60 protein-coding genes (1 of these 60 cut by a window edge) are annotated in these 55236 nt (G+C 53.5%); 20 read left to right on the plus strand and 40 right to left on the minus strand.

Annotation, left to right across the window (positions count from 1 at the left end):
- Window positions 1-1759, plus strand: partial view of a S46 family peptidase gene (locus ACF8D4_RS12525; RefSeq protein WP_392465646.1) — the 3' portion only. The gene continues 443 nt to the left of window position 1, outside the view; 1759 of the gene's 2202 nt are visible here — the last part of the coding sequence; the start codon falls outside the window, past its left edge; the stop codon is at window positions 1757-1759.
- A gap of 284 nt (window positions 1760-2043) precedes the next feature.
- Here ACF8D4_RS12525 and rplI read toward each other — a convergent pair whose 3' ends face one another.
- Genes rplI through rpsF form a run of 4 tightly spaced genes read right to left on the minus strand, consistent with a single transcriptional unit; the run spans window position 2044 to window position 3481 of the window.
- The gene (gene rplI, locus ACF8D4_RS12530) at window positions 2044-2496 is read right to left on the minus strand and encodes a 50S ribosomal protein L9 (protein WP_025009345.1); all 453 of its coding nucleotides are present in this window, start codon (window positions 2494-2496) and stop codon (window positions 2044-2046) included.
- A 30-nt stretch (window positions 2497-2526) separates the two neighbouring features.
- On the minus strand, window positions 2527-2754 hold the full coding sequence (gene rpsR / locus ACF8D4_RS12535) for a 30S ribosomal protein S18 (RefSeq protein ID WP_025009344.1): 228 nt from the start codon (window positions 2752-2754) through the stop codon (window positions 2527-2529).
- Window positions 2755-2765: 11 nt separating this feature from the next.
- Window positions 2766-3071 carry a primosomal replication protein N gene (priB, locus tag ACF8D4_RS12540; protein ID WP_144226003.1) on the minus strand — a complete coding sequence of 102 codons (306 nt, stop codon included), beginning with the start codon at window positions 3069-3071 and terminating at the stop codon, window positions 2766-2768.
- Between the two features lie 8 nt (window positions 3072-3079).
- Window positions 3080-3481 (minus strand): 30S ribosomal protein S6, encoded by a 402-nt coding sequence (gene rpsF / locus ACF8D4_RS12545; RefSeq protein ID WP_025009342.1) that lies wholly within the window; start codon window positions 3479-3481, stop codon window positions 3080-3082.
- 205 nt (window positions 3482-3686) lie between these two features.
- Between rpsF and ACF8D4_RS12550 the strand changes: the two genes are divergently transcribed.
- Entirely contained in the window at window positions 3687-4430 is a 744-nt protein-coding gene (locus ACF8D4_RS12550) for a YdiY family protein (RefSeq protein WP_025886868.1), read from the plus strand.
- Between the two features lie 26 nt (window positions 4431-4456).
- Here ACF8D4_RS12550 and ACF8D4_RS12555 read toward each other — a convergent pair whose 3' ends face one another.
- The 9 genes from ACF8D4_RS12555 to zapE all read right to left on the minus strand — a co-directional run bounded on the left by ACF8D4_RS12555 (window position 4457) and on the right by zapE (window position 12888).
- Window positions 4457-4993: a hypothetical protein gene (locus ACF8D4_RS12555; protein ID WP_221060545.1), complete on the minus strand. Its 537-nt coding sequence runs from the start codon at window positions 4991-4993 to the stop codon at window positions 4457-4459.
- A gap of 69 nt (window positions 4994-5062) precedes the next feature.
- A complete protein-coding gene (rlmB, locus tag ACF8D4_RS12560; RefSeq protein ID WP_025886866.1) occupies window positions 5063-5800 on the minus strand; it encodes a 23S rRNA (guanosine(2251)-2'-O)-methyltransferase RlmB in 738 nt (245 codons plus the stop codon).
- Window positions 5801-8215 carry a ribonuclease R gene (gene rnr, locus ACF8D4_RS12565; protein ID WP_392468760.1) on the minus strand — a complete coding sequence of 805 codons (2415 nt, stop codon included), beginning with the start codon at window positions 8213-8215 and terminating at the stop codon, window positions 5801-5803.
- A gap of 45 nt (window positions 8216-8260) precedes the next feature.
- The gene (locus ACF8D4_RS12570; protein WP_025009338.1) at window positions 8261-8881 is read right to left on the minus strand and encodes a tetratricopeptide repeat protein; all 621 of its coding nucleotides are present in this window, start codon (window positions 8879-8881) and stop codon (window positions 8261-8263) included.
- Between the two features lie 113 nt (window positions 8882-8994).
- Window positions 8995-10290: an adenylosuccinate synthase gene (locus ACF8D4_RS12575; protein ID WP_025886864.1), complete on the minus strand. Its 1296-nt coding sequence runs from the start codon at window positions 10288-10290 to the stop codon at window positions 8995-8997.
- Window positions 10291-10355: 65 nt separating this feature from the next.
- The gene (locus ACF8D4_RS12580; RefSeq protein ID WP_392465652.1) at window positions 10356-10544 is read right to left on the minus strand and encodes a DUF2065 domain-containing protein; all 189 of its coding nucleotides are present in this window, start codon (window positions 10542-10544) and stop codon (window positions 10356-10358) included.
- A gap of 115 nt (window positions 10545-10659) precedes the next feature.
- Entirely contained in the window at window positions 10660-11052 is a 393-nt protein-coding gene (gene rpsI / locus ACF8D4_RS12585) for a 30S ribosomal protein S9 (protein ID WP_025009335.1), read from the minus strand.
- Window positions 11053-11066: 14 nt separating this feature from the next.
- Window positions 11067-11495 (minus strand): 50S ribosomal protein L13, encoded by a 429-nt coding sequence (gene rplM, locus ACF8D4_RS12590; protein WP_025009334.1) that lies wholly within the window; start codon window positions 11493-11495, stop codon window positions 11067-11069.
- Between the two features lie 298 nt (window positions 11496-11793).
- Window positions 11794-12888 (minus strand): cell division protein ZapE, encoded by a 1095-nt coding sequence (gene zapE, locus ACF8D4_RS12595; protein WP_062793557.1) that lies wholly within the window; start codon window positions 12886-12888, stop codon window positions 11794-11796.
- Between the two features lie 169 nt (window positions 12889-13057).
- Between zapE and ACF8D4_RS12600 the strand changes: the two genes are divergently transcribed.
- The 3 genes from ACF8D4_RS12600 to degS all read left to right on the plus strand — a co-directional run bounded on the left by ACF8D4_RS12600 (window position 13058) and on the right by degS (window position 16142).
- Window positions 13058-13405, plus strand: a complete 348-nt coding sequence (locus ACF8D4_RS12600; protein ID WP_025886862.1) for a ZapG family protein — start codon at window positions 13058-13060, stop codon at window positions 13403-13405.
- A 149-nt stretch (window positions 13406-13554) separates the two neighbouring features.
- The gene (degQ, locus tag ACF8D4_RS12605; protein WP_025009332.1) at window positions 13555-14910 is read left to right on the plus strand and encodes a Do family serine endopeptidase DegQ; all 1356 of its coding nucleotides are present in this window, start codon (window positions 13555-13557) and stop codon (window positions 14908-14910) included.
- A gap of 149 nt (window positions 14911-15059) precedes the next feature.
- Entirely contained in the window at window positions 15060-16142 is a 1083-nt protein-coding gene (gene degS, locus ACF8D4_RS12610) for an outer membrane-stress sensor serine endopeptidase DegS (RefSeq protein WP_144131869.1), read from the plus strand.
- A gap of 76 nt (window positions 16143-16218) precedes the next feature.
- On the opposite strand, the gene rraB is transcribed toward degS, so the two are convergent.
- The 6 genes from rraB to ACF8D4_RS12640 all read right to left on the minus strand — a co-directional run bounded on the left by rraB (window position 16219) and on the right by ACF8D4_RS12640 (window position 20755).
- Complete coding sequence (rraB, locus tag ACF8D4_RS12615) at window positions 16219-16608, minus strand: ribonuclease E inhibitor RraB (protein ID WP_025009331.1); 390 nt, start codon at window positions 16606-16608, stop codon at window positions 16219-16221.
- 31 nt (window positions 16609-16639) lie between these two features.
- The gene (locus ACF8D4_RS12620; RefSeq protein ID WP_025009330.1) at window positions 16640-17383 is read right to left on the minus strand and encodes a 1-acylglycerol-3-phosphate O-acyltransferase; all 744 of its coding nucleotides are present in this window, start codon (window positions 17381-17383) and stop codon (window positions 16640-16642) included.
- A 138-nt stretch (window positions 17384-17521) separates the two neighbouring features.
- Window positions 17522-18283, minus strand: a complete 762-nt coding sequence (locus ACF8D4_RS12625) for a metal ABC transporter permease (protein ID WP_093982046.1) — start codon at window positions 18281-18283, stop codon at window positions 17522-17524.
- A gap of 2 nt (window positions 18284-18285) precedes the next feature.
- Window positions 18286-19194, minus strand: a complete 909-nt coding sequence (locus ACF8D4_RS12630; RefSeq protein ID WP_025009328.1) for a metal ABC transporter solute-binding protein, Zn/Mn family — start codon at window positions 19192-19194, stop codon at window positions 18286-18288.
- Window positions 19178-20383 (minus strand): hypothetical protein, encoded by a 1206-nt coding sequence (locus ACF8D4_RS12635; RefSeq protein WP_025009327.1) that lies wholly within the window; start codon window positions 20381-20383, stop codon window positions 19178-19180. Before ACF8D4_RS12635 ends, ACF8D4_RS12630 begins: the two co-directional genes overlap by 17 nt.
- Before the next feature lie 81 nt (window positions 20384-20464).
- Window positions 20465-20755, minus strand: coding sequence for a hypothetical protein (locus ACF8D4_RS12640; RefSeq protein ID WP_028779657.1), 291 nt, complete (start codon window positions 20753-20755; stop codon window positions 20465-20467).
- A gap of 252 nt (window positions 20756-21007) precedes the next feature.
- On the opposite strand from ACF8D4_RS12640, the gene ACF8D4_RS12645 reads away from it, so the two are divergent.
- On the plus strand, window positions 21008-21133 hold the full coding sequence (locus ACF8D4_RS12645) for a hypothetical protein (protein WP_037436329.1): 126 nt from the start codon (window positions 21008-21010) through the stop codon (window positions 21131-21133).
- Window positions 21134-21137: 4 nt separating this feature from the next.
- Here ACF8D4_RS12645 and ACF8D4_RS12650 read toward each other — a convergent pair whose 3' ends face one another.
- A complete protein-coding gene (locus tag ACF8D4_RS12650) occupies window positions 21138-21473 on the minus strand; it encodes a hypothetical protein (RefSeq protein ID WP_025886860.1) in 336 nt (111 codons plus the stop codon).
- Between the two features lie 180 nt (window positions 21474-21653).
- Between ACF8D4_RS12650 and ACF8D4_RS12655 the strand changes: the two genes are divergently transcribed.
- Window positions 21654-23273: a mechanosensitive ion channel family protein gene (locus ACF8D4_RS12655; protein ID WP_028779655.1), complete on the plus strand. Its 1620-nt coding sequence runs from the start codon at window positions 21654-21656 to the stop codon at window positions 23271-23273.
- A 60-nt stretch (window positions 23274-23333) separates the two neighbouring features.
- On the opposite strand, the gene ACF8D4_RS12660 is transcribed toward ACF8D4_RS12655, so the two are convergent.
- On the minus strand, window positions 23334-25040 hold the full coding sequence (locus ACF8D4_RS12660) for a formate--tetrahydrofolate ligase (protein WP_392465661.1): 1707 nt from the start codon (window positions 25038-25040) through the stop codon (window positions 23334-23336).
- Between the two features lie 233 nt (window positions 25041-25273).
- Entirely contained in the window at window positions 25274-26107 is an 834-nt protein-coding gene (locus tag ACF8D4_RS12665; RefSeq protein ID WP_208185198.1) for a MaoC/PaaZ C-terminal domain-containing protein, read from the minus strand.
- 198 nt (window positions 26108-26305) lie between these two features.
- On the opposite strand from ACF8D4_RS12665, the gene ACF8D4_RS12670 reads away from it, so the two are divergent.
- Window positions 26306-27100 carry a methyltransferase domain-containing protein gene (locus tag ACF8D4_RS12670; protein WP_044735634.1) on the plus strand — a complete coding sequence of 265 codons (795 nt, stop codon included), beginning with the start codon at window positions 26306-26308 and terminating at the stop codon, window positions 27098-27100.
- Here the strand turns inward: ACF8D4_RS12670 and ACF8D4_RS12675 are convergent.
- Both ACF8D4_RS12675 and ACF8D4_RS12680 read right to left on the minus strand, forming a co-directional pair.
- On the minus strand, window positions 27061-27696 hold the full coding sequence (locus tag ACF8D4_RS12675; protein ID WP_025886858.1) for a chemotaxis protein CheD: 636 nt from the start codon (window positions 27694-27696) through the stop codon (window positions 27061-27063). The two genes, ACF8D4_RS12670 and ACF8D4_RS12675, sit on opposite strands and share 40 nt — an antisense overlap.
- Window positions 27697-27741: 45 nt before the next feature.
- The gene (locus ACF8D4_RS12680; protein ID WP_115389319.1) at window positions 27742-28629 is read right to left on the minus strand and encodes a TraB/GumN family protein; all 888 of its coding nucleotides are present in this window, start codon (window positions 28627-28629) and stop codon (window positions 27742-27744) included.
- 47 nt (window positions 28630-28676) lie between these two features.
- Here ACF8D4_RS12680 and ACF8D4_RS12685 point away from each other — a divergent pair, with 47 nt between their 5' ends.
- Both ACF8D4_RS12685 and ACF8D4_RS12690 read left to right on the plus strand, forming a co-directional pair.
- Window positions 28677-28988 carry a prephenate dehydrogenase gene (locus ACF8D4_RS12685; RefSeq protein ID WP_208180734.1) on the plus strand — a complete coding sequence of 104 codons (312 nt, stop codon included), beginning with the start codon at window positions 28677-28679 and terminating at the stop codon, window positions 28986-28988.
- Window positions 28989-29106: 118 nt separating this feature from the next.
- Window positions 29107-30840: a GGDEF domain-containing protein gene (locus ACF8D4_RS12690; RefSeq protein ID WP_372584259.1), complete on the plus strand. Its 1734-nt coding sequence runs from the start codon at window positions 29107-29109 to the stop codon at window positions 30838-30840.
- On the opposite strand, the gene ACF8D4_RS12695 is transcribed toward ACF8D4_RS12690, so the two are convergent.
- Window positions 30837-31361, minus strand: coding sequence for a DUF3016 domain-containing protein (locus ACF8D4_RS12695; protein ID WP_025009321.1), 525 nt, complete (start codon window positions 31359-31361; stop codon window positions 30837-30839). The genes ACF8D4_RS12690 and ACF8D4_RS12695 overlap by 4 nt on opposite strands.
- A gap of 280 nt (window positions 31362-31641) precedes the next feature.
- On the opposite strand from ACF8D4_RS12695, the gene ACF8D4_RS12700 reads away from it, so the two are divergent.
- Window positions 31642-31947, plus strand: coding sequence for a hypothetical protein (locus tag ACF8D4_RS12700; protein ID WP_208185160.1), 306 nt, complete (start codon window positions 31642-31644; stop codon window positions 31945-31947).
- Window positions 31948-31953: 6 nt separating this feature from the next.
- Here ACF8D4_RS12700 and ACF8D4_RS12705 read toward each other — a convergent pair whose 3' ends face one another.
- Window positions 31954-32463 carry a DUF4240 domain-containing protein gene (locus tag ACF8D4_RS12705; RefSeq protein ID WP_144379758.1) on the minus strand — a complete coding sequence of 170 codons (510 nt, stop codon included), beginning with the start codon at window positions 32461-32463 and terminating at the stop codon, window positions 31954-31956.
- A gap of 119 nt (window positions 32464-32582) precedes the next feature.
- Here ACF8D4_RS12705 and ACF8D4_RS12710 point away from each other — a divergent pair, with 119 nt between their 5' ends.
- The 3 genes from ACF8D4_RS12710 (at window position 32583) to ACF8D4_RS12720 (ending at window position 34382) form a co-directional block, all read left to right on the plus strand.
- Window positions 32583-32978, plus strand: a complete 396-nt coding sequence (locus ACF8D4_RS12710; RefSeq protein ID WP_037436326.1) for a hypothetical protein — start codon at window positions 32583-32585, stop codon at window positions 32976-32978.
- Window positions 32979-33150: 172 nt separating this feature from the next.
- Complete coding sequence (locus ACF8D4_RS12715) at window positions 33151-33423, plus strand: HU family DNA-binding protein (RefSeq protein WP_025009317.1); 273 nt, start codon at window positions 33151-33153, stop codon at window positions 33421-33423.
- Window positions 33424-33689: 266 nt separating this feature from the next.
- The gene (locus ACF8D4_RS12720) at window positions 33690-34382 is read left to right on the plus strand and encodes a TorF family putative porin (RefSeq protein WP_392465667.1); all 693 of its coding nucleotides are present in this window, start codon (window positions 33690-33692) and stop codon (window positions 34380-34382) included.
- Between the two features lie 23 nt (window positions 34383-34405).
- Here the strand turns inward: ACF8D4_RS12720 and rimK are convergent, their stop codons facing one another.
- The 4 genes from rimK to ACF8D4_RS12740 form a co-directional block, all read right to left on the minus strand.
- Window positions 34406-35311, minus strand: a complete 906-nt coding sequence (gene rimK / locus ACF8D4_RS12725; protein ID WP_025009316.1) for a 30S ribosomal protein S6--L-glutamate ligase — start codon at window positions 35309-35311, stop codon at window positions 34406-34408.
- Window positions 35312-35392: 81 nt separating this feature from the next.
- Window positions 35393-37120, minus strand: a complete 1728-nt coding sequence (locus tag ACF8D4_RS12730; protein WP_109247330.1) for a bifunctional diguanylate cyclase/phosphodiesterase — start codon at window positions 37118-37120, stop codon at window positions 35393-35395.
- Between the two features lie 12 nt (window positions 37121-37132).
- The gene (locus ACF8D4_RS12735) at window positions 37133-37564 is read right to left on the minus strand and encodes a response regulator (RefSeq protein ID WP_025009315.1); all 432 of its coding nucleotides are present in this window, start codon (window positions 37562-37564) and stop codon (window positions 37133-37135) included.
- Window positions 37561-39696 carry a CHASE domain-containing protein gene (locus ACF8D4_RS12740; RefSeq protein ID WP_243882546.1) on the minus strand — a complete coding sequence of 712 codons (2136 nt, stop codon included), beginning with the start codon at window positions 39694-39696 and terminating at the stop codon, window positions 37561-37563. Before ACF8D4_RS12740 ends, ACF8D4_RS12735 begins: the two co-directional genes overlap by 4 nt.
- Before the next feature lie 301 nt (window positions 39697-39997).
- Here ACF8D4_RS12740 and ACF8D4_RS12745 point away from each other — a divergent pair, with 301 nt between their 5' ends.
- Entirely contained in the window at window positions 39998-40180 is a 183-nt protein-coding gene (locus ACF8D4_RS12745) for a PA3496 family putative envelope integrity protein (RefSeq protein WP_025886854.1), read from the plus strand.
- A gap of 71 nt (window positions 40181-40251) precedes the next feature.
- On the opposite strand, the gene ACF8D4_RS12750 is transcribed toward ACF8D4_RS12745, so the two are convergent.
- Window positions 40252-41217, minus strand: coding sequence for a PDC sensor domain-containing protein (locus ACF8D4_RS12750; RefSeq protein WP_025009312.1), 966 nt, complete (start codon window positions 41215-41217; stop codon window positions 40252-40254).
- 221 nt (window positions 41218-41438) lie between these two features.
- Between ACF8D4_RS12750 and ACF8D4_RS12755 the strand changes: the two genes are divergently transcribed.
- On the plus strand, window positions 41439-42791 hold the full coding sequence (locus ACF8D4_RS12755; RefSeq protein WP_044733621.1) for a flavohemoglobin expression-modulating QEGLA motif protein: 1353 nt from the start codon (window positions 41439-41441) through the stop codon (window positions 42789-42791).
- Window positions 42792-42847: 56 nt separating this feature from the next.
- Here ACF8D4_RS12755 and ACF8D4_RS12760 read toward each other — a convergent pair whose 3' ends face one another.
- Entirely contained in the window at window positions 42848-44215 is a 1368-nt protein-coding gene (locus tag ACF8D4_RS12760) for a sodium:alanine symporter family protein (protein WP_028779642.1), read from the minus strand.
- A gap of 200 nt (window positions 44216-44415) precedes the next feature.
- Complete coding sequence (locus tag ACF8D4_RS12765) at window positions 44416-45375, minus strand: LysR family transcriptional regulator (protein WP_392465674.1); 960 nt, start codon at window positions 45373-45375, stop codon at window positions 44416-44418.
- A gap of 92 nt (window positions 45376-45467) precedes the next feature.
- Between ACF8D4_RS12765 and ACF8D4_RS12770 the strand changes: the two genes are divergently transcribed.
- A complete protein-coding gene (locus ACF8D4_RS12770; protein ID WP_028779640.1) occupies window positions 45468-46409 on the plus strand; it encodes a sodium-dependent bicarbonate transport family permease in 942 nt (313 codons plus the stop codon).
- Here the strand turns inward: ACF8D4_RS12770 and ACF8D4_RS12775 are convergent.
- On the minus strand, window positions 46397-46969 hold the full coding sequence (locus tag ACF8D4_RS12775; RefSeq protein ID WP_392465677.1) for an SRPBCC family protein: 573 nt from the start codon (window positions 46967-46969) through the stop codon (window positions 46397-46399). The two genes, ACF8D4_RS12770 and ACF8D4_RS12775, sit on opposite strands and share 13 nt — an antisense overlap.
- A 238-nt stretch (window positions 46970-47207) precedes the next feature.
- Between ACF8D4_RS12775 and ACF8D4_RS12780 the strand changes: the two genes are divergently transcribed.
- Together ACF8D4_RS12780 and ACF8D4_RS12785 are read left to right on the plus strand one after the other, a co-directional pair.
- The gene (locus tag ACF8D4_RS12780) at window positions 47208-47609 is read left to right on the plus strand and encodes a hypothetical protein (RefSeq protein WP_025009308.1); all 402 of its coding nucleotides are present in this window, start codon (window positions 47208-47210) and stop codon (window positions 47607-47609) included.
- 62 nt (window positions 47610-47671) lie between these two features.
- Window positions 47672-47911, plus strand: a complete 240-nt coding sequence (locus ACF8D4_RS12785) for a hypothetical protein (RefSeq protein WP_025009307.1) — start codon at window positions 47672-47674, stop codon at window positions 47909-47911.
- 122 nt (window positions 47912-48033) lie between these two features.
- Here the strand turns inward: ACF8D4_RS12785 and ACF8D4_RS12790 are convergent, their stop codons facing one another.
- Window positions 48034-48924 carry a LysR family transcriptional regulator gene (locus ACF8D4_RS12790; RefSeq protein ID WP_144131857.1) on the minus strand — a complete coding sequence of 297 codons (891 nt, stop codon included), beginning with the start codon at window positions 48922-48924 and terminating at the stop codon, window positions 48034-48036.
- Between the two features lie 113 nt (window positions 48925-49037).
- On the opposite strand from ACF8D4_RS12790, the gene ACF8D4_RS12795 reads away from it, so the two are divergent.
- A complete protein-coding gene (locus ACF8D4_RS12795; RefSeq protein WP_093982030.1) occupies window positions 49038-49541 on the plus strand; it encodes a lactoylglutathione lyase family protein in 504 nt (167 codons plus the stop codon).
- A 129-nt stretch (window positions 49542-49670) separates the two neighbouring features.
- On the opposite strand, the gene ACF8D4_RS12800 is transcribed toward ACF8D4_RS12795, so the two are convergent.
- From ACF8D4_RS12800 to ACF8D4_RS12820, 5 genes are all read right to left on the minus strand, one after another.
- On the minus strand, window positions 49671-51131 hold the full coding sequence (locus ACF8D4_RS12800; RefSeq protein WP_392465681.1) for an MBL fold metallo-hydrolase RNA specificity domain-containing protein: 1461 nt from the start codon (window positions 51129-51131) through the stop codon (window positions 49671-49673).
- Window positions 51132-51254: 123 nt separating this feature from the next.
- Window positions 51255-52499, minus strand: coding sequence for an organoarsenical effux MFS transporter ArsJ (gene arsJ / locus ACF8D4_RS12805; RefSeq protein ID WP_144160369.1), 1245 nt, complete (start codon window positions 52497-52499; stop codon window positions 51255-51257).
- A gap of 11 nt (window positions 52500-52510) precedes the next feature.
- Entirely contained in the window at window positions 52511-53524 is a 1014-nt protein-coding gene (locus tag ACF8D4_RS12810) for an ArsJ-associated glyceraldehyde-3-phosphate dehydrogenase (RefSeq protein WP_025886849.1), read from the minus strand.
- Window position 53525: 1 nt separating this feature from the next.
- Complete coding sequence (gene arsB / locus ACF8D4_RS12815) at window positions 53526-54560, minus strand: ACR3 family arsenite efflux transporter (RefSeq protein WP_028779634.1); 1035 nt, start codon at window positions 54558-54560, stop codon at window positions 53526-53528.
- A gap of 65 nt (window positions 54561-54625) precedes the next feature.
- On the minus strand, window positions 54626-54961 hold the full coding sequence (locus tag ACF8D4_RS12820) for a metalloregulator ArsR/SmtB family transcription factor (RefSeq protein ID WP_208170528.1): 336 nt from the start codon (window positions 54959-54961) through the stop codon (window positions 54626-54628).
- Window positions 54962-55236: the final 275 nt, after the last annotated feature.

The following is a 55236-nucleotide window of genomic DNA, read 5'->3' on the forward strand; positions in this document are numbered from 1 at the left end:
CAACAGCAAGGCGCTGGTCAAAGAGTGTGAAGCCGACGACAACTACCGCTGCTCAGTACGTAGTTTCCACAATGGACTTGAATACTACCTGATCAAACAGCTGATTATTCGCGATGTGCGCCTGGTTTATGCGCCACCCGAAAGTGTTGGCGGTTTCGGTGGCGACATAGATAACTATGAATACCCTCGCCACAGCGGCGACTTTACCTTCCTCAGGGCTTATGTCGGCAAGGATGGCAAGCCTGCGGCCTATGCCGAGGATAACGTGCCTTATCAGCCCAAGAGCTTCCTCAAGGTCAATGCCGATGGCGTCAAGGCCGGTGACGGCGTGTTTGTGGCCGGTTACCCGGGTTCAACCAGCCGCTACCGCCTGACCTCAGAGTTGAGATTCGCCAGCGACTGGCTCTACCCGACTCAAGCCGCCCGCTATCAGGCCAGAATCGATACCATTGAGGGCATGGGCGCTTCCGACAAGGATATCGCCATCAAGTATGCCGGTACTCTGGCCGGCATGGCCAACCGGATGAAAAAACTCAACGGCTTGTTGGATGGCTTCCACGCCACAGATATTGCCGCTATCAAGCAGGTCGAGGAAAATGCCTTCCGCGACTGGCTGGCCAAAGATAAAGACGCACAGCCGCTGACGGCACAACTGAGTGAGCTCGAACAACTGCTGGCCGAGCAACAGCACAAGTATCAGCAGAGCTACTATTTTGACAACGCTCAATCCAGTGCCCTGCTCGGCGCCGCCAAGCAGCTTTATCGCCTGGCCAAAGAAAACCAAAAACCGGATGCCGAGCGCGAAGCGGGTTATCAAGAGCGTGACATGAAGATGTTCGCCGCCCGTCTCAAGCGACTTGACTCCAGCTTCGATATCAGCGTCGACAAGACACTGTGGCAGATGGATATCGACGCCTACCTGGCGCAGGATAACCGGGTCGCCGTGATGGATCAGTTGCTGACACCCGAGCAAGGTATCAGTCTGGGCGACAAACTCGAAGGCATGTATGCCCTGACCGAGTTGACCGACCAAGAGAAACGCCTCGACTGGATGCAGGCCAAGCCGGAAGCTTTCGAGAGCAGCAGCGATCCTTTCATTCGTATGGCAGTGGCCCTGTACGACACCAATATGGTGCAGGAAAAAGCCGACAAGGAACTGGCCGGTAAGCTGTCCATCGCCCGCCCCGCCTACATGAAGGCGATCATTGCCTATAACAAGGCCATGGGTAAGCCTGTCTATCCGGATGCCAACGGCACCTTAAGGATCAGCTATGGTATGGTCGATGGCTATCAGTCCCGTGATGCGCTCTACAAACAACCTTTTACCAAGCTGGAAGGGATAGTTGCCAAGCACACAGGTGTCGAGCCATACAATGCACCGCAGAAGCTGCTGGATGCCATCAAGCAGGGACGACTGGGCGAGCATAAGGTGCAGCACTTGTATCAGGATCCCCGCAGCTGGTTGTGCCGCCTGTTCTCCTGCTTGGATAACCCGGCCGAGTTCAACTCTGTACCGGTTAACTTTCTCTCCAGCGTGGATACCACAGGTGGTAACTCAGGCTCCCCCGTGTTTAACGGCAAGGGCGAGCTGGTTGGCCTCAACTTTGACTCCACCTATGAAGCCATCACCAAAGATTGGTACTTCAACCCCACCATCACCCGCGCCGTGCACGTGGATATCCGCTACATTTTGTGGATGATGGATGAAGTGGATCATGCCGACAACCTGCTCAAAGAGTTGGAACTGGTGCGCAACTGATAGCTACTAATCTGCAATAACCCTGAAAACACCCGCCCCGGCGGGTGTTTTGTCTCCGTAGTAATAGGCAATCAAGTCAGTAACGGTTCTGCCTGAGATAGCCAATACTCAATCAATGCCAGTGTGGTAGTGAAAGTGTGCAAGTAACTGTGGGTAAGTGACAGTGTGCTTAAGTTTGGCATTAGCAGGCGGAGAAGAAAGGGGAAAAACCGTCGGCCCCGGCCAGCAAACAGGCATAAAAAAACACCGCCCGAAGGCGGTGTTTCTTTTAGTAAAAGCCGGGATTAAGCTTCAGCAACAACAGTTACTTTAACTACAGCTTTTACTTCAGTGTGCAGCTGAACTTCAACTTCGAAGTCGCCAGTAGTGCGCAGAGCGCCCAGTGGCAGACGTACTTCGGCTTTGGCCAGTTCAACGCCGGCAGCAGTTACTGCGTCAGCGATGTCACGGGTACCGATAGAACCGAACAGCTTGCCTTCGTCACCGGCTTTAGAAGCGATAACAACCGCTTCCAGAGCAGAGATCTGCTCTGCACGAGCAGTGGCAGCGGCCAGGTCGGCAGCCAGCTTGGCTTCCAGCTCAGCACGACGAGCTTCGAAAACTTTTACGTTCTCAGCGTTGGCAACAACAGCTTTGCCTTTTGGCAGCAGGTAGTTACGAGCGTAACCGGCCTTAACTGATACCTGGTCACCCAGGTTGCCCAGGTTTGCGATTTTATCAAGCAGAATAACGTTCATTATCAATTCCTCTAGCTAGAACAGTGCCGATTACTGATGCAGATCAGTGTATGGCAGCAGTGACAGATAACGAGCACGCTTGATAGCGCGAGCCAGTTGACGCTGATACTTGGCAGAAGTACCAGTGATACGGCTTGGAACAATCTTACCGCTTTCTGTGATGTAGTTTTTCAGAGTAGCGATATCTTTGTAATCGATCTCCGTAACACCTTCAGCAGTGAAACGGCAGAACTTACGACGACGGAAATAACGTGCCATTTGACAGTCTCCTAATTTTTCAATTCGACATTTTCGGCGTGTAACACCAGTCGGTTTTGGCCATTGCGACTCTGTTGTAGAGCCAGAAAACCACTGACTTGGATATCCACACCCGCTTTCAGCTTGTCTGCTACGCTCTTGAAGCGTTCACCACTCAATATCACTTGAAGTTGGCAGTAGACGTTTCTGGGCAAATCGGCCTCGAAACGCTGCGACCTGTGTTCCAGTTGAAGTACCGTGTGAGGTATTCCAGCCGGGCTATCAAAGTGTCTGGACCGAATGACGGTACCGGACAACACCAAGTGATTGGTGGTCACAGAAAAACTTACTCAGCGCTTGCTTCAGCGTTTTCTTGGGTTTCTTCAGCAGCTTTTTCGCTAACGGCGCTGCGACGTGAATCGCGCTCGTCTTTAGCTTTGGCCATTGGAGATGCTTCAGTGATGGCAGCTTTAGTGCGCATCACCAGGCTACGCAGAACGGCGTCGTTGAAACGGAAAGCAGTTTCCAGCTCTTCAACAGACTCTGCAGTGGTCTCAACGTTCATCAGAACATAGTGAGCCTTGTGCAGATCCTGGATTGGGTAAGCCAGTTGGCGACGACCCCAGTCTTCCAAACGATGGATTTGACCGCCAGCTTCGGTGATAACACCTGTGTAGCGCTCAATCATACCTGGTACTTGTTCACTCTGATCAGGGTGAACCATAAATACGATTTCGTAATGACGCATTTAGTGCTCCTTACGGTTATCTAGCCTCGTTGTTGGCTCAGTCAGACCAAATTGAGGCAAGGAACGAAAATTAATGTGACTGAATTAGGCGCGAAATAGTACATAAAGGCCGCGGTAAACTCAAGCAATAACTTTGCCTCGGCCCCATGAGCAGGTATTATGTGACGCTAAATTTATGGCAGTCACAGCAAAAGACATAAGAATAATGACAAGATCCTCTGTATTGGCGTTATTGTTTGCGCTACCGACTTCGGCGTGGGCCTTGGTGCCTCCGGATTATCGCGAGCCTCCAAGCGACTTCACCGCTGAGATTGAGGCCGGCTTTCAGCTCAACACAGGTAACACAGACTCAAGCAGTTTCAACGGTCGTACCAAGTTGGTTTACGACACGGAAAACGCCAAGCAGGAAGGAACCCTCAAGGCCTATTTCGCCTCTGACTCTGAAAAAACCACTGCCGAAAAATACGATCTGCAGCTGCAGTCCAACTACAAACTCAACGGCGGCTATATCTTTGGCCGCGGTGAATTCATCTGGGACAAGTTCGGTTCCTACACAGAGATCTACACGGTTTCCAGCGGTTATGGTTTCGATGCCATCAGCACCCGCCGTACCAAGTTGAGTCTCGAAGTCGGCCCGGGTTACCGATACAACATGCCGATAGAAACTGATGCAGCGCCGGATCCTGTGGCCGAGAAAGATGTGATCCTACGAACCGCGGCCAAGTTTGAACAGAAGATCCACGAGTACACCAGTTTCACTGCCGACCTGACCGCAGAGGTGGGCGAAAATAACAATACTCTGGCACTGGACATGGGCTATAAAAACACCCTGTTTCAGGACTGGGCCTTTAAGATAGGCTTCAACGTCAAATATACAGAAGTGGTGCCGGAAGGCAGTAAACAGACAGATACAATCACCACCTTCAACCTGCTCTATACCTTCCAGTAATTCCCGCGCTTGAAGAGCTCTTTCAACTAAAGAGCTCCAAGAAAACGCTCCAGGATTAACGCGGCGCGCTTTTCACCGCGCTCAAGCGCCTGCAAGTAGAGATAGATGGCGGTTTCATGCCGCTCCAACAGACGAAAGGCTGCGCCGTACTCAGAGTTACTCTGGGCATCATCCGCCCACTTGGCATATTTTTGCTGGTAAGGTTCGACCCAGAGACGCAGCGCCGCAAGCAGTTTATGCCAGGGAAGCTTAAGCCAACTGTCCACCTCTTTCTGCGCCTGCATGTGCACTTGCTCCAACAACGCCTCATCCAGACTCGTCAGCTCAGGCAGCAGTTTCAGCAAAGCCTTGGCAGTATATTGCTCCACCTTGAACAGTAGAGAAAACACGGCTTGGCTTTCTATTAAGTGGCTTTCTATTAAGTGGCTTTCTATTAAGTGGCTTTCAGTTAAGTGGATTTCTGTTAACTGGCTCTCGGTTACCTGAGAATGATAATCCAGGCCGAGGCGCTCGAAGAACGCCATGCCATAGATTTCACCCAGATAGCCTTGTTGCAGTTGCATGAGATACGGGCCGGCACTGCTATACAGTTTATGGTCCGTATTCTCAAGAGAGGCTGCCATATTCGGCAGTTAGAGACGCTGACGCACAGCTTCGAACAGGCAGATACCTGTTGCCACCGACACGTTCAGACTGGAGACACTGCCCGCCATAGGAATAGAGATCAGGGTGTCGCAACTTTCGCGGCTCAGGCGTCTCAGCCCCTTGCCTTCGGCGCCCATGGCAATGGCCAGAGCCCCCTTGAGGTCGGCCTGATACAGGGTGCTGTCGGCCTCGCCTGCAGTGCCGGCAATCCACACGCCCCTTTCTTGCAAACGCTTCATGGTACGCGCCAGGTTGGTCACCTGAAACAGCGGTACTGTCTCGGCCGCGCCGCAAGCCACCTTGCTGACGGTCGGCGTCAGCCCCACTGAGTTGTCTTTGGGCACTATGACGCCGTGCACCCCGGCCGCATCGGCATTTCGCAGACAGGCCCCCAGATTGTGGGGATCTGTGACACCATCCAGGATCAACAAAAATGGCGAGTCCGTCTTGTCTAATAAGGCTTCCAGATCGTTTTCGGTCAAGACTTTGGCCGGACGCACCCGGATGATGATCCCCTGATGCTGAGTACTTTCGGCCTTGTCATCCAGTGTCTTGCGGGATGCCTGCTGGGCGCGAATGCCCCACTGAGCCGCCATCTCCAACAAGGGCTTGACCCTGTCATCCTGACGACCACTGAGCAGCCACATTTCCAGTACCCGCTCCGGAGCGTGTTTCAGCAAAGACTCGACCGCGTGAATGCCAAACACCAGTTCCTGTTTTTTCATTTACTTCTTTCTCTTGACTCGTTTGGCTGCCTTGGGCTTTTTCGCCCCGGCGTTGCCGGCAGCCTTGGTTGATTTGCTCTTGGCGGATGCGCCTGTGGACTTAGACTTGGCGCTCCCTTTACCTGCCGGCTTCTGTGCCTTGGCCGAGCGGCGGGCTCCTTCAATATTGACCCTTTCCCGTGCGGTCAGCGGCTTACTCTTGCTGCGGCCTTTACGGCGCTGGCTGCGTCCCTCTTCGTCCACCATCAGCAAGTCAATCTGTCTGTCGTCCAGATTGACCGAGGCGACTTTAACCGTCACAGCATCGCCAATCTGGTAGATCTGCCCTGAGTGCTCACCTATCAGGCGCTGGCGCATGGGATCATACTGGAAGTAGTCGCTGCCCAGGGTGGAGATATGCACCAAGCCGTCGATAAACAAATCATTGAGGCGCACAAACAGCCCGAAGCTGGTGACGGAAGCCACCACAGCATCGAAGGTGTCACCCACATGGTCCTGCATAAACTCACACTTGAGCCAGTCGGAGACGTCACGGGTGGCTTCATCGGCGCGGCGCTCGGTGTTGGAACACTCTTCGCCAAGCTGATCCAGCTCATCGAGCTGATAGTGATAGCCGCCGTCTGGGGTCCACTTGTCGCTCGCTTCACCGCGCTCCTTGGCGAGCAGGTAACGGATCACCCTGTGCAACACCAAGTCAGGATAACGGCGAATCGGCGAAGTAAAGTGAGCATACTCCTCCAGCGCCAGACCAAAGTGGCCTTCATTGTCCGGTGTGTAAGTCGCCTGGCGCATGGAGCGCAGCAACATCACCTGAATGAGTTCGGCATCGGCGCGCCCCTGCGCTTTTTCCATCAGCGCCTGGTAGTCACTGGGTTCAGGTTCGAGACCACCGCCCATGGAGAGCCCTCGCTCAGCCAGAAACTCCTTGAACTGAGTCAGCTTCTGCTCGGATGGCGCTTCATGCACCCGATAGAGGACTTCACCCTTGTGCTTTTTGACAAACTTGGCCGCTGCCACGTTAGCGAGGATCATACACTCTTCGATGATCTTGTGCGCCTGGTTACGGGCTCTGGGCACTATCTTGTCTATCTTGCGCTGCTCATTGAAGATGAACTGGGTTTCCAGCGTCTCAAAGGCGATGGCGCCACGGTTGGCCCGCTGGCTATCGAGCGCCAGATACAGCTCCTGCAACACCTTGAGATGCGGCAGTAAAGGCTTATGCTCTTCCAGGCCTTCTTCGCCTTCCAGCATGGCCGCCACCTGGGTATAGGTGAAACGGGCGTGGGAATGCATCACCGCCGGATAGAACTTGTAGCCGGATAACTTACCCGCCTCCGACACTGTCATCTCGGCCACCATACAGAGACGGTCAACTCCCGGGTTCAGGGAGCACAGGCCGTTGGAGAGCTTTTCCGGCAACATGGGGATCACCTGTGACGGGAAGTACACAGAGTTGCCTCGGGCACGGGCTTCTTGATCCAGCGCCGATTGAGTACGCACATAATAGCTGACATCGGCAATGGCCACCCACAGGCGCCAACCGCCGCTGCGCTTGCGCTCGGCATAGACAGCATCGTCAAAGTCGCGAGCATCTTCACCGTCTATGGTGACCAAGGGCAGTTGTCGCAGATCGACCCGACCTGCCTTGTCCTCTTCCTGCACTTCATCGGATATCTTGCGCAGTTTCTTTTCGATGGCGGCAGACCAGGTATGGGGCAGATCATAGTTGCGCAGGGCAATTTCTATCTCCATGCCCGGTGCCATCTCTTTGCCCAGCACCTCAACCACCTTACCGGCGGCTTTGACATAGCGCCCGGGCCTGCGGGTGAGTTCCACCACCACGACATCGCCCTGACGGGCGCCGTTGCGATCGGCGTTGTCTATCAATATTTCCTGGGTAATCCGCTTATCATCGGCAATAACAAAGGCCATGCCGCAATCGACATGGAAACGCCCCACCAGAGCGGCGGTTCGCTCGGCGACCAAGCGCACTATGCGAGCTTCGCGGCGCCCCTTGCGATCGACTCCGGCCTTCTGCGCCAACACCTTGTCGCCATGGAAGTATCTGAGCATGTCACCATGGTTGATAAACAGGTCATCACCGCCTTCATCGGGACGGAAGAAGCCATAGCCATCTCTGTGGCCCAGCACAGTACCCTGGATCAAGTCCATCCGCTCCGGCAGGCCATAACACTGGCCGCGGGTAAATACCAGCTGACCATCGCGCTCCATGGCACGCAGCCGACGCCGCAGCGCCTCGAGTTGTTCTTCGTCGGAGATGTTGAGGGCCGTGGCGATCCGCTCACGATTCAGGGGAGAGGTCTGCGAGCGCAGATATTCCAATATAAATTCCCGGCTGGGGATGGGGTTGTCGTACTTATCTTGTTCTCGCTCAAAATGAGGATCTTTTATCATTCAATTTCCAATTTTTTCGTTGTCGCATCCAGTGCGACAAGCTAATTAACGGCTTTGCAGATGTTCCTTTTTGGCCTTCTCCACCTGACTGGCGGGCATTTTAGCCGCTAACAGCTGCAATAATCTTTTGGCGTCTTGCTGGGTCTGTTCATCGCTGAACACCTGGTTGTAGAGCCAGTGATACCCCAAGACATAATCCCTTGGGCTGCCATAACCCTTGGCAAACAGCTCGACCAGCATCATTCTGGCCGGTAGGTCACCGTTGGCGGCAGCGGGTAACAGGTACTGCACCGAACGTTCTTTGTCCTGCAGTACAAACTTGCCATCTTTATAATACTCGGCAATGCGCACCATGGCTTCGGCACTGCCCTGCTCGGCGGCATCCCTGAGCAGCGATATTCCTCTGGGCGGATTGGCCTTGACGCAGATGCCGAAATTAAGCATCTCACCCCAGAGGTACTGGTACAACGGCTGCTTGAGCACTTCGGCGCGCGCCTCAATATCCTGCACCAGCTGACAGTCATCGGCTTTGACCCGGGTCAGGTATTGCTTGCTGCGAATAAGCTCCAGCAGTTCTTCCTGGCTGTAGATATCCACGGCCTTGGTTTCTTCGGCCAACACATTGGCACTGGTTACTAACAAGAGTAATAGGGCTATACGCAACATAAGCTGTCCTGATGACAAATAGACTGTCTTTTCATCGGCAGTATAACCCAATTCTTAAGGGCAAACAGTGTAAGCCCCATAAACGAAAAAGGCCGCTTAGGCGGCCTTTTTACTTAACTGAATGGATTCACCAGAATCATGGTCTCATTCCGGTCAGGCCCGGTTGAGATGATATCGACAGGTGTTTCCAGCAGTTCTTCAATCCGCTTGATATAGTTGATTGCTGCCTGTGGCAGTTGCTCCAGTGAAGTGGCACCAAAGGTGTTTTCACTCCAGCCTGGCATGGTTTCATACACAGGAGTAACGTGCTCGTAGCCTTCGGCCGCCAGCGGAGTCACATTGGACACAGTACCGTCTGGGTGCTGATAGCCTACGCAGAGCTTCACTTCTTTCAAGCCGTCCAAAACGTCGAGCTTGGTCAGGCAGAAACCACTGATGCTGTTGATCTGAACCGCGCGGCGCATAGCCACTATGTCCAACCAACCCGGACGACGCTTACGACCGGTTGTCGCACCAAATTCCTGGCCCTTGGTTCCCAAGTGATCGCCGATTTCACATTCCAGTTCAGTCGGGAATGGGCCGGCACCCACACGGGTGGTATAAGCCTTGATGATGCCGCAAACATAATCCAGATGACGAGGGCCGAATCCTGAACCTGTTGCCACACCGCCTGCAGTAGTGTTGGAAGAGGTTACAAATGGATAAGTACCGTGGTCGATATCCAGCAATGTGCCCTGAGCGCCTTCAAACAGTATGTTATCGCCATTCTTGCGGGCTTGATCCAGCAATTCGGTGACATCCACACACAGACCTTTCAGGTAGTCTGCCAGTGCCAGCGCGTCATCCAGAGTCTTCTGGTAATCAACGGCTTCGCACTTATAGTATTCAGTCAGCATAAAGTTGTGATAGGCCATCACTTCTTTCAGCTTCTCGGCAAACAGTTGTGGATTGAAGAGATCCCCTACGCGCAAGCCGCGACGGGAAATTTTATCTTCATAAGCCGGGCCGATGCCGCGCCCTGTAGTACCGATAGCCTTGTTGCCACGCGCTTTTTCGCGAGCAATATCCAGCGCACAGTGGAAAGGAAGGATCAGAGGACAAGCTTCAGAGATCAGCAGGCGTTCCTCAACCGGAATACCTTTCTCTTTCAGCATGCCGATCTCTTTCATCAGAGCATCGGGCGCCAAAACCACGCCGTTGCCGATAATGCACTTGACGTTATCGCGCAGAATGCCTGAGGGGATCAGATGAAGAACGGTTTTTTCACCATCGATAACCAGAGTATGACCAGCGTTGTGGCCACCTTGGTAACGGACTACGAATTTTGCCTGTTCGGTCAGAAGGTCGACAATCTTACCTTTTCCCTCGTCACCCCATTGAGTGCCGAGAACAACTACATTTTTGCCCATTGTTTGCTGCAAGGTTGCGGTTAAAGCAGGATTCTAACAGATATTGGCATGGAAGGGGCAAGTATTTATGAAAAAATAATCAATATGACAATTCCTGCAACAACCAGGACGCCGCCCAGGCGTTGCATGATAGCTGTCGGTTGGGAAGATACTTCCAACAGGTAACGACGCCAGCGGTTGGGGAATAACAAGGGCCCCACCCCTTCCAGGATCAATACCAAACCCAAGGCCATCAACAGTAGTTGCCAACTCATGTTTCACCCCATTTAAACCTGCCACAACAACCCTGAGTATACAGGGCTGCCAGGGATAAATCTCAGCCATAAAAAACCCAGCGTACGCTGGGTTTTTGGTATCTCGAAAGCGATATTAACGCTTGGAGAACTGTGGCTTACGACGTGCTTTACGCAGACCAACTTTCTTACGCTCAACCTTACGAGCATCGCGGGTTACATAACCAGCAGAACGTAAAGTAGGACGCAGAGCTTCGTCCAGCTCCATCAGAGCACGGGTGATACCGTGACGGATAGCGCCGGCTTGGCCAGTGATACCACCACCCTTAACAGTTACATAGATGTCCAGCTTTTCAGTCATTTCAACCAGCTCAAGAGGTTGACGAACAACCATACGAGCGGTTTCACGACCGAAGTAAACATCCAGAGGACGTTGGTTAACAACGATATTGCCACTACCTGCTTTAGCGAATACGCGAGCAGTTGAAGTTTTGCGACGGCCAGTGCCGTAGTACTGAGTTGCAGCCATTTGCTTAATCCCGTTTAGATATCAAGAACTTGAGGTTGTTGTGCAGCGTGGTTGTGCTCTGCGCCAGCGTAAACTTTCAGCTTACGGAACATGGCACGACCCAGAGGGCCTTTTGGCAACATACCCTTGACTGCTTTCTCGATGATCATTTCTGGCTTGTGAGCTTGCAGCTTCTCGAAGCTGATTTGCTTGATGCCACCTGGGAAGCCTGAGTGCGAGTAGTACGTCTTGCCTGCAGCCTTGTTACCGGTCACAGTTACTTTCTCGGCGTTGATCACGATGATGTAGTCACCGGTATCTACGTGAGGAGTGTACTCAGCCTTGTGCTTGCCACGCAGACGCAGAGCGATTTCAGTGGCGATACGACCCAGGGTCTTACCTTCGGCATCAACAACGTACCAGTCACGAGCTACAGTTTCTGGCTTAGCAGTAAAAGTCTTCATTATTACAAAAACCCAAAGTTAAATTCTGTCACATGCTACCTGCGGATGCAGATAACACAAAAATGCCTTTCTCTGCCCCTTCGAGCAAAGAATCTGGCTTTTAAATCCGCCCAATCGGCGGAGTAACGTGGGCAGGTGGCGGATTATAGACAAAGCTGAACTAAAAATCACCTGCTTTTTGAGATCCCGCCGTAAAAGACGATCTTTTTCAAGTCGTTACCGCTTTAGCACCATCAACGCCTTGGTCACCGTGCTCATTCGGTTGGATTGTCGGCAACAAAACGGGGGCAATCATCCCCTATGGCAGGTGCTCCAGAGCCAGGTAATCCCGGGACTGCATCTCAATCAGACGGGAGCGGCAGCGACGAAATTCAAAACTCAGCTGCCCATCTGTGTAAATCTGCTCGAGCGGTACCTCGGCCGAGATGATAAGTTTCACATGCCGCTCGTAGAACTCATCCACCAGCGCCAGAAACCGGCGGGCAATATCATCCCCTGTCTGCTGGGCGCCCATCTGTTCCAGGCCACTGAGCAACACTGTGTGAAACAGCTGCGCCAATTCCATATAGTCCCGCTGACTGCGCGGCCCATCACACAGCGCGCGGAAGTCGGCCAGCAAAACACCCTGGGCCTGCTTACGGATCACTATGCTGCGCCCATCTATCTCCAGCGGCGTTTCAGAGACTTCAGACTCAGGCGCCAGTTGGGTGAAATAGCGTTGCAGATTGCACTCGGCGGTTTCATCCAGCGGGTGATGGTAGATCTCGGCCTGTTCCAGGGTCCGCAGTCTGTAGTCGATTCCAGAATCGACATTCAGCACCTGGCAGTTGGCCTTGATTTCGGCGATGGCTGGTAAAAATCTGGCCCGCTGCAAGCCGTTCTTGTAGAGGTCGTCCGGCACTATGTTGGAGGTGGCCACCAAGACCACGCCCTCCTTGAACAGGGCCTCGAACAGCGTGCCCAGTAACATGGCATCCGTGATGTCCGAAACAAAGAACTCATCAAAGCAGATCACCCGATATTGCTGCGCCATCTGTTTGGCTATTACCAACAGCGGGTCCCGGGTTCCCTTGAGCTCGTCCAGTTCCCGATGAATTCTGTGCATAAAGCGATGGAAATGCGCTCTCAGTTTCTGCTCACCCGGCAGGGCATCGAAAAAGGTGTCCATAAGATAGGTCTTGCCGCGCCCAACACCGCCCCAGAGGTAAAGCCCCTGAACCTTGCTGTTTTTTTCCCGGCTGAACCAATTGCGCCATCCGGACTTTTGCGGCCTTTGCAGCTCATCATAAACACGCTGCAATGCCTTTACCGCTTGCTCCTGCGCCGGGTCATGACTGAAATCTTCACGGGTGAGATCTTGTTGGTAATGCTGCCAGGGGGTTAACTGCGACACTTGAATTCTTCTCTTTTAACCTTATTTGATGGGTACCTAACCCAACTCACGCAACAGAGTTGGGGCGGCAAATGGTATCATGAGACCCACGCTCGGGGTATATTTTGCCAGGTATCCCTATGGGGTCGAGTAAGAGCATAAGACACAAAGACAAACTTAAGGAGTCGATATGGAATGGCCACTGGTGTTTGCGGCTTTCATTCTGGGGTTGATACTGGGGTATATCGGCAAGACCTTGGTCAGCCGGGGGCTCGGCAAGAGCAATAAAGGGGCTGCCATAGAGCGCAGCAAGATGGAATTGAGCCAACACAAGCAGGAGGTCAGCGATCATCTGGCCGAACAAAGGGCACTGCTGGGACAACTGACAGAACAGGTCAATCGCCTCAATCAGCATTGGAATCAGGGCAGCCAAAGATTGGCCAAAGAGGAGCAACTGGCCCCTTTGCCATCTATGCTGACCAGTGTGCCTGACACGGAAGAAAGGCCAGAGACTGCATCCCCCGTCAGCGTGCAATAAAAATTAATCTTTGTTAATGAATGATGAACTTTTTAAACAGGATTAAAGTCGGATTAATTACCGGACGCTCGTAAGAGCCTTTATGATTCAGCCACCTCGGTGGCAAACAGTACATGGTTATTTGATCCCGTATTAGGAGCAATGCATAGATGAAGACCAAGTTATCTCTTGTTTCCGCCGCCCTCCTAGGGGCCACCCTGACACTGGCCCCTGTAGTCTCCCAGGCCGCGCTGCCACAAGCCGTAGACGGCCAAACCATGCCGAGTCTGGCACCCATGTTGGAGCAAACCACACCGGCGGTTGTCTCTGTGGCTGTTTCCGGCACTCAGGTTTCCCGCCAACGGGTACCGGATATATTCCGCTACTTCTTTGGCCCCAACGCCCCGCAGGAGCAAGTACAGGAGCGACCGTTTCGCGGTTTGGGATCCGGTGTCATCATAGATGCCGACAAGGGCTATATAGTCACCAACAACCATGTAATCGATGGCGCCGATGATATTCAGGTGGGGCTGCACGACGGCCGCGAAATCAAGGCCAAGTTGATAGGCAAAGATAAAGATGCCGATATTGCCCTGCTGCAGATTGAGGCCGACAACCTCACGGCAGTCAAGTCTGCTGACTCGGATGACTTGAGGGTTGGCGACTTTGCCGTGGCCATAGGTAACCCCTTCGGTCTTGGGCAAACCGTGACTTCAGGTATTGTCAGTGCTCTGGGGCGTACAGGCCTTGGCATAGAGATGCTGGAAAACTTCATTCAAACCGATGCCGCCATTAACAGCGGTAACTCAGGCGGCGCCTTGGTTAACCTGCGCGGCGAGCTTATCGGTATCAATACCGCCATTGTGGCTCCCGGTGGCGGTAACGTAGGTATCGGCTTCGCGATACCTGCCAACATGGTTCATAGCCTGGTGGATCAGATTATTGAACACGGCGAAGTCCGCCGCGGCGTTTTGGGGGTCATGGGTCGGGATCTGGACAATGAACTGGCTCAAGGCTTCGGTCTCAAGACCCAACACGGTGGCTTTGTCAGCGAAGTAATGGAAGGCAGCGCCGCCGATAAGGCGGGCATCAAGGCAGGCGATATTATCGTCAGCATTAATGGCCGCAAGATCAAGAGCTTCCAGGAATTGAGAGCCAAGATTGGCACCATGGGTGCCGGCACCAAGGTAGAGCTTGGCCTGATACGTGATGGTGATGACAAGACAGTCAAAGTCACTCTGGGCGAAGCAAGCCAAGTGAAAGAAACTGCGGCCGGCGCCGTTCATCCTATGTTGGCCGGTGCCACTCTGGAGAACAGCAAGAAAGGTATCGAGATCACCGATATCGCCCAGAATTCTCCAGCGGCCATGAGTGGCTTGCAAAAAGGTGACTTGATTGTTGGGGTAAACCGTACCAAGACTGCCACTCTCAAAGCGCTGAAAGAAGAACTCAAAGAGCAACAAGGCGCAGTGGCACTGAAGATAGTCAGGGGCAATAGCAGCCTGTATCTGATCCTCAGAGGTTGACAGCCATCCTGAAAAAGCGGGGTTCTCCCCGCTTTTTTTATTTCCGGCGCCCAATTCAGGGCAAAATTGACTTCCCGGGCCTTGACTATTGTTCGCAAGAGCAAGAAACATGCTAATCTAACGAGCCTTTTTTAATATTCAGCAATATCATCACAATGAAAGAAACCCTGATCTATATCTGCAAAGCAGTGGTCTTTGGCCTGGTAATGGCAGCAGTCTTTCTGCTGGCCAACCGTTTTATGGGCGAAGGCAATCTTGGTGGTAACCTGTTGCAGTTCAGGGGAAACAGTGGTGCAGAGCTGTCCTTTGCCAAAGCGGTACGCCGTGCCGCGCCGGCGGTGGTGAACATCTATAGCCTGAGTATCAACCAGAGCCGGCCTCTGAATGGCGGTTCTCTGCAGGGCTTGGGCTCAGGCGTCATCATGAGCAAGGAAGGCTACATTCTCACCAACTATCATGTGGTCAAGAAGGCCGATGAGATTGTGGTGGCATTGCAGGATGGCAGAAAATTCGGTGCAGAGGTAGTCGGTCAGGATCCTGAAACTGACCTGGCTGTGCTGGAGATCCAGGGGGATAACCTGCCAGTCGTACCGGTTAACCTCGACAGCCCACCTCAAGTGGGCGATGTGGTGCTTGCCATAGGTAACCCCTATAACCTGGGGCAAACCATTACCCAGGGGATCATCAGTGCCACAGGTCGTAACGGCCTGAGCACAGGCTACCTGGACTTTCTGCAAACCGATGCCGCCATCAATGCCGGTAACTCGGGCGGCGCCCTGATAGACACCCATGGTGGCCTGATAGGCATCAACACTGCTGCCTTCCAGATAGGCGGTGAAGGGGGTGGCCATGGCATCAACTTCGCCATTCCCATCAAGCTAGCCTACGCTGTCATGGGCAAACTGATCAAGGACGGCCGGGTTATTCGCGGGGCTCTGGGGATCTCGGGTGAAGACGTCAGCCCGGTTGTGGCGCAAATACTTAACTTGCCGGATCTTCGCGGCGTAGTGGTAACCGGCATAGAACCCAATGGCCCGGCAGCACTGGCCGGTCTGAGGCCCAGAGATGTGATCACTCAGTATCAGGGGGAAGAGGTTACTCGCATCTATATGCTGATGGACAGGATTGCCGAGACCACACCTGGTACCAAGGTCACACTGCAGGTGATCCGCGCCGGTAAACAGATAGAGCTCCCGGTCGTTATTGGCGAGAAGCCGGTCGACTACAACTGAAAATAAATCTGCCGGCAAAACTGGCAGAGACAAAAACACCGGGCCAAGAACCCGGTGTTTTTATTGGTAACAGGACTTAGTCCTGCTCTTCGTCGTCTTCATCTTCCAGCTCGTCACCTATGTAATAGGTGCCCCAGCCGTCATAGTCAACCTTATGCTTGACCGCCAGCTGCAGCAACTGCTCACAGGCCTTATCCAGAAGTTCGGCTTCCAGTTGGTGGTAGGCAATGGCGTCAAAACAGAAAATCAAACTACCATCATCCAGTTCCACCTCTTCGGCATCGTTAACCTCAAAGCCCAATTTAAAGGCATCGACTGCGGCCTTTTCCAGGCGGTCAAAGTTAGTGGACGAAAAATGGTGCTCTATGGTGTATTCAGCATCGGCCTCAGAACCGTCATCCAGCAAGGACTGAATAATGTCACGGTTTTCCTGCTTCTGTGCCTGCAACAGACGTTCAATGGACATGCTTGTCTCCGAAAAAATAGGTCAGAGGGTATTATACGATATCCGCGGGCACAGTTTTACCCATAAGTGCTGCCGCCTCGGCATTGAGTTGTTTCAGTTTGCTGGCCATGGTGGCATGGACCTTATCGGACAACTCTTTAACATTGGCCTTGCTTAGGCCTTTGGTCGCCACCGGCTCCATCATCTCAATGATCACCACGCCATTGTTCCAGCGGTTGAGCTTGATATGACACTGATTGGAAGCCAGTACCGGCACCATAGGTACTCCGGCGGCTATGGCGGTATGAAATGCCCCAGCCTTGAAGGGCAACAGACCGCGACCGCGACTGCGGGTACCTTCAGGAAATATCCATACAGAGAGGCATTTCTCTTTGATCTTACGCGCCGTCTCGGCCATGGTTTCAAAGGCGCGGGTACGGTTTTTACGGTCGATGAGAATATTACCCGAAAGCCAATAAAGCTGACCAAACAGCGGCATCCACAACAGGCTCTTCTTTCCCAGGCTGACAGTGCCTTTGGGAACCGCTGCTGTGTGGGTAAACATATCGAAATTATTTTGATGGTTCGCCAGAAAGATACAGGGCTCACCCGGGTTGGTTTTGCCTGCACGCACTATGACTTTAACACCCAATATAGGCGCTACCGCCGAAAACAGTCGGGCAAACAGGTGTACATTGTCTCTGTGTCTTGGACGCAAGATGCAAAAAATGCCACCAAAAACAAAGGCCAGCAATAAGAGTACCGCCAGCAGCAGAGAACGGACTATCAACAGCATAAATTTACTCCACTTATGCAACGGCGGACAGTATAGCTACAGGCCTGCTGTGGCTCAATCTTTTGTTTACATCTGTGCGCTGATTTTTAACAGCATAAAAAAATGCGGCCACTGGGGCCGCATTCAATCTCGCCAGTCTCAGCGGCGGCCGCTGAAGCCTAGCAGCACACGGAACAGCAGAGCGCTCAGTGCCAGAGTTGCCACTATGGCGGCCCCACTAGGCAGGTCATAACTCGCCGAGGCCCACAGACCGGCGACATAACCCAATACCCCGACCAGATAGGCCCAGCCAAGTGCGAAACGGCCGCTGTATTTATTCAGCGCCAGTGCCGGCAGAATCAAGGTGCTAAACACCAGATAGACACCCACCAGCTCCACCGACAGGGTTATCACCAGGGCAAACAGGGGATAAAACACGGCGCCATTGAGCAAAGATGGGCGCCACAGCAATAGCCCCAACACCAGAGCATAAACCAGTGCCGGCAAGATCAGTTGTGGCCAGTTGACCCAAAGGATCTGCCCCGACATCAGTTGCTTGAGCAGCTCGGCACCATGGGGGTCGTTGGAGAGCAGCAACATGGCAGCCACAGCAGCCAACACGTAGAAGCAGCCGATCATGGCCTCCAGCTCAGAGGCCATCTTACGTGACAACCAGGCTATGACTCCGGCCCCGGCCAGGGCAAACAATGCCGGCATCCATACATGAGAATAAGGAATATCCTCCAGATCATGGTTAAGATGCGCCACTATCGCCCCCAGAGCCGCCACTTGGGCAATCGCCAGATCGATAAAGATGATCCCGCGCTTCAACACCTGACGCCCCAATACCACATGGGTTGAGAGCACCAGCAGGCCGGCCGCAAAGGCCGGCAAGAGTATGCTGAACAGTCCGCTGTCCATAATCAATTCACGCTCTTGAGCAGCGAGATGGCGCTGTCATACAGGCTGAAAAGATCCTGACTCTGGGCGTTACCACCGACCGACATGGGCAATACCAATACCGGCAACTTGGCTCTTTCACCCAACCAGTTGGCGCCACGTTCATCCTGATAGGATGCCACTACCACGGCACTGACATCCCCTTGCCCTGCCCGCTCAAGCAGCGAAGCCAAGTGTGAACTGCTGGGGGGCAACCCGGGCTTGGGCTCGAGATCCGCGACCTGAGAAACTCCCAACCAGTTGAACAGATAGCGGAAACTGGTGTGATAGGCGATAACCTTCTTGCCCTTGAGTGATGCCGCTTCGGCTTCCCACTTGGGAATAGCCTGCTGCCAACGCTCGCTGAATGCCTTGAGCGCAGCCTCGTAATCGGCTTTTCCTTGAGGGTCCAGGGCCACCAGCTTGGCGCTCAGCGCCTTGGCGATATCCAGCATCCGATACGGGTCAAAGTGCAGATGCGGATTCCCCTTGGCGTGCACATCCCCCATGCTGCGGTCGACCGAATCCAGCTTATCCAGGGTCTCAACCTGATCGGCTGCAAAAAACAGCCCCTGATCCGTAGAGCGCACCTTGGCGTTGGAAGATTTCATCTGCAGCATAGGCAACCAACCGATTTCCAGATCCGCACCGGCGCAGACCGCCAGATCAGCCTGGCGCATCTTGGCGATTAAACTGGGCCGAGCCTGCACCTGGTGAGGATCCTGCAAGGCGGTTGTGGCCGAATAGATGTCCGCATCCGGCGCCAAGCTCTTGGCCAACGCGGCATATTCAGGTTCACAGGCAAAAATATTCAGGCTGGCCTGAGCCTGCCAACTGGCCACCAGAGTCAAAGCGGCCGTGGCCAGGCCGACAAATTTAGAATTGATGCGCACCGTGGGCCCCCAGAGTCATAACGTATTGCAGAGTGATAACATTGTCGTCTTCGATACCGTCGAAATTAGTGCCACGCTGATTGGTGTACTGCAGTCTTACGGTAGAGAAGTGGCTGTGATGCCAAGCCAGGCTAACTTCGGTTTCTTTCAGCTTCTGACCGTGGAAATGATCGTCGTGGGCCTGCTGGGTATCCAGCTCGCCGTAGCGGATCCCGGTAGACCAGCTGGGGCTCCATTGGTAGACACCGCTCAGATACCAGCCCTGATGGTAATCTTTCGGCTCTGCATGGGCGTGTTCATCCTCGTGATGCTCATGCTCGGCCTCGGCAACGAAATCTGCCACCCGGAAATATTCACCACTCACAGTCAGATGCTGATACTTGTAGTTGCCGTTAGGTGCCCACTTATAAACAAAGTCGGCAATATAGGTGTTTTCACCCGTATAAGAGGCACCATGGCTGTGACCTTCATGGTCGTGGCCGTGATCATGCTCCTCTTCCTCACCCGCGTGCTCTTCAAAAGGGGTCATGCGGCCATTTTCATTGCGCAGATAGGACAGCCCCAACTGCCAGGAGCTGTCTGTCCCTATATCGCCACCTATCTTGGTGTAAGCGGTATAAACACCCACATCCTTGAACTCGCGCTCGCCGTGTTCATCCTCGGCACGCATCTTGTCGCCCTTGAAAGCTTCCAGACCCATTACCCAGTAAAGGTCTGTCGGCGCCACATAGTTCAAGCGGATACCATCATCGAAGTAATGATTGCCCAGGAAGGCACGGTAAGCCGCCGGTCTGTCGGTAAAGGCGTCTGTGTGAGGATGTTGGTTATTGAGATAGCCCACATCAGACAGGAAACGTCCGGCGCGCACCGCAAACCCTGCCGGCATCGCCAAGGTCTGAATAAAAGCCTCTTCCAGATTCACTTCGGTATCACCATCATGGTTTTCTATGGTGGTGGTGAGTTTGCCGTAAAACATATCGTCAATATTGGCGCTGAGCGCCAGTTCGGTTTCCCCCAGACCAAAACCTTCCTGACGCTCGGCCATGGGACGATCCGCCGTTTGATAATAGCCATCCAAAACCGCACTGATCGCCGGATTGGTCAGCGTAGGGTCCTGGGCCATTGCACAGGTGGAAACCAAGCCACAGGCCAAGGCCAGAGGCGAAATACGAGTTGAAAAAACAGTCATTTTAGCTCCTGAAATACAGCAGTCATCGCACCGCAATTCCATGCGGTCGATAGCAAAATTTAAATAGATGTCTCTTTAAATTCAGGCTGTTACAGGTGGAGCACGACTGTTAAACAGGCGAACGTGGGTCGCCTGCCAGGAAGGAGCCGTAAAACTGACTCTGATATAGGATTGTTTGACAGCATCCAGATGCAGCCCGGTGCCGGGCATGAGCTTGTTCAGCTGATGCTGATGGAAACAGAGGGTACAGTGGGTCTTGTGACCCTCTTCGAGATGGGAAATGCTGTGGGCCGATGCAGCCACAGACAAGAGCACCAGTATGGCGGCAAGCCATATGGCAATAGTGCTTCTTGTACGAACAGCGATATCCAAACCTAACATCCCCCAGATAGATCCGGCGCTAGTGTAAGCCAGTCTACCCCGAGGTTGCAACAAGGTTAACAAGGCGAAGCTGAAACTAAAAGTTACAAGATATGTAACGGTGCCAAGGTTTCGGCGCTAATTACAGCTTACAGGCCTGGCTGAGATTAAGTTCTGCTTAAGCTCTGCCGGTTAAGGTTTACCCTATACTCTTTGTGCTCGCGCGGGCCCGCCCGTGGGAGCAGCCTAACCAAAGGAAAAGCTATGTTGGCATTTCTCAAAAATAACCTGGGGATTATCCTGTTTGCCATTCTGTTTTGCGGCGCCATTTTGGGCGGCATCTATTACGTAGAAACCTCCCTGGCCAATCAGGTACAGGTGGTAGACTGAGCCCTCAGCGATACTTCTGCCGCTGCGCCGAATCATCCTCTTCAACTTTAACCGGCGCTTCAACCGTGTGCAGATGATCCATCAGGTGGCTGATCAGCAAGACGATCAGCCCAAGGATTGCGACAGGTATCCCGAAGTGTCTGGTCTCTGGAACCAACCAGGCACAGATAGCCGCAGCCGCCCCCAGATAAAAACCCACCAGTTTCAATTTCAATAACCAAGGCGTCTTCCCAAGCCAAGCTTCACAATGAGGACACTGGATCTGCGCGGAAAAGCCACTGCCCCGCTGCCGGGCTATCTGAGAAACATTAAAGGTTTTATTGCAATTGGAACATAGCACTCGAGCGTTCTCCGGCGAGCTCAACAAAGGGGCGCTATTCTAGCAAAGCTGGCGTCCGCCTTATATCTCCCATGAGTGAAAAACCACAAATCCGCGAGCTTTTTGGGCGTCATGGGACATTTCGTGTCATATTTATTGACTCCAACACTTCAAAAATACAGATAAAAATCGGACAAAAACATGGTTAGAACTCTCTTGCTCGTGTTGTGTTTATCTCTTTCCTGGCAATCTTTCGCATCTGAACCCGAACCGCTCGCTACCGAGCAGCTCACTTTGATGCAGCAAACCATAAGACAAAATATCCAACAGCTTCGCAGTGCCAAGGGCGAACTCAAGGCGGTGACTGAGTTTAGGATCAAGGCGCTAACTCTGGCACAAAGAAATAAACTCAAAGAGAGCATAGATGCCATTGGCGACAAGAGCGCAGAACAGAATGCCAAGGTGAATGTTTTGCCGCATCTGCAAGCGCAGCGGCAACTCCTGCAGGAGATGGTGCAATATCTCGACAAGGAGATAATGTCGCTGCAGGGCAAGCTCGGCAAAGGGGAAGATCAACAGCTGATGCTTGAGATCTCCCGCCGCAGCCTGGAAAAGGATGAAATTCAAAAAGGCTTGCTGGAACTGCTCAACTGGTCAGAGCAACTGGGACAGGATGTCAGCCAGGCGAAAGAATCACTCAAGCAACGTCTTATCGTCAGAGCCGAGTTGCTCGAAAGTCTGGTGAGCTACAACCAGCAGCAGTTGGGCGTGCAAATGGCCGAAAATGCGCTGGCGGGCAAAGATGTCAGCAGCGAGCAGAGCAAGACCTTGACCCTGCTGAAAGAGCGGTTGGAAAACAACAGCAGCAGCCTGAGTGCAGTGATAGGCATGCTGGATAAGTTGGATGTAGATACCAGCGATCTGAAAAAGACCCTGTTTGCCATTTCCGGAGATATCACCCAGGACGTCCTCAATATCGATATCGTCTCCAGTCTGGCCGGACAGTGGTTTGATATCGCCAAGGCGCAGTTGATTGAAGGTGGGCCGGATATACTGTTCAAGATATTTATCTTCTTGTTTATCTTGCTACTTACCGTCTTGCTGGCCAAATTAACCAAGCGAATCGTCGCCAAGGCGGTCAGTAACTCCAAACTCAAGTTCAGCAAGCTGCTGCAAGACTTCTTCACCTCGCTTTCCGGCAAGATTATTTTCACCCTAGGGCTGCTGATAGCCTTGTCACAGCTTGGATTCGAACTCGGCCCACTACTGGCCGGTTTCGGTATTGCCGGGGTAATTATCGGTTTTGCGCTGCAGGATACCCTGTCCAACTTCGCCTCAGGGATGATGATCCTTATCTATCGTCCCTTCGATGTGGGAGATCTGATCCATGCAGCTGGAGTCACAGGCAGAGTCAGCCATATGAGCCTGGTATCTACCACCATCAAGACACTGGACAACCAGCGGCTGATCATTCCCAACAACAAAATTTGGGGCGATACCATCAACAATATCACCGCCGAGCATCACAGACGGGTAGATATGACCTTCGGCATCAGCTACAGCGATAATATTGAACAGGCCGAAGCCGTGCTGGAGCAACTGGTGCAAGAGCATCCCAAAGTACTTAAGCACCCTGAGCCTACGGTTAAACTGCACTTATTGGGCGAATCCTCGGTGGACTTTGTGGTGCGCCCCTGGGTCAGGCCGGAAGACTATTGGGAAGTTTACTGGGACATTACCCGGGCGGTGAAGATGCGTTTCGACGAGGAAGGGATCAGTATTCCATTCCCGCAGCGGGACGTACACTTCTATCGCGGTTAAATCGGCGCGGCAGGATCCAATACAACCAAGGGCGCATCTGCGCCCTTGGTTGTTATCGAGTTAAAGCCCCATCACTTCACCCTGCTCATTGATATCGATATGCAGGTAGCCTGGGTTCAAACCCAGCCCAGGCATGGTCATCACCTTGCCCACCAAAGCGGTGACAAAACCGGCTCCGGCGTTAAGCCTAAGCTCAGTGATTGGCAGGGTAAAACCGCTGGGTGCCCCCTTGAGTTTGGGATCGTGGCTGATAGACATAGGCGTCTTGGCCATACACACAGGCAGCTTGTCTGCGCCAAGACGCCGGATCTCTGCCAGTTGCTCACGGGCCTTGGCCGACAACTCTACCCCGGCCGCACCATAACCAAGCTCGGCCAAGGTTGCCAGACTGGCCTCGAGTCCAAGCGAAGGGTCATAGAGAGGCTTGAAGCCATCGCCCTTGCCTATGGCCGCCAATACCGACTCGGCCAGGGCCTTGGCGCCATCGGCACCTAGTGCAAAGGCCTCACTGAGTTCACAAGCATCGGCGCCCTCGGCGAGGCAGGCCTGCCTCAGCCACTCAAGCTCCTGCTCGGTATCTTCGGGGAAACGGTTGACGGCCACCACCACAGGTGTGCCGTAGCGGCGCACATTGGCCAGGTGCCAGGCCAGGTTGGCAAAGCCCTGTTCCAGTGCCTGTTGGTTAGGCTGGCTTACTGCCTCCCCCTTGAGCCCGGCATTACTCTTAAGCGCTCTCAAGGTCGCCACCAAGACGGTGCAATCTGGCTGACGCCCGGAAATCGGCGCCTTGATATTGCAGAACTTCTCAAAACCCATATCCGAGCCAAAGCCGCCTTCCGTGACCACATAGTCGCTGAGTTTCAGTGCCATTTCGTCGGCAATGATAGAGGAGTTGCCATGGGCGATATTGGCAAAGGGCCCGGTGTGGATAAGACAAGGGGCGCCGTTGAGGGTCTGCATCAGTGTCGGCTCCAGCGCCTGACGCAAAATGGCGCACATGGCACCGGCAACCCCGAGCCGCTCGGCTGTGATGGCCTGTCCGGAGGTATCGAGTGCCAGCAACACCTGGCCGACACGGCGGCGCATATCGGCAAGATCGCGACTCAGGGCCAAAATGGCCATCAGCTCCGAGGCGGCGGTGATATCAAAGCCAGACTCATGCTCAGGGCCATTGTTATTTCCCAGCCCTACCTGAATTTGCCGCAGGCTGCGATCATTGTGATCCATCACCCTGTGCCAAAAAAGCTTTTCCGGATCGATATTGAGCGCATCCAAGCCACTGCGACGGCTGAACTCTGCCGCCCCGAGGCGTTGTTCGTGATGCAGCCTGGCATCCAGCGCGGCGGCGGCCAGGTTGTGGGCGCTGGTAATGGCGTGAATGTCCCCGGTAAGATGCAAATTCAGTTCTTCCATCGGCACTATCTGGGCATAACCGCCGCCGGCAGCCCCCCCCTTGACGCCAAAGACCGGCCCCATACTGGGCTGGCGCAAACAGGCGCAGACCTTGTGTTCGAGCGCATGCAGGGCCTGGGTCAAACCTATGCTGGTCACCGTCTTGCCTTCACCGTGTGACGTAGGCGTTATCGCAGTCACCAGAATCAGCTTACCGGGCAGATAGTCATAGACCCGTTCGAGCAACGACAGCGGGATTTTTGCCTTGTGGTCGCCGTAACAGCTGAATTCACCGGGACGCAGCCCCAACTCAGTAGCAATATGCTCAATGGGACGCCTCGACGTCATTCTAGAGATCTCTATGTCCTTCAACATTCAGTAAAACTCCCACAAGGGCCAAAGCAAATAGATCAAAGGACCCGCATACTAGGCCATTCCGGCTTCAAGCTAAAGTCGGAGCCCTCTTTATTCAGCAATACCTTAATCTGGGTCAAGAAATCTCTGGCCGGAATTGGCCGAAAAGCAGTTTCCGAACGGAGGGAAAATAGCGAACGCAGGTATCATGGAGCCAAACAGGGGCCAAGGCGGGAAACCTAGGCCCCGACACCTCAGAGCAGGGAGATCTCACCACAAAGATGCGGCCTGCGCCCTTTCTGATCTCTGAGTTCAAACTTATAGCCCTGCTCCATGGCCTCGGCGCAGAAGCAGACACTGGCCGGCATAAACAGCGGCAACTTGAACGCCACATCAATGACACAGGGCCTATTACCCAGCTCAGGCATCAACTGAGCCACGCAGCGGGCCTTGGACCACATGCCATGGGCCAGCACCCGGTCGAAACCAAAACGTTTGGAAAGCAAGGGATGCAGATGGATCAGGTTATAGTCACCCGAGGCTCTGGCATAACGCCGCCCCAAGTCGTCACCCAACTCCCAGACACTGGGGTTTTCCCACTGAATATCCCCGGCCTTGGGTGGTCTTGCCCTGCGCCCCGGCTTATCTATGCGATACAGATAAGTAGACAAGGATTCCCACACCAGCTCTCCGGCCACGGTCACCCTGGAGATAAGGTCAAACTCCAGCCCGGAATCTGTCTCTCGGCTGTCTGTGAGGCGACAGTCGATATCGAAACGCTCATCCACAGTAACACTGCGAAACTGACTGATACGGTTACGCAGGTGGATCATTCCCAGTAGAGGAAAAGTGATGGCGTCATGGGTAAAGATCACCGCATGCAACTTGAAGGCCATCACATACAGATAGGTAGGCGGCAGAGTTTTGCCATCAAACTCGAAGCCACACACCTGGGCGTAGTCGGCCACCTTGCCGGGCTCCAAAGCCACGCCGGGAGTATTAACGCTGATACGAGGTAAAGGCTGGTTGTCCCAGCCAGGCTTTCGCCCGAAAAAAATCTTGCGATACAGCGAAAACAACGAAGGCATTGTTCGCAGTTCGACACTGAATTCCATAACCAAAAAGCCCACCTTGAGTATTCCAAGCCGAGCATTATACCTCATCCCTGCCGTTTTCGGAGCTATCTATGATTTTGCGATCTGTCCGCCATAAGCGCTTGGGCCTGATGCCAAGGGCTGCGGCTTATGAGACACTATATGCCTTCAAGTCATTCAGAACCCTCCAAAGTGCAAGATCAGAACTTTGACAAGCTGGCGCAAAAGTTCGCCAACAATATCTATGGAACCCCCAAAGGGCAGATCAGAGCCGCGGTACTCTGGCGCGATCTGCAGGAACAGTTACCCTATTTTGCCGGCCGTAAACTCAGAGTACTGGATGCCGGTGGCGGTTTCGGTTTTTTCAGTCAAAAACTGGCGGCCATGGGGCATGAAGTCGTACTTTGCGACATCTCCTCGGCCATGCTGGAACAAGCCCGGGAGCAGATTGCCGCCTCGGCCGAGCCCTTGGATATTCAACTGCTGCACTGCGCCATTCAGGAGCTGAACGTAACGGAACTGGGCCAGTTCGACCTTATCCTCTGCCATGCGGTTGCCGAATGGTTGCATGATGCCAAGGGTACACTAGCGGGCTTGCTGTCACTCTTGAAAGATGACGGCCTGTTTTCACTGATGTTTTTCAATAAGGAAGCGATGCGCTTTCACGCCCTGGTGTCTGGCAATCTCGACTATGTGGCTGCCGATCTGCAGACCCGCAAAAAAGTCCGCCTCAGCCCGAAACATCCGCTGCAAATAGCTGATGTACAAGCTTGGTTTAACGAGTGGCAACTGGAGTTGAGGTGTGAATCCGGGGTAAGAGTCATCCATGACTATCTTAAAAAGAGCTTGCCGGATAATTTCGACTTCCAGCAACTGCTGGAGATGGAGCTGAAATACTCACGCCAGCAGCCCTATCTTTCTCTGGGCCGCTACGTGCATTTCATTGCTCACAAGGCATCCGGGCCGAACAACTCGATCGAGGGTTGATCTTTGCCATCCACTATCTGATCCAGATAACGGTTCTCTTCCGGCACCAGCTGCGCCAGGCGTTCGGGATCCATGTGCTTGAGCAAGACCTTGCCGCTGTTGGGGTGAAACATCACCTTACGCGGCCAAGGGCCCCCCAAATCCTCCGCCTGCACAGGGATCTGCTCGAGTTCGAGATAACGTAGTACAAAATCTATGTTGGACTGGCCGACATTCAGCACACTGCTTTGGCCCATTCTGGCACCGCCGAATACTTTGGCCTGTAATCTGTGTCGCTGACCACCGACACAGAGTATGGCATTGATCAGCTGCTCCATGGCCCAGTTGCCGTAGCGGCAGCTGTAGCTGGTCAGTTGGTGCCAATCTTCGTGAAGTTTGCGCTCGGGTAACAGAAAATGATTCAGGCCACCTATGCCGAGTACGGGGTCCCAGATACAAGCCGCCACACAAGACCCCAAGCGGGTAAAAATGTACTCATCGGCACCTGTAATATAAAAATCGCCGGGATCGACCCTGGCAACCACCTTGCCAAAACGTTCATCCCACTGACGAACTGTTCCTTCAAACCCCTTGTACGCATCGCTAATGCCTTGCATCTCAACTCCCTGTGTCCAAGCACAGCAAGTATAGACCTCAGCGCCTCAGTTTGCCTCGCCGGGCGGTATATCACAGCTTTGCCGCCAGCAGTTACGGCTGCTGACTCCGGCTTTATGCAAATACTCGAGTAAGCTCTTTTTACCGGCCAGATGCCCGGCACCGACGGCCACAAATAGTGGCGCCTGATTGGAACCCATCAGACTCAGCAGGCGCTCAGCCATGCCTTGGTTACGTTGCCACAGCAGTTTTTCCAGCAATACGTCTTCACCTTCGGTGGACAGCTGATGCAACATCAACTCGGCCAACGCTTTTTCATTACCGCTACGCCAAGCCGTGATCAGCGCTTGGATCTCCCGATCTTCACCGCGAATGCTCTCCCGCACCATACTCCACTGGTGCTCCAGCGCCAGCGAGTCCAGCAGTGCCAACTGCATTTCTGTACTTTCCAGCTCCAGCACGGGTCTATCACCGACCCCATCCAACAGATACTGCTCAACACCCAGACTGGGTTGATAACCCAGCTCTACGAAGCGCTGCATACTGATCTGTACCGACTGCAACCAGGGGGACATCATCGCCAATTGCCGGCACAAAGGCTTGCCGCCACAGTATCCCTGCAGCAGCGTCTGGGTTTCCTCATCAGGTGTTGCGGCCTTCAAGCCATACTTTTGCAGCAACTGCTGCGCCGCAGGATCGCGGACATCGGCTTCCAGCACCAGAGCACCGGCGTGGCGATAGGCCTGCTCTATCTGGTTTGGCAGTGGGTAGAAGTCGGCCTTGCCGACATGCACTGAGCCCATGAGAAAAGCCGTCTTACCGGCAAACTCCAACTGATGGAAAGGCGGCTTGTCGCCATCTCTTGCTTGGGCCATACCGCTTAAAAGCAAGCCACATCCGAAGAAGATCCACAGCAGTCGACTTGTTGCGCGCATCCCTGTTCCTTATAATTTCAGCCAAAGTTCACCAGTTAGAGGCTGTTATGCCATACACCAAGGTCATTGAGCAACTGAAAGCCAATCTGCAGACCGCTTACCGTCAGGCTGTCGATGCCGATAACCGTCTGGATCAGCTGCAACAGGCTGGCCATGGAAAGTTTTCTGCCGTATTCACCCAAGAGCAAGGCTTTACCACATGCAGTAATCGCTTCCTCCCTTATGTACAGGAGCTGGCACAGGCGGTAGCGGATCTTGAAGCCGAAACGGCGCCCCCCCCGGAACAGTTGGAGGCGCTGCTGCCGAAACTGGCGGTCTTGCTGCAGACGCTGCAAAAATTTAAACAGCAGAGTAAATAGCAAGAGTTCAAACCGCAAAATCACTCCGATAAGCCGGGTCAAGCCCGGCTTTGTCATCTTAGTGTCACTTGCAACACCTAGACTCTATCCGATTTGGGGCCTGGTGAGGTATTGCAGTTTGATGGCCATAGACAGGATTGCTGAGCTTAGAAGTGTGTTGGATAAAGAGGATATCACCGCACTGTTTCAGCCGATTATCAACATAGACAGCAACAGTATTCATGGCTTTGAAGCCCTAAGCCGCGGCCCCATAGGCAGCAGCGTTCATTCTCCATTTCATCTGTTCAGAACCGCCGAACGACTGGGACGCCTCTCCGAGCTGGAGACCTTGTGCCGCCGGGTCTCCATAGCGCAATTCCAGCAAAGACAACTGCCGGGCAAGCTGTTTATCAATATCTCCCCCAAGGCACTGCTGGATCCAAGTCATCCCAAGGGGCAAACACTCAAACTCTTGCAACAGTTCGGCATAGCACCATCCAATGTGGTGATAGAGCTGTCGGAACAATACCCGGCCGATGACATAGATCAGCTCAAAGCCTGTCTGGATCACTACCGCAATCAAGGGTTTCTGACCGCACTCGACGACCTTGGCGCCGGCTACTCAGGCCTGCGCCTCTGGTCAGAACTCTCGCCCGACTATGTCAAAATTGATCGCCACTTTATCCATCAGATAGATAAGTTTCCGGTTAAACAGGAGTTTGTCCGCTCCATCATAGAACTGTGCCAAAGCCTGACCTGTAAAGTCATCGCCGAGGGCATAGAGACAGAAGCCGAGCTGACGATACTGCGTCAGCTCGGGATCACCTATTGTCAGGGCTTTTTGCTTGGCAGACCCGAGGCGCAACCTGATAGACAACTGCAGACCCGCTATCTTGCCATTCGTCAGCAGGAACAACCGAGATACAACGAGGCAGCAGAGAGCCTGTGCCATCAGGCGCAAACCTGCTGCTCTGATACCGAACTCAAGCAGTTGAGCGAACGCTTTCTCTCCCAGCCGGAGCTTCAGTGCATAGTGGTGCTGGAGCAGAAACAACCCTTGGGGCTGGTCTATCGCCATCGACTGATGGAGCTGTTTTCCCGGCCCTATGGCCGCGCCCTTCATGAGCACCAGGCGGTCACAGAGCTCATGGACAAAGATGTGCTTATGGTCGATGCGGCCACGCCGCTGTCGCGGGTGAGTCAAAAACTCACCGCCAAGCCTGGTACCGAAATAGCGCAGGAATTCATTATTCTGCGTCAGGGCGACTTCATCGGTCTGGGCCATACCCGCGAGCTGCTGCAGCGCATCACTGAACACAGAATACAGACGGCGCGCCACGCCAACCCATTGACTGAATTGCCCGGGAATGTGCCCATTCAGGAAGAGCTGCAACGGCTGCGCAAACTGCGACAGCATTTCTATCTGGCCTATTTTGATCTATGCCATTTCAAACCCTATAACGACATCTACGGCTTCAGTCGCGGTGATGAAGTGATAAGGGCTGTCGCCGGCCTGCTTAGACAATACGGCAAGGCGCAATTTATCGGCCACGTGGGTGGGGATGATTTCGTAATGATAGGCACAGAGCCGCAACTGCTCGGGGTTTGTCAGCAAATATTGGCAGAGTTTGAACAGGGCAAGAGGCAGTTTTTCAGTGACGAGCACTGGCAACGACAGCACTTGTTTGCACAGGACAGACAAGGGCAGGAATGCCTTCAACCGCTACTGCGCCTCAGCGTCGGAATACTGCCACCGCCATTGAGTCTGGACGCCAGCGAGCATGAGTTGTCCCGCTTGTGTGCACTGGCAAAAAAACAGGCCAAGCACAGCACCCAAGGGCTGTGCTTGCTGGAGATGCCGAGGACGGCTTAGAGTTTAGGCTTGAGTGTTTTCTGGAACCAGTCTTTCAGCATTCTTTCTTCATAACGGAAGCTGTCGCTGTTAATTCTGTCTACATGGTCGAGAAACTGCATATCAGTCAGCTTTTCATCGCCGGCAACGACCACCTGATCGCCTTCCAACAAGCGATAACTGAAACTTATCTTGGGCGGATAAACGTTCTTGACTACACGTATATCGTTGGCGGTAGCGCCAAAGGTAGGCCGCACATCGCCGGCCAAATCCACATCTGTGACTGTCAGTTCCAGCTTTTGGTTGTCTTTTAGAGATGAGGAAACGTCTTTATCCAAGGCTTTGGTCAAGGTCTCGAACAGACGTTTTTCGTAACGGGATTGCAGCTCGCTGGCAGACTTGATGTCCCGAAAATCCTTGGGTGACTGCCACTCAATTTTTACCTTACCCGACTCGGTAACCGGGTTTTCATCGACCTTGTCGGCCGCCAGCGCCGAGCCAGAGGTCAGGGCAGCTGCAAGTAACAGATATCTGATTTTCATATCAGCCTCCTTTGGGAGCGAATGTCAGTATGCATTTGGTTCAAACTCAGAGTATAAAATTTAACCTGAATCCGGGCTTAACGCAAAACTAATATGCGAACATCATCCTGTTATAAGTGATTATTTTATTTTGTTATTTTTCATAGACACCCAAAAAAATGCGTTAACCTGAGTATCAATTTGTAGCAGCCCCAACAAGCTTTAACACAAGGCTGCTTGAGTCAGGCCCGAGGAAGTAATCTAATAGCAGAGCTAAAAACCAGTCACAACAGGAGCGCCAGTGAAATTTTCGCCGTCTTTGCTGATTACCTTGGGACTATTTACCGCCCTGGGAATTGTTCTCGTCGCCATCAATCAGGATGCCAAACCCAAGGGGCCGGAAACCTGGAGCGCCTTCATTTATACCCATGGCTTCGATTCGGGGCGTTATATCAAAGAGGACGATTTTGGCGACTATGCCAGCTGTAAGGCGTTTGCCATCGAGAAGTCCCAGGCCTCGGAGGGGGCACCTTGGGAGTGTGGCAGCTACTGCCGCTTCGACTCCCGCCGCCAAGGCTTTCAGTGCGAGCAGATGCGCAACGACTAAGCCTGCTTAGAAAGGGAAACGGGCGCTGAGCTTGGGGTAAAGCTTGCGCAATGCCTTGGGTTGATCGTTGAAACGTTTACCCTTGGGCTGACTCAGCCCCGAAGGCACAAAAGGCAACTCTTTCCCGGTACGGGTCTCGTATAGCTGGCCGGCCAGCAGATCTATCTCCTCAACAAAAGGATAAGCATAGCCATTCAGCTGCGGCCAAACATCCAGTTCCCCCAGCGAATCCGCTGCATTGCAGGCCGCCTGATAACGCTCCTTACCCAGAGTCACCAGGAAGTTGCGAAACTCGGCAAAGCCATAATCTGAATCGACTCCGGCGATGATGTAAGCAGCTCCCCAGAGATCCCAGCTGTAACTCAGCCTGAGCTGCCGGGCAAAGTGTTTATCAAACTCTGCCAGCTCATCATCGCTAAGACCTTGCAGTTTTTCGGTCAAACGCGCCTGGAGTTGTTGTTGGTCCTGTTCTGGATAGTCGCGGCTGACCAGCTCCCAAAACTGCTCTTCTGTCATTGAGTGTTATCCTGCCAAAAATGTCGGCGGTTATTTTACCGCAAAAAGCGATTAAAATCCGGCTGGACTCCCCCCAGGGCTTTCCATAGACTTAGGCCAATTTCTCACAGGAGTCATTTATGTCCATTTCAAGACCAATACCATTGGTACTGCTTTGTATCCTCTACCTGGTACTGGCTGTGGTAGCACTGTGGCGCACCATCAGCACCGGCGCTGTGGATCTGTTTACCTTGGGAGTCATCCCTGTATTGGTAGGCATAGTAATGCGCACATCCTGGTCATTGTGGGCATTGCGTATCTATCTCTTTATTCAGACTCTGGGACTCATGGCATTTGCCACTACGGCTTTGGTTGCACTGCAGATTACGCCGCAGGATGTCAAACTGGAGCTGGCAGGGCGAAATATCCCCTTGCTGCCGCTGGCGGCTGTGTTGCTGGCCTTGCTGTTATTCCAGTATTGGGTGGCTTTTTCCGGCAGGACCAAGCGCTTTTTGCAGCAGGAAAAGTCTGACTAGATCGCACTGAATTTAAGGAAATCGGCGACCGGCTCACAATTTTGTGTCTTTTTGGTTAAAAAATAGCGGATAAAGCCCAAGAAGCCCGCTGAAAGGCCTTTTCAAGCCAAAAACCTTATGGCATGTTAGATGGGCAATAATAACTTATCGACGGAAAGAAGAGACGCTCCAGATGAACAAAACTGAACTGATCGCTAAAATGGCAGAACACGCCAACCTGTCCAAGGCAGAAGCTGCCCGCGCACTCAAGTCGTTCGAAGTAGCAGTGACCGATGCCATGAAAGAAGGAACTAAAATCTCCATCGTAGGCTTTGGCTCTTTCGAAACTTCAACCCGTGCAGCCCGCACTGGTCGTAACCCGCAAACCGGTAAAGAGATCCAAATCCCTGCCGCCACTATTCCCAAGTTCAAGGCCGGCAAGGCACTGCGTGACAGCGTCAACTAAGCCGCTTTTCACGGATGAAAGCGCCTCATATTGAGGCGTTTTTTATTGCCTGAGGTTCCCAACACTCCATTGCACAAAAAAAGTGCAACCCGCCCCAGCGAAATGCAACATTTCCTTAACCTGCATCACACTCAAAAGCTAACCACATGTATTTAATGCCTATTTAAACTTGGCACAGGATTCGCTCATTCCGCACAGACAATAACGAGTATCTGCACCGGTCAAGCTTGCCCGGCTCCAGAACCCAAACCATCGAGGGGATGAGAATGAAACACACCAAGTTTTCACTGTCAGTTATTGCAGGTCTGTTGTTGGTGGCCGGCGAAGCCCAGGCCGCTGTATCGGGGAATATAGGTGCCGCCTCCAACTATCTGTGGCGCGGCACCACCCAGACGGATGACTCTGTCGCCGTTCAAGGCGGTATAGACTATAGCCACGACTCGGGTTTTTACCTGGGAACCTGGGCCTCCAATGTCGACTTTGGTGACGATACCAGTTACGAGCTCGATTTTTACGGTGGTTACTCCGGCACCATAGGCGAAGACTTTGGCTATGACATCAGCTATCTCTACTATGGCTACCCGGATGCCGAAGGCGATATCGACTTTGGTGAGCTGGCGCTGACTCTCAGCTGGAAGTGGTTTGAGTTGGGTTATGCCAAGGTGGTTAACGCCGGTGATGACGTGGCCGCTGCGCCAATGGATAACAAGGATTTGAGCTATATCCACGCCGGGTTCAGCTATCCCATCACGGAAACCGTGACGCTGACGGCACACTATGGTTATTCAGACGGTGATGTGGTGCAGAGTTGGTTCGGGGTTTCCGACTACGCCGACTACCACTTGGCCATCAGCAAGGAAACCGGCATAGGCTCAGTCTCCTTTATGGTGGCCGATACGGATCTGCCGGACGACGATGCCAAGATAGTGCTCAGCTATGTCTATGAGTTCGAATTCTAAGGATGGGAAAGCCCGAGGCGCAATCAGGCGATGACAGGACGATTGCGTTTACGGGCGGCAACCATTTTTTCGATATGCTCCACTATCGGCTCGGCCACCTTGATACCTGTGGTTAACTCTATACCTTCAATACCCGGAGCCGAATTGACTTCAAGCACCAAGGCGCCGCGCTCGGAGCGAAGAATATCCACCCCGGCAACAGCCAGCCCCATCGCCTTGACCGCATCAATGGCTGTCTTGCGCTCCTGAGGGGTAATCTTGATTTTCTCGGCGCTGCCGCCCAAATGCAGATTGGAGCGAAAATCCCCCTCCGGGCCCTGACGTTTCATGGCCGCAACCACCTTGTCGCCCACCACAAAGCAGCGAATATCACTGCCGTTGGCTTCTTTGATATATTCCTGCACCAGAATATTGGCCTTAAGCCCCAGAAAGGCTTCAATAACGCTCTCGGCGGCCTTTTTGGTTTCGGCCAGCACCACGCCTATCCCCTGGGTGCCTTCCAAAAGCTTTATCACCAGCGGCGCACCACCCACCATGGCGATGAGATCAGGAATATCATCCGGCTTGCTGGCAAAACCTGTGACCGGCATACCCACCCCTTTCCGGGAAAGCAACTGCAGTGCCCGCAGCTTATCCCTTGAGCGGGCTATGGAGATAGAGTCATTGGCGGCGTACACCCCCATCATCTCGAACTGGCGCACCAGGGCACAGCCATAGAAAGTCACACTGGCATGGATCCTCGGGATAATGGCATCAAAACCGCTGAGTTCCTCACCTTCAAGATGAATACTGGGCTGCACCGAGTTGATGTTCATATAACAGTTGAGTGGATTGATCACCCTGGCCTGATGACCACGTCCCTCACAGGCTTCCACCAGCCTGCGGGTAGAATAGAGCTCGGGAAATTGAGAGAGAATACCGATTTTCATGTTTGAGTGATCCGCCAAAGAGTTATGGCCCAGCAAGAGAAGTGGCATCTTTGACTATCCCTTGCCAATAGGCAAGTAAAATCAAACATCCCCCTCGGTCAGCAAAGGTAAAATATGCTGGGTTTCAAAATCCTGGGGCTGAATCGGCCGACAATAGAGATACCCCTGCAGCAGGTTACAGCCCCGCTCACGGCAAAACTGCGCCTGCGCCTCGGTTTCTATGCCCTCGGCTACTGACACCACGTTAAAGCCGTTGGCAAAGTTGATCAAGGCCGACAACAGACGCTTGCCGCGTTCATCCTGTTCGACCGAAGCCACAAAACTCTTGTCGATTTTCAGCACATTGATGGGAAAGTACTTGATGTGTTCGAGGGATGAAAAGCCGGTGCCAAAATCATCCAGAGAGAAAACAACTCCCAGTGCAGCTATCCGCTCCAGTACCTTGGCCAGTTCCAGCGGTTCCTCTATCAAGGCATTTTCGGTGAGCTCCAACTCCAGCAGCGAAGCCGGCAGCCCGGTTTGCTGCAATACCCTGACTATGGTCTGATACAGGGTTTCACGAATGATCTGCGACGGTGACAGGTTAACCGCCACAGATAACTGCTTGCCTACCGGAGCCAGCATGGCCAGCCACTTGACGGTTTGCGCGCAGGCCTGTGCCAACACCCACTCGCCTATCTCATCTACCAGGCCTATCTCTTCGGCTATCGGCAGGAAACTGTCCGGCGCCAGCAGGCCATCTTCAGGATGTTGCCAGCGCAGCAAGGCCTCCATTCCCAACAGCTCGCCGGAAATCGCATCGAATTTCCCCTGATAAAAGACCCTGAATTCATCCCGCTCCAGCGCGGTTCTCAGGCCCATCTCGATGCGGTTGCGAAACCTGACTTCTCTGGCCAACTCTTCGGAATAGAACTGGATCTGGTTGCGGCCCACCTTCTTGGCGCGATACATGGCAATGTCGGCACACTTGAGCAACTCAGAGCTGTCACAGACAGAATCGCTGTACACTGCAATGCCAATACTGGCGCCGATAAGCACATCATGTTCCCCCAGAGGGAAAGGCTCTTCAAAGGCCCTTTGCAGCCTGTTGGCCACCGCCATCGGGAAGTAACGATTCTCCGACTCGGTCACCAGCACTACAAATTCATCGCCGCCGAGACGGGCAATGAGATCCCCTTCCCTGAGCGCCGCACTGAGACGGTTGGCCACTTCCACCAGTAGGATATCCCCCACCTGGTGCCCTAAGGTGTCGTTGATACCCTTGAAATCATCCAGATCCAAGAGGATCACCGCCAGCATGTCCTGATGACGCTTGACCTGACTCAAGGTACGGTTCAGACAGAGCTCAAAACCGTAACGATTGACCAGCTTGGTCAGGGAATCATGTTCGGCCAGCTCTTTGAGTTTCTCGTGGCTTTGGCGCAATGCCAACGCCATGGAAGCCCTTTGCTTGGCATTGCGGATAGCACGGGTCAAGCGGCTGGTATTCACTTCATCCTTGAGCAGAAAATCCTGCGCCCCCAACTCGATGCAACGCTGCGCCAGCTTGTCGTCTTCATAACGGGAGATCATCACTACCGCGGTTTGCTCTCCGGCCGATTCATTGAGGCGGCTCAATACTTCCAGACCATTGGCATCGGGCAACATATAGTCGAGCAGTATGCCGTCGAAACGCTGCTGGCAGGCGAACTCCAAGCCACTCTGGGCACAGTTGGCCTCCATCACCTTGAACGCCAGTGACGATTGATCCAGGGCGCGGATGATAGCGGCTCTGTCTATCTCATCATCATCGATCAACAGCAGATTCATGCTTTCCATCCCTCAGGCTTCCGGCAACTCAACAATACGCCAATAGCTTTCCAGCATATTGAAAATATTATAAAAACCATCGCTTATTTCATGTTTGACCATATAGCCGGCCACATGATGCTTATAAGCCTCAACCTTGTCTTCATCGGCGCTTGAGGTGGTCAACACAAAGACCACGGAGAGAGACAGCACAGGGTCATTGCGGATATGGCTGAGAAACTCCAGGCCATTCATCCGCGGCATATTGAGATCCAGCAAGATAAGATAGGGGCAGCGCACCCGACCGTCGCCCAACATCTCCAAGGCCTCCAGCCCATCTCTGGCTCTGACCAAGGGGTTGAGCAGCCTGAGCTGCTGCATCGCCCGCTGCACCGCCATGAAGTCGACATCGTCGTCGTCCACCAACAGAATAGTCACTTCCTTGTATCTGGCTGTTTGACTCATGACTCCTCCTTGAAGTGGGCCGGCCAGGTGAAGTAAAAGCTGCAACCACGCCCTTCCGATTTCACCCAGATCTTGCCGCCCATGTTTTCCACCGACTTTTTCACCAAAGAGAGACCAAGGCCACTGCCTTCAACTTCATCTCTTGGCTTAAGCGTTTGGAATATTGCGAAAATTTTATGATGAAACTTGGCAGCTATCCCTGGGCCGTCATCCGTGACACAAAAACAATAATAGTCGCCCTGGCGCTCGCTGCTGACGCTGAGTACCCCCTCACCCTTGTCGTGGTGTTTGATGGCGTTGCTGAACAGGTTTCGGAAAACCAACTCCAGCGGTACTCTGGCCGTGGTCAGCAACGGCATATCAGACAGGATAGTCAGCTTGAACCCGGTTGGCGGCGCCACCAGGCTGAAGGTATCCTGCACCAATTGCTTGCTGTCCACTTCCGTCAACTCAGTATCCACCCTGCCTATGCGCGAGAAAGTCAGCAGGCCGTCCAGCAAGAGTACCATTCGCTGTACCCGGCTCTTGATCAGTCGCAGATACTTTTGCACCTGTTCACTGCTGTTGTCGCTGAGATCTTCTGCCAACCACTCGGATAACTGCTCTATGCCACGCAGCGGTGACTTGAGATCGTGAGAGGCTATGTAGGCAAAACTGTCCAGCTCACGGTTGATCTTCTCCAGCTCCTCAGTGTGTCGGGCTTTTTCGGCTTCAATCCGTTTGCGATCCGACACATCGTTGATAGTGGCCAGAATCGACTGGCCATTGGTGAAATGGATTGGGGTCAACCCCACTTCGACCGCCACCAAAGAACCGTCTTTGGCGCGGCCGAACAGATCATCGCGCTGGGACATATTCTTGGCAATCGGCTGCTGCAGATAACCACCCATGTGCCGATTGTGCGACTTATGCAGGCTTTCCGGCAGCAGTATATTCACGCTGCGGCCCAGTAGTTCGTCCCGGGCGTAACCGAACAGTTGCTCTGTATGGGCATTCACCAGAGTGATGAGTCCATGGCCATCTACCATGATCAGCGCCGATGGCGAGGCCTCAATAACCAGACGGAAGCGTTTCTCATTGGCAAGGATCTCATTGGCTAGCAAGCCTTCCTGATACCTGGCTCTGGCGTTATTGAGCAAGAAATAGAACAACACCATGATAAACAGCACGCCTATGCCCAGCATCAGCTTGCTTTGCAGCTTCTCGGTTTCGGAGACAAAACTCTTGTCGGCGCCGATTTTCAGCAACCATTGATGACCACCGACTTTGAGCGGCAACACATGGTTGTAGGTTTTGGTAACCTGGCCTTCCTCCTCAGTACTGTACAGCAACGAAGTGTCAGAGGCGGTATCACCATCAAATACCTGCAGAATCAGGGAGGGAAACTTATCCGCCAAAATGCCTTGCATCAGGTTGTTCATCCGAAAGGCGGCATAGACCACGCCCTTGGCGGCCTTGGGACCGGCGGCAGATTCATCATAAAGCGCCAAATACATCAAAAAGCCGGCCTGAATATCCTGCTGGGTTTCCTGTACCAGGGTGATTTTGCCGGAGATCGCCGCCTCCCCTGTGTTGATGGCTCTGTCTATCGCTTCACGGCGAGTCGGCTCGGAATACATGTCATAGCCAAATGCCCGCCGGTTACGCCAATCGAAGGGTTCCAGATAGATGATGGCCTGATAAGTGTCGCGCTCACCGGCAGGGTACACCCGATACTCATCAAAGCCTTCAGCCCTGATGGCCGCCTCATGGGCCGCCAGTTGCTCCGGGTGCAAAATAACGCTGTAGCCTATCCCCTGGATCCCGGGATAAAAGCTTTCCATCTTGGCGTTGGTCACATACTCATGCCACTCCTCACGAGTCACTCCATCGGATGCCATAAACAGGCCCACCCCGCCCCGCAGCACCTGCTCATAGGTCAACAGACGATCTCTTATGGCATCTTTGACCAGCATGGCCTGATACTCAAAGCGCTCACGTCCGCGCTGCTCCGCATATTGATTGAACAGATACCAACCCAGACAGGTGAACAGAAGCGCCACCAACATGATCAGCCAAACCGAGGCCGGAGTGGAAAAACCGAAGCTTTTTGCAGGGGAGGATGATGCGGTGAGACGATCGTCCTGGATCATAAACAGCCTAGTCCTTAGCCAATAAAGCGAATGCTATGAGGTTAATTCTGGTCAGGATCATGGAAAAAACAAGTCAAAAACAGCAAAAAATCCCCAAGTTTTAGGTCCTTGGAAAAGATCGTCAAAATGTTGTCTCGATCTCACTTCCTGTTGCGACTCAGTGCTAGATTTCAGTTTAACCAAGGCTAATATTGAGTAGAGGGACGGACAGAATCATTTGCTTTGTTAGACAAAAATTTTTGCTTTTCAGCCAATGCTTTTTTGGCTAGAAAATCCTTGGATAAACCGTGAGGAATTCGTTATGGCCCATATTGTTGAACTCGTGCCCAACGATGCTGAAATTGAAGCGATGACCACCCCAAAAAACCGTCAGGCCGAGAAGGCACTGCAGCACAAACGTCAGGTAAAACGCCGCTTGGAAGATTACCTGGAGCGCCTGGAACTCAGACGAGCCATGGGGCTCGATGATGACGATATGTTTTAGGGAAAGTGTGAACAAGTCCCATGTGCTCTGCGTCGGCTTGCAGATGTGGGAGGGTGTCAGCAACATCCTCCTTATCCTTGCCGCCCCCGCAAAGACTGGGTTTGAATAAGCAGGGCCTCGGCTTTTGCTCCCAACCAGACGTATAGTCCCAAAGCCACCAATAAACCAACCACTGCCAGCATCATCAAAATCGCTCCCTGAATATATTCCACCTGCCCGAGTGATGCCTTGAACATGGTCAGCAAGGCCTCAATAGAGATGGCGATCAATATGGTGGAAACAAAGCGGGTAATGGTTCGCCGGGTGGAGCTGTGGCGGAAGATGTCTTTATGCATCAACACCTCCTCTTCCAGTATGGTCTTGCCGAGATCGAATATCGCCAAGGCCAGGGTGATATAGATGATGATCCCGAACGGCTTGAGTGAGTCATGAGCCAGCTGCGGCCCCTGCGCCAACAAGTGCCAGATATCCCTGGCCGAAATCAGCACCAGTACCCCGACTATGATGAATAACCCTGTCACCAGAGTGAGATAAACCGCCTTGAACAGTGGCGTCACCTTGCGCCTGTGACTGTCGCCCATCATAAATTCAATCAGCCGGGTCAGATTGATATCCACTACCACAAAGCCGCGACTGGCATCCAAACGACTCACTCCCAGGGACGCCGACAGACACAATTGCCCGGACGCATTGGAAAGATAAGGTGAGGTTATCTGCACCCCGCTCTTGTCGCTGGCATTGAGAAAATAGGGGCGCTGGCTGCGATCCGGGTGTTCACCCACAGCCAGCAGTTTGATCTTTTGCTTGATAAGCGCCAGATTCGGGCTCACTTGGTGACCATTTTCGTCGAGTAAATACATCAATTCCACGAAGGGATAGCAGGCTGCCACTTCAGAAAACACCCTGATGGCCCGCCCTGTGTCGTCAAAGAGCTGAGAGTCGGCCATTCCGGTCAGAATCGATTGCAATAGTTCATCGATTAGCGGCTGATACTCATGAAAACGTTCAATCACACTCAAGTAACTCATGTTTGCCATAACTGCTCCTGAAATTCCGGCCATCTATCTCAGGTAAGCAGCTTGAATGCCAACAATGCAACATGATGAATATCAATTAATTAGCTTAAATCATCTGGGGCGACTATGCTCAATAACCAAGCGGTTGCACCAAGATCTGGCAAAGATAAATTCTGTTGCCAGACAGCGCGTTATCCAAGATGATAGCCGCCAATAACCTGTGTCTTCCGAGGAGACTATTGATGCCAGACACAAGTGCCTATAAAGAGGATCTGCGGCGCCTCTCGGACGAGCTGATCCGGTTGCAGACACCGATAAAAATCCTCGATGCCATCAAGTGGCCGAGAGAGATGGAAGCCCGTTTTCTCGAGAGTAACGGCAAGCAATTACCCGCCATAGACGCCGAGTTTTACCAGCGTCTGCCGCTGCCTTTTGACCCGGATAAGACCCGCCAAGAGTTATCCGAACTGCGTCTGCAGACCCGCAAACGCCTGGGAAGATACGACAAGCTGGGCAAGATATTGATAGCCAATATCGAGCAATATCTTCAGGTTATCGACATGCTGCAACACCGCGGCAAGGCCGACTTCGGCGAATTCAGCCGTCGCCTCTACGGCAGCGCCAACCATAAGCTCCATGGTGACAGACACAATCTCAGACAGCTCGGCGACCGTTTGAGTTACATTTTCTCGCTGCCGGCAGCGCTGCGCAGCAATCGCCATCACCCCAAAGAAATCGCCGCGCCGGAGGCGGTGGATATACTCGGCCGCCGCCTGAAAGATTACTTTCACAGTGACGATATTCGGGTGCGTCTCAGTGATGGCATAGTCTCGGATGCCGCCGTGGGCGGCGACACGGTCAAGCTCAACAGCAAGGCGCTGTTCAGCCAATCGGATCTCGATGTCTACGAGGTGCATGAGGGCTGGGTGCACGTGGGCACCACCCTCAATGGCCGGGCCCAACCCTGGGCCACCTGGCTCAGCGTCGGCTCTCCCAGAGTAGCAGCAGCCCAGGAAGGGCTGGCCGTATTGATGGAAACCATTACCCTGAGCTCCAACCCAGGGCGGGCCAGGCGTATCAGCGACAGGATCACTGCGGTCGATATGGCCGAGCAAGGTGCCGACTTTATTGAAGTATTCAACTATTTCTGCGGCCAGAATCTCAGCAAACGAGACAGTTACCGGGTAACTCAGCGGGTGTTTCGCGGCGGCATGGTACAGGGTGGCAGCTACTTCACCAAGGACATATCCTATGTACGTGGCTATGTGGAAAACATTAACTTTATCCGCTCCGCCATCACAGCCGGGATCCCGGAGATTATCCCTATGTTGTTTGTCGGCAAGCTGGCCATTGAGGATATCCCCGTGCTTTATCAGGCCCACAGGGAGGGGCTTATTGCCGCCCCCAAGTATCTGCCGCCCATGTTTGACAACTTCAGCGGTCTCTATGCCTGGTTTGGTTTTGCCTCTGGGATGGCCGGGATAGACCTCAAGGGGGTGCAGAGGCACTTCAGCCGCCTGTTCAAACAGTTACCCAATGCCGAACCTATGTTCGAGTTGCTGGAAGACACTGAGTTTGACAGCAACGCCGACTGATAAAGAAACAGGGCAACTCGAGTTGCCCTGTTTTGGGTTCAAAAGCAATTGGCTCGCTATTTTTGCAACTCGGCCTGGCGCTGCTTGATAAAGTATTCCCGAGTCAAAGCAAAGACCACTGGGCTGAGCAGTAACAGGGCTATCAGGTTGGGGATCGCCATCATGGCATTCAGGGTATCGGCCACCAGCCAGATAAAGTCCAAAGACGCCATGGCTCCCACGGGCACCATCAGAGTCCAGACTAGGCGAAACGGCACTATAGCCTTGGTACCAAATAGGTACTGCACGCATTTTTCACTGTAAAAGCTCCAGCCGAGAATGGTGGTAAAGGCGAAGATAGCCAGTGCCACAGCCACTATGTACTGCCCTATGGGCAAGGCATGGCTGAAAGCGTAGGAGGTTAAGGCTGCGCCGGTTTCCCCCGAGGTCCAGGCACCGGAAACGATAATCGCCAAACCTGTGATGGAGCAGACCACTATGGTATCGATAAAGGTACCCAACATGGCCACCAATCCTTGAGCCACAGGGTTATTGGTCTGGGCTGCAGCATGAGCAATCGGCGCACTGCCAAGACCTGCCTCATTGGAAAACACCCCTCGGGCCACCCCGAAACGTATGGCGGCCCACACTGCCGCACCGGCGAAACCGCCCTGGGCCGCCACTGGGTTGAAGGCGCTCTCGAATACCAGCTCCAGCGCCGCCGGGATCTGATCGAAATAGACCACAATCACAGCCAAACCTGAGGTGATATAAAACACAGTCATCAGGGGTACCAACTTACCGGCAACGTCGGCAATCCGCTTGATGCCGCCCATCAGGACTGCCCCCACCAGGATCATCATCGCCAAGCCAGTTGCCCAGGCTGGAACACCAAAGTTGCTGTCCAAGGCATCGGCCACCGAGTTGGCCTGCACTGTGTTGCCTATACCAAAACCGGCAAAACCACCAAATAAGGCGAATAGCGTTCCCAACCAGGCCCATTTCTGGCCGAGACCATTCTTGATGTAGTACATGGGGCCGCCTATATGGTTGCCACTATCATCGACCTCGCGATACTTGACCGCCAGCACGGCTTCAGAAAACTTGGTGGCCATTCCCACCAGCGCGGTGCACCACATCCAGAACAGTGCCCCCGGGCCGCCAAGAAAGATTGCCGTCGCCACCCCGGCGATATTCCCTGTACCTATGGTGGCCGACAGGGACGTCATCAGCGCATTGAAGGGGCTGATCTCCCCTTTCATATTGGTGTCTTTATCCGGGATCCGCCCGGACCAGAGTAAGCGGAAGCCTCTCCCCAGCTTGAGAAGCTGCATAAAGCGCAAACCTATGGACAGAAACAGTCCTACCCCCAGGATCATCACCAGCATGGGCACACCCCAAACCAGGCTGTTGAGCTGGCTAACCCACTCCATTATTGTTTCCATTCCAACCTCGTGTAGTTATTGTTATCGCTGCAGTTTCCACCTGTAATGGCAAAACTGCATAAGGAACACCCAGATTACAACGAAAGATTAACAATTGGAAACCTACTGTTAAACCTCCCGCCGGGAAGCGAAAACACTCAACGCCCACACCCCCTTAAGAGAAAGGGCACGAACGCGAGCTGGATTAATTAGGATAAGACTCAATCGACCAATCCCAGGTTGACCGGCAACTTGGCTATGTCACCGGCCACCCATTCGGCCTCTATGCACTGCTGCAGATGCTCTGCCATAAAGTGCACCAATTGCCGCGCCGCATAGGGCATACGCCTGTCTTTACGGCTCACCAGATACCAATTGCTTTCCAGCGGGAAGCCTTTCACATCCAGAATAGCCGGGCGCTCACGCCCTTCCTCCAGGGTATGAGCCGAGATAACAGATAACCCCAGCCCCGAGGCGACCCCCAGACGAATGGCCTCATTGCTCTCTATCTGCATACAGTCGCCCAGTTCCATCCCCTGACCGCTGAGCCAGGATTCAAACATTAACCGAGTAGCCGACCCCGGCTCACGGATGAGAAACCGCTCGCGACTGAGCTGCTCAAACTTGAGTTCACTCTGCCCGGCGGCCCAATGATCTCTGGGGGCAATCAGCTGCAGTGGGTTACGGATGATCCGCGCCGATTGCACAGTTTCGCCCCTGGGAGGATGGCTGAAGAGGTAGAGATCGTCTTCCAGATGCTCAAAGCGATTCAGCACATGGGCACGGTTACCTATGTTCAGTGTGACTCGGACACCGGGGAAACGACGATAGAAGGCGCCGAGGATCCGCGGCACCACGTACTTGGCCGTGGTCACCAGGCCGATATTGATGTGGCCGCTCTCCCCTTCCCGCACCTTGGCCAGCATGCCGTTGAAGTCTTCCAAACGGGTCATCACGTCGACGGCGGCGTGGTAAAGCTCCTGCCCCACCTGAGTCGGCCGCAGTCCCCCCGGGCCGGTTTCCAGCAAGGGCTCACCCACCAGCTCGGCCAGTTTTTTCAATTGCAGCGACACGGTCGGCTGAGTCAGATACAAGTGTCTGGCAGCGGCGGAAATATTCTGCCGCCGGACTACTTCAATATACACCTGCAACAAGCGCAGGCTGAGATGGCGAAGATCCATAGATAATTATCTATATATATGTAGTGAATAATTTATTTTCCAATATAGCGCCGGGCGAGCACAATCTCCAGCCGTCTAACAAGGAGAACCCCATGCCTGATGTTGTTATTGCCTTTTTCGGTCTAGGCCTGTTGGCCGGTCTGCTCAAATCGGATCTCAGAGTCCCCGAATCCACCTACGAAACCCTTTCCATACTGTTAATGCTGACCCTGGGCCTCAAGGGCGGCATGGCGCTGCACGGCCACACAGATCAGCTGTCCTTTGCCGAGCTGGGGTTAGTGATAGGTCTGGGACTGGCTATCCCGCTGGCGCTGTATCCCATATTGAAAAAAGTGGTTCGCCTGCCACAGAGCGATGCCATCAGTATTGCCGCCCACTACGGTTCGGTCAGTGCCGGGACTTTTGCCGTTGTCTACGCCATGACAGAGCAGCTGGGCTGGCCACTCAAGCCCGAAACCACTCTCTATCTGGTACTGCTGGAGCTGCCATCCATCATAGTCATGTTGTGGCTCTATCGACGCCTGAACCGGGATAAGCCTGGACGCAGCGGTAATATCCTGCTGGAAGCGCTTACCAGCCGTGGGGTGATATTGCTGGGGGGCGGCGTGCTTATCGGATGGGGCTACGGCTCCGAGGGCTTGGCCTCTTTGAGCCCTGTGCTGATGCAGGGATTCAAGACCTTGCTGGCGCTGTTCCTGCTGGAGATGGGATTGTGTACCGCCAGGGTTTGTGCTCCGCTGCCCTTGAGTCACTGGCGCCTGTTGGCATTCGCTGCCGTCACGCCTTTCGTACTCGCCTGGGTGGGGATCATTACAGGTCACGCCCTGGGGCTGCCCGCCGGTTCGGCACTGGTACTGGCCGGCCTCTGTGCCAGCGCCTCTTATATTGCAGCACCGGCGGCGATCCGCGCGGCCATTCCATCGGCCAATATCGGCGTGGCCATGCTGGCCTCGCTGGGGGTCACCTTCCCGATTAACCTGCTGATAGGGCTTAATCTTTACCGTCAATGGGTGGCCTGGATTTACGGGCTCTGAATCTGTTCCTGCGGCGCGGGTTCTGACTCGAGTAACAGCTTGAGATTGCTGAGCCCACGCAATAGATCCGTGGCGATCATGGTTTCAAAGTCGACAAACAGAAACATCAGATTCATCGGATAATCCAGATGCCCCTTAAAGCTCCAACTGAGGTTGGTCCTATTGCCTTCATAGGGCTCAAACAGCATGTAGGCAGGTTCAGTAGCCTCGAAGGGAGTCAGGAATCTGAGCTGATAATCGATGCGCTTGTTGGTTTCCATGGCGACTATCTCCTGCTCGCCTTGGCCCACCTGCGGGTTGTCACTCTCCCAAGCCGAGACAAAGCCAACAGTGCCGTCAACGCCGCGATAACTGCGCTTAATCGCCGGATCCATCTTGGCCCAGACGCTGAAATTATCTTGATTCTTAAGATACTTTACATAGTCATACACCTCGGCCACCGGGCGATTTATCACCACATTGGTGGTCACCTGGTAGTCGCTTTTGACAAACAGAGCGGCAATCAGCGGCACAGCCACTATCAGTGCCAACAGGATAAACAGTGTCTTGATAAAACGCATAAGGACTCTCCAAACAAGTTTTCTTCCGACAACAATTACTTGTCTGAGTATATCCTGCAAACAGCCCAAAAAGTAACCAGATTGTTAAATGTTAAAAATAGTGGTTTTACCTCTGTTAGCACTAACAAATCTTGGTGGAGAAGCGAGCCGGGCCACAAATCCCCTCAGGCGATTTGTTGTGCAAATGCTTTTAGGTTACAGTCACCTGTAAACATGGACGTCTAATCAAGGGACTGTAATGGGATTTATCCTGGCGCCATTGCTTGTTATCTGGCTGGCAATACTGACTGTGGCGGGTTACCAGGCCACTTTATACTTCAAAGAAACTTTCAGCCTCAGCGGGCTGTTGGCATTTTCCAGTGTCAGTTTGCTTTGCGCCGCCCTCTATTTCCTGCTCCATTTCCGACGCTATCAGGACGCCGAATCCTTGGGTGCCTTCGATATCAGTATGGAACTGCTGTTTAACCCCATAAGCGGTGGCATCTGCGTATTGGCGCTGCTGCTGATCTGGCTGGTGCCCATGGGGGTTTGTAAGCCTCTACTGCTGGCACTGGTACTTGGCCTGGCTATCGCCACCCTGGCCGGGGTCGTTTATGAGGAGAGCTTTATGACAAAACATGGGATTCAACGCACTTACTGAACAAGATATAGTGCGAGCTGTGATTTCCGGCCACTGAGGCCACATCAACCCAAGGAGAGAGAATGATCAAACTCAGCAATAAAGAAACCGGCGCTTTTATCGGCCATATCTCTGAGCAGCAGCTGCAGTATCTGATCGACAACCTGGTAGAAGAGCATGATGCCGACCAGGATTACTGGCTGAACCGCACTCAAATAGAAACCTTCAAGGCCAGCGGTGCCGATGCCGAGCTCGTCAACCTGTTGGAAACGGCCATGGGCGAAGCCGATGAGCTGGAGATCCTCTGGCAGCACCAGGGCTAAAGCCAAGTTTGCGCCAACAGTAAAAACGCTCCTTTATCAAGTGGCGTTTGTCTTTCCCGGAATACCTAAAACTGCATTTGGGGATAATCCAGGTGTTCAGTACCAACGCGAAAATCAAGCCATTAATGGTTAATGGCTTTTCTCACCTCTTGATTGAGAAACTGAACCCTTTGCGACAGCTCCATACTGCGTTTACGGATCAGATAGAGGGTTTCATAAACCATGGATGGCGGCCGATACACATCAATCCTGTCTTTTTCAATGAAGCTGGCCACGGCCGATTGCGGCAACAAGGTAAAACCCAAACCAAGCGATACAGGAAGCAGTATCTGATTTATCTGGTTGACGTACCCGCTGATTTTTATCTTTCCCGTATCGAGTGAAGCCAGGTTTGGTTCTGCGCAATTGGACAAAAATAGCGACAGGTAATGCTCCGCATCCGGATGACTGATCAATCCCAGGGAGAGCAAGGTCTTTGCAATATCACCAGTCACTTTACAGCCCTTGGGCACAACAATCAGCAAAGGCTCCTGACCTATGACTTCCACGCTGAGTAAACTCTGGTTTGGCACATGGGTAACAATGCCCGCATCGGCCTCTCCTTGTAGCACCAGCGCCAATATTCTTTGATTGGGAGCGGCCTCAACTTCGACTGTGAGCCCTGGGTGTTGGCTCTGTAACGCCAGCAGTTTGGGGTATAAATGCAGCGCCAGTGAACCGGAGCAAGCCAACTGATAGCGGCCAGAGAAGGGGTCATTGTCACTGAGTTTGGTAAACAGGTTTTGCTCATTCAATGCTTGTTGGCAGGCATACTCGTACACCAATTTGCCCTGCTCAGTGATCTCGAAAGTCTTGTTGATACGCCGGATCAATGCATGGCCGCAGCTTTCTTCAAGCTTACGGATCTGTTGACTGACACCGGGCTGGGTCATAAACAAGACGTCTGCCGTTTTTGTAAAATGGCCGGTATCTATCAACGTTTTAAATGTTTTCAGCCAGTTAGGGTTAATCATTCAGATGATAATAACAATACGTAATTAAAATAAGAATAAATGATAATTTTTAGACAAGTCAATTGCGAGTTAATCTGCTTCCATTCCAACGCCGCACTATACAAGAGGCTAATATGTCTACAACTTATCCACGTACTTTTTCTCATATAGGCATTTCCGTTCCCGACCTGAATGCCGCCGTCAAATTCTACACTGAGGTTCTGGGGTGGTATGTCATTATGGAGCCCACAGAGATCACTGAAGATGACTCAGCCATAGGTGAGATGTGTACCGATGTTTTCGGCTCCGGCTGGCAGCGTTTCCGTATCGCTCACCTCTCTACTGGTGATCGTATCGGCATAGAGTTGTTTGAATTCGACAACCAGCAGAACCCGGAAGATAACTTCGAATACTGGAAAACCGGCATTTTCCATTTCGCAGTGCAAGATCCCGACATAGAAGCGCTGGCGGAGAAAATTGTCGCCGCCGGCGGGAAAAAGCGCATGGCGAAACCCAGGTTCTACTATCCCGGCGAAAAGCCCTACCGAATGATCTACATGGAAGACCCGTTCGGCAATATCCTTGAGCTATACAGCCACAGTTATGAACTGCACTACTCTGCCGGCGCCTATAACTAAGGAAGGTGCGAACAAGTCCCATGCGTGCTCTGCGTTGGCTTACGGGCCTGAATGCAAGGCGTGGTTCGCACCTTCCCTAAGCTCAGGCGAGTCAATACCGGCATCCCCTGGCATTGGGATGCCAGTTCACTATATATCTCCCACAACCCAGCTCAGTTCGGGTAAACGGCTGAGATCCAGCTTGTCGCCTTCGGTCGCTATGGCCGAGGCCTGGGGTCTGGGCTTGGGCTGCACGCCATCGGCATGTTCCAGCACACTCAGGAGTTGCCGCTGGGCATCCGGCTCACCATGAACCAGAATGAGTGGCGGCGCCCCCTCAAACTCACGGTACCAGCGCAGCAGTTCGGCCTGATCCGCATGGGCCGACAGCCCACCGACTGTGTGAATTCTGGCGGCGACGTTCACCGAATTACCGTTGATGGTGAGCTCACTGGCGCCATCGACCAACAGCCGCCCCGGGGTTCCCAGTGCCTGAAAACCACAGATGATAATGTCGCACTCGGGCCGCCACAGGTTGTGTTCCAGATGACAACGGATACGACCGCCGTTACACATGCCGCTGCCGGCAATAATGATAAGCCCCTGGTGTACGTCGTTGAGTTCCATCGACTCTTCGGTACTTTGGATAAACTCTATCCCAGACAGCAGCGGGTGCTGCCCGGGGTGTTGATGTACGAAACGCTTGAAGTCCTCGTCCATCAAGGGATAGTTATTGATATACACCTTGGTAGCCTCTATGGCCATGGGGCTGTCGAGGCAGATTTTCCAGCGTGACAGATCCCACTCCCCGGCATAGAGGTGAAACAGATACAAAAGCTCCTGCGCCCGGCCAACCGAGAAGGCAGGGATCAGGATATTGCCACGGCTCTCACTGATGGCTGTCGCGAAGATCCCCTTGAGTTCTTCCAGGGTCGCCTCCCAACTCCGGTGCAACCTATCGCCATAGGTACTTTCCATCAGCACCAGATCGGCCCGCTGGATCAGCGTCGGGTCTCTCAGAATCGGCATACCGGCACGACCGAGATCGCCACTGAACACCAGTTTTTTCTGGGTGTTGCCATCATTGATCCACAGCTCCAGTAGCGCCGACCCCAGAATATGGCCGGCATCACTCAAACACAGGGTCACACCGGGAATGGGGTCCAGCTTGGTGCCATAGTCCAGTGGAATAAAGCGGGTCAGTGCCAGTTCGACATCTTCTTCGGTGAACAGCGGCTCTATGGGCTCGAGATCTTGCTTGGCACGTTTGCGGTTCTGCCGCTCGGCATCACGCTGCTGCAGCATGGCGGCATCCTTGAGCATGATGGCGCACAGCTCCATGGTGGCCTTATGGGTATAGATGGGGCCGCTAAAACCCTGCTTCACCAGCAAGGGCAAGCGCCCCGAATGGTCAATATGAGCGTGGCTCAACACCACGGCAGTCAGGGATTCAGGAGCAAAGGGAAAGGCTTCATGGTTACGCAGTTCATCCTGCCGCCCTCCCTGAATAAGACCACAATCCAACAGCAAGCTTTCGCCGTTGACCCGCAACAGATGGCAGGAACCTGTGACTTCTTGGGTGGCGCCCCAAAACTGCAAACTCATGGACATGACACTTCCCTCTTTGAAACAATTCGGCCAATACAGCTGCGGAAAAACTCTGCCGCACCTTCCCTAAGCCTATGCCCTTATGGAAAAAAGTGACACTCCCTTATAGTCTAATTTTGCAGTGGATCATTGCGCCTCATGCTCTTCCGGCAGACCACGGGAGATAACCAATGTCAGCAGTAACATGGCGCTGGAAACCCAGAGACAAGCCTCCAGCCCCCACCACTGAAACAGCGCACCGGAAAGCACTGTGCCCAGCAAACGCCCGGCGGCGTTGGCCATATAGTAGAACCCCACATCCAGGGATACCCCATCTTCGCGGGCATAACTGACAATCAGAAAACTGTGCAGCGAAGAGTTCACCGCAAACAAGGCGCCGAACAGCAACAGGCCACCGATAAGCCAGATGTGCGAGTATTGGCTGCCAAGCCCAAGGGCGATAAGAGCAGGCACCAGGGTGAGCAAGCCGCACCAGAAGAGCGCCGCCGCCCGTCCCGGCAAGGCCGAGCCTTTATGCTTGCCGGCTGTCTTGCCGTCAGTCCTAGAGGTCAGCCTGGGTGCCAGGGCCTGCACCAAGCCGTAGGCGATAATCCAGCCGGCCAGAAAGCCCCCCACCTGCCAGTGATCCCAGCCAAATTGGCTGGCCAGATACACGGGCAAGGCCACCACAAACCAGATATCCCTGGCGGCAAACAGAAACAGCCTAGCCGCAGAGAGAATGTTCACTGCCCGGCTCTTGGAAAAAAGCTCACTGAACTTGGGCTTATTCTTGGCCTGGCCCAGTTCCGCCTTGAGAAACAGCAGCGAGCTCAGCCACACCAAGGTCAAAACAGCGGCCATGGCGGCAATGGCACCGGCAAACCCCAGCAGGCTAAGCAGGGCGCCGCCGAGGAAGAAACCTATCCCCTTGAGGGCGTTCTTGGAACCGGTCAGCAGCGCCACATAGCGATACAGGGTCTGCCCCGCTTGGGCCGCATCCTTGGGTACCAGGGTCTTGATGGCACTCTTGGCACTCATCTTGTTGAGATCTTTGGCAATCCCCGACAGCGCCTGGGCCGCCATTACCCAGGGAATGGTCAGCCAGGCCTGAGGCACCAACAGCATGGCCAGCGCCACTATCTGCAGCCCAAGGCCGATATTCATGGTGCGGTTGAGCCCCAAACGGGCACCGAGCCAGCCGCCCAACAGATTGGTGACCACACCGAAAAACTCATAGAAGAGAAACAGCATGGCAATGGCCAGCGCACCGTAACCCAACTGATAGAAATAGAGCACCACCAGCATGCGTAGCGCACCATCTGTCAGGGTAAAGGCCCAGTAGTTGCCGGTGATCAGCAGGTATTGGCGCAGCGCCGGACTCATTTCAGCCATGATGTTGTCCTTCAGGCATCCCGGTCCAAACGGCCCACCATCAGCGCCAACTCGGCGGTGCGGTTGGCATAACCCCATTCGTTGTCATACCAACAGTAGAGCTTCAGCTGAGTGCCGTTGATCACCATGGTGGACAGTCCATCCACTATGCAGGAGCGGGGATCTGTCTTGTAGTCCACCGACACCAGCGGCCGCGACTCGAAGCCGAGAATGCCCTTGAGCTCAGTCTCGGCCGCCTGTTGCAGCAAGTCGTTGACCTGTTGCTCTGTCACTGTTTGCTCCAGTTCAAACACACAGTCGGTCAGCGAGGCGTTGGCCAGTGGCACCCTGACCGCATGGCCGTTGAGGCGGCCTTTCAGCTCAGGGAAGATATGGGTAATGGCGGTGGCACTGCCTGTGGTGGTCGGGATCAGGCTCTGGCCACAGGCGCGGGCTCGGCGCAGATCCTTATGGGGCGCATCCAATATGGTCTGGGTGTTGGTGATGTCGTGGATAGTGGTCATGGAGCCATGACGAATGCCGAAGTTCTCATGGATGACCTTGACCACAGGCGCCAGACAATTGGTGGTACAGGATGCGGCTGTCACTATCGGATGCCTGGCCGGGTCGTAACTCTGATGATTCACCCCCATCACCAGATTGGCGACGCCGTCCTCTTTCACCGGCGCTGTCACCACCACCCGTTTCACCCCTTGATCAAGATAGGCCTGCAGCAGCGCCTTGGTTTTCATCTTGCCCGAGGCCTCAATCACCAGATCGCATTGAGACCAATCGCTGTCTGCAATGGCCTGATTGCGACTGGTCGCTATCCGCCGCCCGGCTATGACTATGGCACTGCCCTCATGCTCGACTGGGTGCGACCAACGGCCATGAACCGAGTCAAACTCCAACAGGTGCGCCAGGGTGGCGGCATCGCCAGCAGGGTCGTTGATCTGCACAAATTCGAGTTCCGGCCAATCCCAGGCAGCCCTCAAGGCCAGCCGTCCCATGCGGCCAAAGCCGTTAATTCCCACTTTTATTGTCATCTCAGTTCTCCGTTAACTTGTTGGCCGCTGGCCAGTTACCGCGGCGGCGATTGGCAAATGCCACCAGGGATAGCATCACAGGCACTTCCACCAGTACCCCAACGACTGTGGCCAACGCCGCTCCCGAGTGCAGACCAAAGAGGGAGATAGCCACGGCAACCGCCAGTTCGAAAAAGTTGGATGCCCCTATCATGCAAGCCGGAGCGGCTATGTTGTGGGGCAGGCGCAAACGCTTCGCCAACCACCAGGTCAGCAGGAAAATACCGTAAGTCTGCAGTAACAGTGGAATAGCTATCAGCACAATATTTTGCGGCTGGGCCACTATGGTTTCGGCTTGCAATGCAAACAGCAATACCACAGTCAGCAGCAGCCCCAATATCGACCAGGGCTTGAGTCTGGACAGCAAGGCCGTAATCGCCTCTGGCCGGCTATTGAGGTGTTTGCGAGTCCAGATCCCCGCCAATAGAGGCAGCAATACATACAAAGCCACTGATAGAATCAGGGTTTCCCATGGCACCTGAATATCGCTCACCCCCAGCAGCAGCGCCGACAGTGGTGCAAAGGCAAAAATCATGATTACATCATTGACCGATACCTGCACCAGAGTGTAGTTGGCATCGCCCCTGGTCAGTTGGCTCCAAACAAACACCATGGCGGTACAAGGAGCGACTCCGAGAAGTATCATCCCGGCGATATACTCCTGCGCTGTTTGCGGCTCTACCCAAGGGGCAAACAGAAAACGAAAGAAGAGCCAGCCGAGCAGCGCCATGGTAAAAGGCTTCACCAACCAGTTGATCACCAGCGTCAGCAGCAATCCCTTGGGATTTCGGCCAACATCCTTGATAGCGGAAAAGTCAATTTGCACCATCATGGGATAGATCATCACCCAGATAAGTACGGCGATCACCAGATTGACATGAGCGTATTCCAGCGCCGCCACCGCGGCAAATACATTAGGTGCCAGATAACCCAGCGCTATCCCAGCTAAAATACACAGCCCTACCCACAGGCTGAGCCAACGTTCAAAAATTCCCATACATCCCCCTCTCCGGTCCCCCGGCGGTTAACTTCCGGCGCTCAAGTGATAGATCCCGGCCGGTTTCAACAGCAAGCTTGCGGCCTCGAGGCCATGGCCTCCAGCCGAGTCAGCTCATCAGCAATAAAGCCAGGGTTGGCCGTCAGTGTGTCCCGCAGCAACTGCCCGCACCAGGGTGCCAGTTCGGGGCTGAGACGATAAAACACCCATTGGCCCCGGCGTCTGTCCTGCAACAGCCCCTGAGTTCGCAGCTGCGCCAAATGACGGGAGATCTTCGGTTGACTCAAGGCCAGGGCCTCAGTTAACTCGCAGACACAAAGCTCTCCCTGCTGCAGGATCAACAGCAGGCTGCGCAGCCGGGTTTCATCGGCCAAGGCTTTGAAAAAAATGGTTAGTTCCATGATAAATGCCACTCCTTAAGGCCAATGTTCGGCCAGCCATACATCTGCCGTTTCAGTTGGCCACTCAAATGAGCACCTTCAGTAATCTGGAAAATATATGGATAAACAGATATACGCTAAATCATATATAAAAACGCCTATAGTTCAAGCGCTATTTTGAGGAGTCTATCGGATTGGGACTGGAGATCTGCCCCCAGGGGTTACACGGATTTGCAGTGGTTCGCTTGGCAGACGCCGACGCTATCGCAAATTAATTTTAAACCCTAATTATTTCC

The sequence above is a fragment of the Shewanella sp. YQ_9 genome, assembly GCF_043103185.1.
Taxonomy (GTDB): domain Bacteria; phylum Pseudomonadota; class Gammaproteobacteria; order Enterobacterales; family Shewanellaceae; genus Shewanella; species Shewanella algae.

What these genes read in the sequence shown, in the direction of transcription:
- rplI (WP_025009345.1), bottom strand. Translation starts at nt 2,496, where the DNA reads ATGAACGTTATTCTGCTTGATAAAATCGCAAACCTGGGCAACCTGGGT.
- rpsR (WP_025009344.1), bottom strand. Translation starts at nt 2,754, where the DNA reads ATGGCACGTTATTTCCGTCGTCGTAAGTTCTGCCGTTTCACTGCTGAA.
- rpsF (WP_025009342.1), bottom strand. Translation starts at nt 3,481, where the DNA reads ATGCGTCATTACGAAATCGTATTTATGGTTCACCCTGATCAGAGTGAA.
- ACF8D4_RS12550 (WP_025886868.1), top strand. Translation starts at nt 3,687, where the DNA reads ATGACAAGATCCTCTGTATTGGCGTTATTGTTTGCGCTACCGACTTCG.
- ACF8D4_RS12555 (WP_221060545.1), bottom strand. Translation starts at nt 4,993, where the DNA reads ATGCAACTGCAACAAGGCTATCTGGGTGAAATCTATGGCATGGCGTTC.
- rlmB (WP_025886866.1), bottom strand. Translation starts at nt 5,800, where the DNA reads ATGAAAAAACAGGAACTGGTGTTTGGCATTCACGCGGTCGAGTCTTTG.
- rnr (WP_392468760.1), bottom strand. Translation starts at nt 8,215, where the DNA reads ATGATAAAAGATCCTCATTTTGAGCGAGAACAAGATAAGTACGACAAC.
- ACF8D4_RS12570 (WP_025009338.1), bottom strand. Translation starts at nt 8,881, where the DNA reads ATGTTGCGTATAGCCCTATTACTCTTGTTAGTAACCAGTGCCAATGTG.
- ACF8D4_RS12575 (WP_025886864.1), bottom strand. Translation starts at nt 10,290, where the DNA reads ATGGGCAAAAATGTAGTTGTTCTCGGCACTCAATGGGGTGACGAGGGA.
- ACF8D4_RS12580 (WP_392465652.1), bottom strand. Translation starts at nt 10,544, where the DNA reads ATGAGTTGGCAACTACTGTTGATGGCCTTGGGTTTGGTATTGATCCTG.
- rpsI (WP_025009335.1), bottom strand. Translation starts at nt 11,052, where the DNA reads ATGGCTGCAACTCAGTACTACGGCACTGGCCGTCGCAAAACTTCAACT.
- rplM (WP_025009334.1), bottom strand. Translation starts at nt 11,495, where the DNA reads ATGAAGACTTTTACTGCTAAGCCAGAAACTGTAGCTCGTGACTGGTAC.
- ACF8D4_RS12600 (WP_025886862.1), top strand. Translation starts at nt 13,058, where the DNA reads ATGGAATGGCCACTGGTGTTTGCGGCTTTCATTCTGGGGTTGATACTG.
- degQ (WP_025009332.1), top strand. Translation starts at nt 13,555, where the DNA reads ATGAAGACCAAGTTATCTCTTGTTTCCGCCGCCCTCCTAGGGGCCACC.
- rraB (WP_025009331.1), bottom strand. Translation starts at nt 16,608, where the DNA reads ATGTCCATTGAACGTCTGTTGCAGGCACAGAAGCAGGAAAACCGTGAC.
- ACF8D4_RS12620 (WP_025009330.1), bottom strand. Translation starts at nt 17,383, where the DNA reads ATGCTGTTGATAGTCCGTTCTCTGCTGCTGGCGGTACTCTTATTGCTG.
- ACF8D4_RS12625 (WP_093982046.1), bottom strand. Translation starts at nt 18,283, where the DNA reads ATGGACAGCGGACTGTTCAGCATACTCTTGCCGGCCTTTGCGGCCGGC.
- ACF8D4_RS12635 (WP_025009327.1), bottom strand. Translation starts at nt 20,383, where the DNA reads ATGACTGTTTTTTCAACTCGTATTTCGCCTCTGGCCTTGGCCTGTGGC.
- ACF8D4_RS12645 (WP_037436329.1), top strand. Translation starts at nt 21,008, where the DNA reads ATGTTGGCATTTCTCAAAAATAACCTGGGGATTATCCTGTTTGCCATT.
- ACF8D4_RS12655 (WP_028779655.1), top strand. Translation starts at nt 21,654, where the DNA reads ATGGTTAGAACTCTCTTGCTCGTGTTGTGTTTATCTCTTTCCTGGCAA.
- ACF8D4_RS12660 (WP_392465661.1), bottom strand. Translation starts at nt 25,040, where the DNA reads ATGTTGAAGGACATAGAGATCTCTAGAATGACGTCGAGGCGTCCCATT.
- ACF8D4_RS12665 (WP_208185198.1), bottom strand. Translation starts at nt 26,107, where the DNA reads ATGCCTTCGTTGTTTTCGCTGTATCGCAAGATTTTTTTCGGGCGAAAG.
- ACF8D4_RS12675 (WP_025886858.1), bottom strand. Translation starts at nt 27,696, where the DNA reads ATGCAAGGCATTAGCGATGCGTACAAGGGGTTTGAAGGAACAGTTCGT.
- ACF8D4_RS12680 (WP_115389319.1), bottom strand. Translation starts at nt 28,629, where the DNA reads ATGCGCGCAACAAGTCGACTGCTGTGGATCTTCTTCGGATGTGGCTTG.
- ACF8D4_RS12685 (WP_208180734.1), top strand. Translation starts at nt 28,677, where the DNA reads ATGCCATACACCAAGGTCATTGAGCAACTGAAAGCCAATCTGCAGACC.
- ACF8D4_RS12695 (WP_025009321.1), bottom strand. Translation starts at nt 31,361, where the DNA reads ATGAAAATCAGATATCTGTTACTTGCAGCTGCCCTGACCTCTGGCTCG.
- ACF8D4_RS12705 (WP_144379758.1), bottom strand. Translation starts at nt 32,463, where the DNA reads ATGACAGAAGAGCAGTTTTGGGAGCTGGTCAGCCGCGACTATCCAGAA.
- ACF8D4_RS12710 (WP_037436326.1), top strand. Translation starts at nt 32,583, where the DNA reads ATGTCCATTTCAAGACCAATACCATTGGTACTGCTTTGTATCCTCTAC.
- ACF8D4_RS12715 (WP_025009317.1), top strand. Translation starts at nt 33,151, where the DNA reads ATGAACAAAACTGAACTGATCGCTAAAATGGCAGAACACGCCAACCTG.
- ACF8D4_RS12720 (WP_392465667.1), top strand. Translation starts at nt 33,690, where the DNA reads ATGAAACACACCAAGTTTTCACTGTCAGTTATTGCAGGTCTGTTGTTG.
- rimK (WP_025009316.1), bottom strand. Translation starts at nt 35,311, where the DNA reads ATGAAAATCGGTATTCTCTCTCAATTTCCCGAGCTCTATTCTACCCGC.
- ACF8D4_RS12730 (WP_109247330.1), bottom strand. Translation starts at nt 37,120, where the DNA reads ATGAATCTGCTGTTGATCGATGATGATGAGATAGACAGAGCCGCTATC.
- ACF8D4_RS12735 (WP_025009315.1), bottom strand. Translation starts at nt 37,564, where the DNA reads ATGAGTCAAACAGCCAGATACAAGGAAGTGACTATTCTGTTGGTGGAC.
- ACF8D4_RS12740 (WP_243882546.1), bottom strand. Translation starts at nt 39,696, where the DNA reads ATGATCCAGGACGATCGTCTCACCGCATCATCCTCCCCTGCAAAAAGC.
- ACF8D4_RS12745 (WP_025886854.1), top strand. Translation starts at nt 39,998, where the DNA reads ATGGCCCATATTGTTGAACTCGTGCCCAACGATGCTGAAATTGAAGCG.
- ACF8D4_RS12750 (WP_025009312.1), bottom strand. Translation starts at nt 41,217, where the DNA reads ATGGCAAACATGAGTTACTTGAGTGTGATTGAACGTTTTCATGAGTAT.
- ACF8D4_RS12755 (WP_044733621.1), top strand. Translation starts at nt 41,439, where the DNA reads ATGCCAGACACAAGTGCCTATAAAGAGGATCTGCGGCGCCTCTCGGAC.
- ACF8D4_RS12760 (WP_028779642.1), bottom strand. Translation starts at nt 44,215, where the DNA reads ATGGAAACAATAATGGAGTGGGTTAGCCAGCTCAACAGCCTGGTTTGG.
- ACF8D4_RS12765 (WP_392465674.1), bottom strand. Translation starts at nt 45,375, where the DNA reads ATGGATCTTCGCCATCTCAGCCTGCGCTTGTTGCAGGTGTATATTGAA.
- ACF8D4_RS12770 (WP_028779640.1), top strand. Translation starts at nt 45,468, where the DNA reads ATGCCTGATGTTGTTATTGCCTTTTTCGGTCTAGGCCTGTTGGCCGGT.
- ACF8D4_RS12775 (WP_392465677.1), bottom strand. Translation starts at nt 46,969, where the DNA reads ATGCGTTTTATCAAGACACTGTTTATCCTGTTGGCACTGATAGTGGCT.
- ACF8D4_RS12780 (WP_025009308.1), top strand. Translation starts at nt 47,208, where the DNA reads ATGGGATTTATCCTGGCGCCATTGCTTGTTATCTGGCTGGCAATACTG.
- ACF8D4_RS12785 (WP_025009307.1), top strand. Translation starts at nt 47,672, where the DNA reads ATGATCAAACTCAGCAATAAAGAAACCGGCGCTTTTATCGGCCATATC.
- ACF8D4_RS12790 (WP_144131857.1), bottom strand. Translation starts at nt 48,924, where the DNA reads ATGATTAACCCTAACTGGCTGAAAACATTTAAAACGTTGATAGATACC.
- ACF8D4_RS12795 (WP_093982030.1), top strand. Translation starts at nt 49,038, where the DNA reads ATGTCTACAACTTATCCACGTACTTTTTCTCATATAGGCATTTCCGTT.
- ACF8D4_RS12800 (WP_392465681.1), bottom strand. Translation starts at nt 51,131, where the DNA reads ATGTCCATGAGTTTGCAGTTTTGGGGCGCCACCCAAGAAGTCACAGGT.
- arsJ (WP_144160369.1), bottom strand. Translation starts at nt 52,499, where the DNA reads ATGGCTGAAATGAGTCCGGCGCTGCGCCAATACCTGCTGATCACCGGC.
- ACF8D4_RS12810 (WP_025886849.1), bottom strand. Translation starts at nt 53,524, where the DNA reads ATGACAATAAAAGTGGGAATTAACGGCTTTGGCCGCATGGGACGGCTG.
- arsB (WP_028779634.1), bottom strand. Translation starts at nt 54,560, where the DNA reads ATGGGAATTTTTGAACGTTGGCTCAGCCTGTGGGTAGGGCTGTGTATT.
- ACF8D4_RS12820 (WP_208170528.1), bottom strand. Translation starts at nt 54,961, where the DNA reads ATGGAACTAACCATTTTTTTCAAAGCCTTGGCCGATGAAACCCGGCTG.